This window comes from Arthrobacter sp. Leaf337 (genome assembly GCF_001423745.1).
Taxonomy (GTDB): Bacteria; Actinomycetota; Actinomycetes; order Actinomycetales; family Micrococcaceae; genus Arthrobacter.
This window is the reverse complement of sequence record NZ_LMPC01000012.1, coordinates 622933-677897: the sequence shown is the minus strand read 5'-3', so window position 1 is coordinate 677897 and position 54965 is coordinate 622933. Positions and strand designations below refer to the sequence as shown.

Here is a 54965-nt window from a genome sequence, read left to right as displayed (position 1 = left end):
GTGGGTTTTTGTTGCCTCAAGCATCCAATAATGCTCACATCCGAACGCCTATTCCAGCCACTTCATGAACAGACGTCTGACATTTGTGTCGGATTCTGGGCTCGTTCGGGCTGACCGGCCACGCGCCGGGCGGTCTGTTGCGGCTGCTACTGCGACGGCGGGGTGCTGTAATCGGCGATATGCGCCGTGGCTGCGTGCTCGCGGATCTCAGTGACACCGGAAGCGGCCGCCGCGCTGTCCCGGTAGATTCCCGAGACTGCCAGGATGTTGCCTGCCCCGTTGACGAGCCGGATGCGGACGCCGCCCTGTTCCGCGGCGACGAGTTCGAATTTTCCTGCCATGCTGGACCTCCCCCAAGGTGGTGCGCCTGCACGGTAGCCGCAGGCTGCTCCCCTCCAACTGTAGATGACAATTCTTGTCATATGAATTAGACAACGATTTGTGTCGGCAGGACGGAGGGTGGGCCACGTTGGGCGGCATGCCCGCCGAAACGCGGCTAGTCCGCGGCGTTCAGCTTCCCCGCGAGCCGTTCGCGCATCTGGGTGCTGGCGGAGTTGAGGCCGATCAGCTCCACTTCCCTGCCGTGCCGGCGGTACTTCTCGGTGACGGCGTCCAGCACGGCGATGGTGGAGGCATCCCACAGGTGGGAGGCATGGAAATCGATGATGACGCGGTCCACCGTGGGGGCGGCATCGCGGGCATATTCGAACTGCGTGTAGAGATCGTTGGAGGAGGCGAAGAAGAGCTCCCCGTCCACCGTGTACGTGGCAACGGTGTCACCGTTGAGCTCGACCTCCGTCCGCTCCACGGTGGCGAAGTGGGCCACGCGCCTGGCGAACATGGCCATGGCCGCCAGTACACCGACTCCCACCCCGATGGCCAGGTTGTGAGTGGCCACGACGGTGCCCACGGTGATGAGCATGACTGCTGTTTCGGACTTGGGCATCCGCTTGAGCGTCTTCGGGGCAATGGAGTGCCATTCGAACGTGATGGCGGAGACGAAGATCATCACGGCCACCAGAGCGGCCATGGGGATCAGGCCCACGATGCCGCCCAGCGTCACCACCAGGACCAGCAGGAACACGCCGGCCAGGAACGTAGACACCCGGCTCCGGGCGCCGGAGCCCTTGACGTTGATCATGGTCTGGCCGATCACGGCGCAGCCGCCCATGCCGCCCAGGAAACCGGTGACGATGTTTGCCACGCCCTGGCCCCAGGACTCGCGGGTCTTGTTGGAACGGGTGTCGGTGATGTCGTCAACAAGCTTGGCCGTCATCAGCGATTCCAGCAGGCCCACCAGTGCCATGGACAGCGCGAAGGGCGCAAGGATCTGGAAGGTTTCCAGCGTCAGCGGCACATTGGGAATGAAGAGGGCGGGCAGGCTTTCGGGAAGCTGGCCCTTGTCCCGGACGGCCGGGACGTCGATGTTGGCCAGCACGGCAAACAGCGTGAGGGCCACGATGGCCACGAGCGGGGAGGGCACGGCCGTGGTCAGCCGCGGGAGCGCGACGACAATCACCAGTCCGACGGCCACCAGCGGATAGACCAGCCACGGAACGTTGATCAGCTCGGGCAGCTGTGCCATGAACACAAGGATGGCCAGTGCGTTCACGAACCCCACCATCACGGAACGCGGAATGAAGCGCATGAGCTTGGTGACGCCCAGGAGCGCCAGGAGGATCTGGAAGACGCCCGCCAGGATCACCCCGGCGATCAGGTAGTCCAGGCCGTGGCTCCGCATCAGCGGGGCGATCACCAGCGCAACCGCGCCGGTAGCTGCGGAGATCATGGCGGGCCTGCCGCCCACGAAAGCGATGGTGACGGCCATGGTGAAGGACGCGAACAGCCCGATCCGGGGATCCACACCGGCGATGACGGAGAAGGCAATGGCCTCGGGGATGAGGGCCAGGGCCACCACCAGTCCGGCGAGGGCTTCGGTCTTGAGGCGGCGCGGGGATCGGAGCGTGGCCCGGACGGACTGGAGTTGTTCGGGCTTCATGTGTTCCTAGGGCTTGGTCTGGCGATAGCGCTCGATCTGCTTCAGCCTCCGCAGGAGGCTGTCGCGCCGGGGGTGCGGAACGACGTCGGGCGCCTCCGCGGTGAGGTCAATGTGTTTGGTGCCGTACTGCCACAGCAGCAGGTCATCCAGCAGCCGGTCCGGGCCGGGGGAGTATCTGTGGTCCAAGGCCTTGCGGACCTCGGTGATCCGGTTCGCGCTGAGCAGCTCTGCCAGCTGCATGGTCTGGTTGAGGCCGTGCGCCGCCATGAGTTCGGCTGCCCAGCCCCAGTCATCATCCACTTTACGGTCAACGTGCGGAAGCAGCGTCCGCCAGACGTCGCGGATCCGGTTCGGAGTGAGCTGGGCGGCGCCTTCACCGTCGGTGTCCCAGTAGCTGCGGACTTCTTCGTACCGTTCGTGCAGGTCCGCGAAGGCGCCTTCCACTGTTTCCAGCATGGCCGCGGTGGCGGTGAACTGACGATCGAAATGCGGGGTCCAGGCCCGGGGATCCTCGGCCTTGAAGCGGATGTCATGCTCGATCTCGCTCCAGGCGTGCGCAAAAACAGTGCGGATCTGGCATTCAAAGAAGTAGCTGCCGTTGGGCTGGATGTCCGGGTTGAATACCTGCTGGTACTCCTTGACCGCCTCGTTCTGGATGGTCCGCAGGATCAGGTGGCGGCTGGAGTAGCCGTAGGTGCCGGATTCGATGGAGCCGATGTCCTTTTCGCGGTCGCCGCGGCAGTCAAAGAGCTGGCGCTGGCGCTTGATCAGGTTGGCCACCACCGCATTCTCTGCAGGCAGTTTGGTGATGACGCGGACGCCCACCATGTCATTGAGCGTGCGGAACGGATCAGGGAACTTCAGCAGTGGCGCACCGCCGGGTTCCAGCGGCTCCTCCGTGCGGGAAATCTTCTCCTTGAAGGACTCCACTGTCTTGGTGCGGCCGGTGACGAACAGCGGCGTTACCTCGGTGTCCTTGAGCATGCTCCGGAGCGTCAGCAGGACTTCCCGCGTGACCCGCTTCAGGGCAGGGCGCACCCGTGCATAGAGCTCCACGTTTTCCTGCACGGACTCGCGCAGGCCTGCGTCCAGGCGGTCCCAGTTGGTAGCCATGTTTCCAGCTTACGGGCGGCCTGCGACACCCAGGGGGGTGACACCCCCCGGGCAGTGCGGTCCGTGGGCCCGCGGTACACGCGGTGAACGGCGCCAGGCGCCGTCGTCGAACGCGCTGGCGCAAGCTGTCTGCCTCCCAAGGTAGGCTCGGCACATGGCTGATGTGCGGCGTCGGACCCTGCTTTCCCGCGGGCTTCTTGGCGCCGCCGCAGCAGTGGCACTGGGGGCATTGTCCGCTTCCTGTTCGTCGGGCCCGAAGGAGGACGCAGTGAAGCGGCACAAGTACCAGTACGGCGATGACCCGAGTCAGTGGGGTGAGCTGTTCCTGCCGGACGCGGCTGTAACCCGCGGCGTGGTGGTGGTTATCCACGGCGGGTACTGGCGCTCGCAGTACGGCGCCGAGCTCGGCGAGCCGCTGGCCCGGGACCTTGCCATGCACGGAATGCCCGCCTGGAACCTGGAGTACCGGCGTGCCGGCAACGGCGGCGGCTGGCCGAACACCTTCGAAGATGTTCTGGCGGGAATCGACAAACTCAGGGACGTCGCGGCGATCCACGGGCTTGGCCTCGAAAAAGTCGTGGCCCTGGGCCACTCGGCCGGCGGGCACCTGGCGGTCTGGGCTGCCGGCCGGACCCGGCTTGGGCAGCTGGGCGCGCCGGACGCCGACCGCCAGCTGAAGCGGAGGAACGACGACGACGGCGCCGTGCAGCTCACCGGGGTGGTCAGCCAGGCCGGCCTCCTGAACCTGGCCGATGCCGAAAAGCTGAACCTCAGCAACGGCGCAGTCAGCAACCTGCTGGGCGGTTCGTCAGCGAAGTATCCGAAGCGCCACAAGTACGTGGACCCCATGAGCGCTATTCCGTTGCGGGTCCCCGTTTACGCCGTCCACGGCAGCGACGACGACGACGTTCCCGCCAGCCAGTCCGTGTCCTACGCCGGCGCGGCGAAGGCTGCCGGCGGACCCGTTCAGCTGCTGAACGTCCCCGGAGACCATTTCGCGTTGATTGACCCCAAGGCCCCGGCCTACCGGAAGTGCCGGGACCTGGTGCAGGAACTCCTGGGCTGAACATCTGCCCGGCTTCTGTCCGCCCGGCGGCAGGGTCCGTCCCCTAGACTGGAGGAAGGTGCGCCGGGAAGTCTGGTCGGCATAGTTTTGTCGACTCAACGTTTAGGACGCTTCATGAGCCAAACACCTACGCCCGCACCTGACGCCAAACCGCGCTTCACCATCCTTGGCTACGGCAGCTACGCGGAATCGCTGCGCATCGGCGAGATCCTGCGCAAGGAAACAGTGGGCGGTGCACTCCTTGTGGCCGCTGCGGTCATCGCGCTGATCTGGGCGAATTCGCCGGTCTCGGACAGTTACTTCGCACTGCGGGATTTCCGGATCGGGTACGAGCCCTGGCACCTCGAGCTGAGCCTGGGCGCCTGGGCCGCCGACGGACTGCTGGCCATCTTCTTCTTCCTGGTGGGCCTGGAACTCAAGCGGGAGTTCGTGGCCGGGGACCTGCGCCAGATCAGCAAATCGATCGTGCCCGTGGCTGCCGCGGCCGGCGGCGTGATTGTCCCGGCCCTGATATATGCCGCTGTGAACATATACAGCCCGGAAACCCTGCGCGGCTGGGCCATCCCCACCGCAACGGACATCGCGTTCGCGGTGGCAGTGCTGGCGATCATCGGATCCCACCTGCCCAGTGCCCTGCGCATCTTCCTGCTCACCCTGGCGGTGGTGGACGACCTCATTGCCATCAGCATCATCGCGTTCTTCTATTCGAGAGACATCCAGGCCGCCCCGCTGCTGCTCGCGCTCATCCCGCTGGCGCTGTACGCCTTCCTTGCCCAGAGGTACCGCCGCTTCTTCGGCGTCCACTTCATGGCCGCCTGGGGCATCCTCCTGCCGCTCGGCGTCGCCACCTGGGCCCTGGTGCACGCCTCCGGCATCCACGCCACGGTGGCGGGTGTGCTGCTGGGGTTCGCCGTGCCGGTGCTCCGGTCCAAGGCCAGCGGGGGTCCGGACGCCGGCCCCGGCCTCGCGGAAATCTTCGAACACCGCTTCCGTCCCATCTCGGCCGGAGTGGCCGTTCCGGTCTTCGCCTTCTTCTCTGCCGGCGTGGCCGTCGGTGGCTGGGAAGGCCTGGGTTCGGCGCTGGCCGACCCCGTGGCCATCGGCATCATCATGGCCCTCGTCCTGGGCAAACCCCTCGGCATCATGGGCACCACGTGGATCCTTACCAAGGCCACCCGGGCGCGGCTGGACGGGTCCTTCAAATGGATCGACGTGTTTGGAGTTTCCCTCCTGGCCGGTATCGGCTTCACCGTGTCCCTGCTGGTCGCGGAACTCAGCTTCGGCCACGGCAGCCTGCACGACGATCACGCGAAGGTTGGCATCCTGGCGGCGTCGCTCCTCGCCGCAATACTGGCAGCCGTGGTGCTGCGGACCAGGAACCGCCAGTACCGTGAGGCGGAAGAACGCGAGAAGGTGGACTCGGATCGGGACGGCATCCCGGACGTCTACGAACACGGAAACCAGGCCTGACGGACCTCGTTGGCCTCTTGCTGCTTCATACCCCTAGGGGTATGGTTTGAGTACGGCCGGAAGCCACGCCAGAGGCAAATGTGGCCGTCGAGGAGGACGCCATGGATGTCATTGTGATCGATACGCCGCCGCTGGGAGACCGGAGCTACCTGGTGCACGACGGCACGGTGGGCCTGGTCATTGATCCGCAACGGGACACGGACCGCGTGGAAGCCGCCGCGCGTGAAGCGGGCGTGACCATCACCCACGTCGCTGAAACCCACCTCCACAACGACTACGTCACCGGTGGACTGGAGCTCGCCAGAACCCATGGCGCGACGTACCTGGTCAACGCCGCGGACCCGGTCCAGTTCGAGCGCGAAGCCATCACCGACGGCCAGGCCGTCCGCGTGGGATCCCTGACAGTCAGGGCCGTCGCCACCCCGGGACACACCCATACCCACTTGTCCTTCATCGTGGACGACGGCGACAAGCAGGCGGTGTTCTCCGGCGGCAGCCTGCTGTACGGCTCCGTCGGCCGGACAGACCTGGTCGCGGCGTCCGACACCGTGGGCCTGGCGCACGACCAGTACGCTTCGGTTCGCCGGCTCGTGGCCGAGGCGCGGCCCGATGCCGCACTGTTCCCCACCCACGGCTTCGGATCCTTCTGTTCGTCCGGTCCGGCGAGCAAGGCGGGCTCCTCCACTCTTGGTGAGCAGCTCGCTGCCAACCACGCCCTCATCGATCCGGACGAGGACCACTTCGTCCAGGAACTCATCGCCAACCTCTCCGCGTATCCCTCGTACTACGCGCACATGGGCGCCCTGAACGCCAAGGGACCCGGCCCGGCGGACCTCGCCGTCCCGGAGTCAGTGGACCCCGCAGAGCTCACCCGCCGCCTGGACGGCGGCGAATGGGTGGTTGACCTTCGCCGCCGCGTGGCGTTCGCCAGCAACCATCTCAAAGGCAGCGTCAGCTTTGAATATGGCAGCGGCTCCAACTTCACCACCTACCTGGGCTGGGTCCTGCCTTGGGACGAGAAGCTCACCCTCGTGGGTTCCCGCGAGGACGTGGAAAAGGCCATCCGCGACCTCTCCCGCATCGGCATCGATTCGCCGGATGCCGCCGTCGGAACCGAACCGCAGGCGCTGGCGCCGGATGCCGCCGTCGCCTCCTACCCGCGGCTCGGCTGGGACGGCCTGCTGGCAGGCCGCGCGGATGGGGACACGGTCCTTGACGTGCGGCGGACGGACGAGTTTGCAGCGTCCCATGTGGCCGGTGCTGTCAACGTTCCCGTCCACCAGCTCCTGACCCGCCTGGACGAAGTGCCGGCGGGACGGTTGTGGGTCCACTGCGGAACCGGCTACCGGGCCGGAGTGGCCGCCAGCCTGCTGCAGCGCGCGGGCAGGGACGTGATCTACCTGGATGCCAGGTTCGGCGACGCAGAGGCAGCCGGGGTGGCCCTGGACAACGCCCCGCCGGCGTAATCAGGAGCGCGCGCGTCCCTTCTCTGGCAGAGTATGACCATGCTCACAGTTATTGGCGAAGGCCTGGTCGACGTTGTCCAACGATCCTCGGGAATCGAGGCCCACGTGGGCGGCAGCCCGCTCAACGTGGCAGTGGGATTGGCGCGGCTGGACCACCCCGTGCAGTTCATCGGCAGGTTCGGGCGTGACGCCTACGGCGAGTCCGTGGCCGCCCACCTGAAATCCAGTTCGGTGATGGTCCCGCAGGGCCCGGATGCCCTGCCCACCAGCGTGGCCACCGCGTTGATCGACGACGACGGCGCCGCCACCTACATGTTCGACCTCGCCTGGGAACTTCCCGGCCTCGCGGACCGGCTGCCGTTCATGCTGCAGGGCACCACGTTGGTGCACACCGGCTCCATCGCCACCATGCTGGAGCCGGGGGCTGCCGAGGTGCTCGCGGCCGTCGAGCACGCGCACCCCTCCGCCACCATCAGCTTCGACCCCAACTGCCGCCCCAGCATCATCACCGATGTGGACTATGCCCGCCGGCAGGCGGAAAAGTTCGTCACCCTCGCGGACATCGTGAAGGCATCCGACGAGGACCTCGAATGGCTCTACCCCGGTGTGGACGTCCTGGAGTCGGCCCGGCGGTGGCTGTCCCTGGGCGGTCCCGAGGGGCCCGCCCTGGTGGTGGTGACCCGCGGCGCGGCCGGCCCGTGGGGAATCACCGCCGCCGGCGAAGCGGAGTTCCCCGCACCCAAGGTAGAGGTGGCGGACACGGTGGGCGCAGGCGATTCTTTCATGGCCGCGCTGATTTCCGGGCTGGTGGACCGCGGCCTGGACGGTGCCCAGAACCGCAAGGAGCTGCGTGAGCTACCGGCCGAGTCGCTCCGTGAACTGCTGGCCCATGCGGCGTGGGCAGCCGCCGTCACCGTGTCCCGGCCGGGGGCCAACCCGCCCACGAGGGCCGAACTCAACCACCTCGAGCTCGAAAGTCTGGAACGCGACGCGGAGTCCGCCGTCGAACGGGAAGCCGCGCTCGCCGTCGACGACCGTAGGAATGCCGATTCCGCCAGCAACTGAAAGGCAGCACATGTCCAGCCACCATTCCCCTTCCCTGCACGTCAGCAGCGAGTCCTTCCAGGACGGCCAAACCCTGCCGCCCGCCCAGCGCAGCGGCAAGATGCGCGCCGGGGGCAAGGACGAATCGCCGCAACTGAGCTGGAGCGGTGCGCCGGCGGGGACCAGGGGCTATGCGGTCACGATGTTCGATCCCGATGCCCCGGGCCGCGGCGGCTTCTGGCACTGGGCGGTGCTGGATCTCCCGGCAGGCGTCACGTCGCTTCCCGCCGGGGCCGGGGCCGGTGCCGAGGGCGGCGGGCACCTTCCGGCCGGTGCACTGCAGTTGAAGAACGACGGCGGTTTCCACGGCTACCTGGGCGCCGCGCCACCGCCCGGCCACGGCCCGCATCGGTACATCGTCACGGTCTACGCCCTCGATGTGGAGCACCTCGGTGTGGACTCCGGGGTCAGCCCGGGCAAGCTGGAATCCAGGCTGGCCCCGCACGTGCTGGGCCGCGGGACGCTCACGGGCATCTTCGAACGCTGAGCCAGGTCCACCCCGCCGCGCCGAGATCGCCGGAGGCCTGCGAGATCGCCGTAAGTTTCCGGCGATCTGGCAGCATTCCGGCGAATTCGCGCTCCAGGATCCGGGGCGGACGGCCCTGAGCCCGCCCGGAGGGGGCCGCCGCCGGGCCAACGTAGACTGGCTGTATGCGGCTGGTAGCAAGTGATATTGACGGAACGATCCTCGGGCATGACGGAAAGATCAGTGACCGGACCATCCGCGCCTTCCACGCCTGCCGCGATGCCGGCGTCGAACTGGTGTTCGTGACCGGACGCCCGCCCCGCTGGCTGCACCCCCTGGAAGACCAGCTGGGGCACGCCGGAACCGTGATCTGCTCGAACGGTGCCGTGGTGTGGGACCTCGAGGAAGGCCGCCTGGTCTCCGCGCGCGCGCTCGCCCTGGAAGCGGTCTTCGAGGCGCGCCGCATCATCAAGCAGCTCCGGCCGTCCGCGCTGTTCGCCGCGGAAACGCTCACCGGCTTCCACCTGGAGCCGGGCTTCATCGAAAACGACTCCAGCGAACTCCTGACCGAATTCACCCCCGCTCCGCTGGCCAGCACACTCACCGCTGACGACGCCGTGGTGAAGTTCCTGGCCATCGTCCGCGAAGGCACGGCGGACGACTTCCTTGCCGAAGTGTCGCCCGCAGTCGCCCACCTCGCCTCCGCCACCCACTCGGCACCCACCGTGGCCATGCTGGAACTTGCCCTCCCGGGTGTCAACAAGGCGGTGACCCTCGCGGAATACGCCGCCACCCTGGGGATTGACGCAGCGGACGTGGTGGCGTTCGGGGACATGCCCAACGACATCGAGATGCTGCGCTGGGCCGGGGACGGCTACGCGATGGCCAGCGGCCACCCGGAGGCCATCCGAGCCGCGGGGCAGCAGGCGCCGCATTTCGACGACGACGGCGTGGCCCAGATCCTCGAAGCCAAACTGGCCGAATTTGGCGTGAAGCGCGTCTAGGCAGGCGCCTGGAATGACTGAGCCCCAGCCTTTCTTCACCGCCGGAAGCGCGTCCGCGCGGATCGCGATGGCGCACCGCGGGTTCTCGCCGGACGGGCTGGAAAATTCGATGGCGGCGTTCCGCGCCGCCGTCGAACTCGGCTACCGGTACCTGGAAATGGACGTCCACACCACTGCCGACGGCGTGCTGCTGGTGTTCCATGACCCCGCACTCGACCGTGTCACGGACGGGCAGGGACGCATCTCCAGGCTCCCTGCAGGGACGGTGGCCCAGGCGAGGATCGGGGGCATGGAACCCATCCCGCTGTTCGAGGAAATGGTGCGGGCCTTCCCCGGCGTCCGGCTGAACCTGGACGTCAAGGACTGGAACTCCGTCCCCGGGCTTGCGGCCGCGATTGAGAAGTACGGCGTTCACGACCAGGTGCTGATTACGAGTTTCTCGGACCGCCGTCGCCGGGCGGTTCTAAGGCGGTTAAGCCGGCCGGTCGCGGCGTCGGCCGGCGTCGTGTCCAACGCGATCTTCACAATGCTGGGACCGGTGCTTCCGGCGCCGGTCATCCGACGGGTGGTGCGGGGCATCCACGCGCTGCAGGTTCCGGTCAGCTACGGTGCCGTCCGGGTGGTGACGCCGGCGTTTGTCCGCCGCGCCCACCGGCACGGCCTCCAGGTCCATGTGTGGACCATCAACGATCCCGCGGAGATGCACCGGCTCCTGGACCTTGGTGTTGACGGCATCGTGACGGACCGGGCCGATCTCCTCAAGACAGTGCTCCAGGACCGGGGGCAGTGGGACTAGCTGCCGTGGTGCGAAGCCCGCTGCGCTTCCAGCACCGCTGCGAATTCGTCCGCCGGAACCGGCCGGCCGAAGTAATACCCTTGGGCGCTGACGCACCCGATACTGGCCAGGTGCCGGGCCTGTTCCGCCGTCTCCACCCCTTCCCAGACTGCTTCGAGGCCGCACGCCCGGATCAGCTGGAGAATGGCGGCGATCAGGTCCGGCTGGGCCGGGTCCGTTCCGAGGTCCTTCAGCAGCGAGCGGTCCACTTTGACCTTGTCCACCGGAAGCTTGCGCAGGTAGCTGATGGAGGAATAGCCCGTACCGAAGTCATCGATTTCCAGCCCTACCCCCAGCTTCCGCAGGCTGCTCAGGGAGTACCGGTCCAGCTCATTGCCGCTGACAATTGCGCCCTCGGTCAGCTCCAGGACGAGCAGCTCCGGGCTGATTCCGGCCCCGCTGAGGGCATCCCGGACCTCTTCGATGAACTCGAGGCGCTGAAGGTCGGTCGGTGAGATGTTGATCCGCATGGAGAAGTCGTCCCCGGCGCGGCCCTCGGCCCGCCAGTCCTGCAGTTGCCTGACTGCAGTGCGGAGCACCCAGCCGCCCAGTTCGGAAATGAGTCCGGCATCTTCAGCGAGGGGAATGAATTCGTCCGGCATCACCATGCCGCGGGAAGGATGCTGCCAGCGGACCAAGGCTTCCGCACCCTCGATCCGCCCGGACGCCAGCGCGACCACGGGCTGGTAGAAAAGCACCAGCTCTGACTCGGAAATGGCCGTCCGAAGGTCATCGATAAGCTGGCTCCGCAATTGGCGCGCGTGCAGCATGGCCGGTTCGAATACTTTGAGCCTGTTGCGCCCGCCAGCCTTGGAAGCGTACATAGCCACGTCGGCTTCCATGAGTAGCTGTTCGGCGCTTTGTCCGGCTCCGCCGATGCACAGCCCCATGCTGGCCCCGCACTGGACGGAGTCGTTCTCGAGCTCCACTTGGCTGTCCAGGGCAGCGAGGATGCGGTTGCCCACGCTCGCGGCGCGGGCGAGGGTGGTGGCGGGCATCAGGACGGCGAATTCGTCACCGCCCAGGCGGGCCACCGTGTCAGTGTCCCGGACTGATCCCTTGATCCGCTCCCCGACGGCGGTCAGTACCTGATCCCCGGCAGCGTGGCCGAGGGAGTCGTTGATGCCTTTGAAGGCGTCAAGGTCCAGCAAGAGGACGGCGGGCGGAAGGTCGCCCCGCTCAGCCTCCGTCAGGGTGTCGTTGAGGGCACTGACCAGGGCCGCACGGTTCGCCAGGCCGGTCAGCGAGTCCGTCAGCGCCATCTTCTGCATTTCCAGGTGCGCTTCGTTGAGCAGCCGGGTGCGCAGTTCCACCCGCTGCTCCAGCTCCTGGTACATGATCTGCAGGTCTTCGGCCAGGAGGTTGGTGCCCATGATGACAGCATCCAGCTCATCCCTGGCGGGGGATACTTCGATCCGGGAGTGAAGCTCCCCTGCGGCAAGGCGGACGATTCCGTCCAGCAGCTTGCCCAGGCGCGGGTCGCCCTCAGTGAACATGGGCGTTTTCCTTCAACCACTTGAGGGCCTCGGGCTCGGACGTGAAGTAACTGGCAGGCCCGGACTTGAAGTCGCCGCCAAGGATGAAATGCGCCAGGATCCGGTCCACTGGAGTCCGTCCGAGCAGTGCCCAGGCGGCCACTGTGCTCACATTGCTGAACACCGCCCTCGCCGCCCTGCTCACGGACGCAACGCCTGTCACATCCAGGAGCACGGCCAGCGGAGGGCCGGAGCGCGGGCGTTGAAGGCCGGCAGCCAGCACCCGCGCTGAATGCTCATCCAGGTGTTCGTCTCGGGGAAGCACGATCCTGACAATTTGTTCTTGCATCAATCCAAGCGGCTTAGACATTAATCCCCCGAACATGTGAGAGGAGCCGTTTGGCCTCCCTGGCGCCACTCAGCCTCCCACGAGGCTCTGAGACTAAAAATACACTGTCCTTCGCCGTCCGGGGTGCGTTAGCTTACGCCTGCCGCAAACGCGCGAACCTGGGCGCTCCGTTCGGAGGCGGCCGCATCGTCAAAGAGTTCGGCTGCATCAGCCAAGCGTTGGAGCGCTTCCTCGTGGTCACCGTTGGCAAGGAGCGATTTGCCCAGCAGGAAAGAGGCCTCTCCCGCTGTTTGGGTGGCCAGGATTCCTGCTTCGGTGCACAGCGGCCGGAGCATGTTGATTGCCGTTGCCATATCGCCGGTCAGGAAATGCCAGTGTGCGCGCACAAACGACATTTCAAGGAGGTCGCGGTCACTTCCGCCGACCACTTCGGTGGCGAGCTCCGCCCGCTCGATGCAGCGAAGGGTTGCGGGGTCGGTGAGCTCGGCCTCGAGGCGCATCACCGCCGACGCGCGGTTGAACCTGGCCCAGAGGTCCACGTCCTTCGACGGTGACAGGCTTTCTGCAGCCATGTCGTGGTAGCGGCCGCCGTCCTTCACCCGGCCGGTGAGGAACGCGACGTTTCCTATCACCCAGTAGGCCTTTCCGGCAGTGTCCTCGTCCACGAGGTCCGTCAGCAGGCCCTCCAGCAGGAGGCATTGGTCCCACGCCTCATCGAGCCGGCGACTTTCCGCGAGGGCGGCGATGAGTGCACGCTGGGCCTGGATGTGGAGGTAGACGTACTCGGGGTTGCCGGCAACGAGATCGGCGGCGGAGGTGGCTGCGCCGACGGCGTCGGGTAGCCGCCCCAGCCCCTGTTGCGACAGTGCCAGCAGGATGAAGGCCCGTGCTCCCAGGGCCGGTTCCGCAGCGGAGAGCGGGTGGCTGGCCAGGTATGTGATCAGTTCCATGCACTCGTGGATCTGACCCAGGTCCTTGAGGCATTCAGCCTGGAAGAGCGTCATGTTCCACCAGGCGATCTGGTCCCCCTCTAACAGAGCGAGCTCCGCTGCTCTGCGTGCCTCGTCCCGCGCCCTTGAGTATTCGCGGCTTTTCCAGCTTTCGCGGGCCTGCAGCTCCGCAACCACATGCGGTAACAATTTCCGGGGAATCGGCATTTTCCAATTATCCCCCGGAAAGCTTCTACATCGACCACCCGTGTCATAATTTTGCTGGTGTTACCAGAGTTAAATATTGATCTTGTGACCGTATACTGACGCTCGTAATGAGTTTTTGCGCCCAATTGATTGAAAGGACCCGCGGATGAAGAAAATAGCCGCTACATTCTTGCTCACCGGCGTCCTGGCTGTCGCAGGTTTCGCTGCGCCCGCCACGGCCGCTCCCAAGTCGGATACCACCGTCAGCACGTCAAGCAAGGCGCCCACCACGCAGGCACACATCGGCTGGTGGCCAGACTAAGCTCCATGCGCCAAGAACTGCCCCCGGATCTCAAATCCGGGGGCAGTTCCGTTTAAGGCCCGGAAACGGGCAGTTTCACGGTGATAGTGGTGCCCTCGCCCAGCTGCGAGCTGACCGCCACGTCCCCCCGATGCGCCTTGACGATGTCGTACGCAATGGCGAGTCCCAGGCCGCTGCCGGGGACGGCCGCTGACGTCGCGTTGGATGCACGGAAGAAGCGGGTGAAAAGATGCGGGATTTCTTCCTCCGGGATTCCAACCCCTGTATCGCGCACGTGGATATTAATGCCGGACTCTCCGTCCGTCATTGCTTCCAGGCGGCAGCTAACAACAATCCCGCCTCCGCGAGGCGTGAATTTGATGGCATTTGAAACAAGGTTCGTAAACACCTGCTCCAGCTGAACTTCATCGGCGATTATCTCTGAATCGCCGTCGCAGAGCTCCAGCGAGATGGAAACGTCGCCCAGCTCAGCCAGCGGGCGCAGCGCCACTGTCACGATTTGGAGAGTGTGTCCCAGCTGGACGGGCCCCAGATGGAGGTTGGCGCCGTCGTAATCCTGACGCGAAACAGTGAGCATATCCTCGATCAGGCGCCGCAGCCGCTCTGAGTTCCTGACAATGATGTCCAGCATCCTCTCCACTTCCGCGGGCACCGGCCCTCCCACGCCGTCCTGGATCATGTCCAGGTAAGCGGAGATGGACGTCAGCGGAGTACGGAGTTCGTGGTTGACGGTGGCAAGGAAATCGGTCTTCGCCTGGTCAAGCTGCCGCAGCTGCTTGACCACCCGCTGCTGGGCGCTCATCAAATGGCTTTGGATGAGCCCGTACGCGACGTTTCCGGCCACGTGCTGGATCAGTGAAATTTCGGTTCGCGTCCAGACACGCGGCTCGTCCAGCTGCGCAATCCAGATGACGCCGAGCGATGACTTGCCCTCGCCCACAGGAACAAAGGCGGAGGCCCAGGGGCCCATATGCTCAGACCATGCCGCCAGCTCCTGGTCCTCGGGGGACCATTCGTGCAACCGGTGGTCCTCCACTGTGAGCACTTCCGCCTCTGACCACAGCCGGTCCGCAACGCGGTGCGCGGACGATTCCTGGATTCCCAATCCGTCCGCCACAGCGGCAAGGCCAGGCCGGTGCCACTGGGCAGCTATCCGCGGGACGCGGTCGTCGTCGAAAGTAGTGAACAGGACGCGGTCGGCGCCGAATGTCTCCCCGAATCCTGTCACCAGATAATCCGAAATCAGGAGGGGATCATGGGTGGCGCGAACGGCAGAGGACACCCCGCGGAGCTTTTCGCGCAGCCGTTCAGCGCTTTGCCGCGCATCGGAGCGCTGCGCAGCGCGGCTGACCAGGACGTCCGCCCGGTGGGCAAGTTCGGCCGGGGCGGGAGGTTTCGCGATGTAGTCCGCCATGGGGAGCGACCGCACGCTCTCCGCCGCGGACTCGTCATCCAGATCGATCAGGAGAAGGAGCGGTGCATCCACCGGAGGGCCGGCAAGCGAATGATCCGCGACGACGATGCTGGGATGGTGCCGGTCCAGCAGCCCGGCCAGGCTTTCGTGGCTGGAGGCCGTGGAGACCTCGAACCCTGCGGCCGCTAAAACGGCCGCTGTAGCGGACAAGCGCCCGCTGTCCGGATCGGCCACGATAGCCGTGCGTGGTACAAGTGAGTTCTGCGCCGCCTGGATTATCACGCTGCCCCCTTCGGTCCCCGGTTGACTACATTGTAGGGTGACTTAGGTCGCACGCATTCCTTGCGGGCTTACCCTGGCGGGAGGAAGGGTGGATATGTCCGGAAATCGCGAGATGGGCACGGAAGCGGGACTGACGCTGGGAGCCGACGGAGTGCTCCGGCTGACGTGGCCGCGCGGCGCCGTGATCACAGCCGGGGACGCGGAGCGCGCCATGCTCAGGGTGAACCAGTTGTGTGGCGACGAACGGCATCCCATGCTGGTGGACATGGCCACCACCGCCGACGTGAGCCGGGGCGCACGCGCCGTTTTTGGCCGCCCGTGCCAGGCCTCCCGGATCGCCTTGCTGGGGGCCTCGCCGGTTGACCGCGTCCTGGCCAATTTCTTTTTGGGAATCAATGCGGTGCCGTGTCCCACGAAGTTCTTCACCTCCGAACGGGACGCCATCACTTGGCTGTCTGTGACCTGATTTCCGCGCCGACTAGCCGGGCATCAACGGTGGTGCCCTTATATTTGGACCATGCTCGCCGCCCTAAAAAAATACCTGATGATCCCCAGGCTTGTGCGGTTGTCCGCCGGCGCACCGCGGGACCACCATGTTGCCTGGGACCTGTTCTGGTCCTCCGTGAAAAGCACAGGGGCCACCGGCGACGTGCTGTGGGACTCCGGCAGCGACCACGAGATGCAGGGTTACGTGGACAGGCTGCGCCTGCACCTGGACCCCGGGCTGCCGGTGGTGGACATCGGCTGCGGCAACGGCAGCTTCACCCGGCAACTGGCCGCGCATTTCCCGCACGCCATGGGTGTTGATGTCTCCGCCCATGCGGTACGGCGGGCAGTCAGCGAGTCGTCCGGGCTGGCGAACGTTTCGTACGTCGTCCGTGACATGACAGCTCCCGACGCCGGCGGCGGACTCGGGGAAGAGCTTCGGCTGCTTGGCGGGGGAGGCCGGGCTGGCGCAGGGGCGAATGTCTTTATCCGGGGCGTACTGCACGTCCTGGGAGAACGTGAACGGCACGCCCTTGCCGAAAACGTTCGTGCCATCACGGGAATGAACGGGCGCGTTTTCCTGGCCGAAACCGACTTCCAGGGAAACGCCGTCGAGTACGTGTCGCACCTCGGAGCAACGCTCCGGTCCATCCCGTCGCCTCTCGAAGGGGCCATCCGCGGGCTGCCCATGCCGGGACGCTTCGGTCCGAAGGAGCGGAGCCTGGCCTTCCCCGCGGGCCGCTGGGAGCTGATCGAGGACGGTCCCACGGCGATCGAGACGATGCCCTTGTCCGACCCGACGCGGGCTGACCTCATCCCCGGCTACTTTGCGGTGCTGCGGGCAAGGAATTAGGAGCCTTTCCCTGAATCCGCGCCGCGGGGAGCTATCCTCGACGGATGAAGGGGACCGAAGCAACAGCCGTCGAGGCCGGAGGGCTCCGTGGACGGATGTACGCCTCGCGTGCCACGCCCAGCGGCCTGCCGGACGCCGTCGCGGAGGCCCCCACCATTGTCCTCATTCACGGGATCGGCGTCTCCCACCGGTACCTTGCACGGCTGCACCATGTCCTGGCCAGGACCGCGGACACGATTTCGATCGACCTTCCCGGCTTTGGATCCGCACCCCGCCCGGACCGCCTGCTCACGGTTGCGGACCACGGGGCATTTATCCACGAGGTGCTGGATCAGGCGGGAGTGGGGCCGCGCATCCTCGTGGGCCATTCCATGGGGGCACAGTTCGTTCTGGAAGCGGCCCTTCAGCGCCCCGGCCAGGTGCCGCATGTTGTGCTGATGGGACCCGTGGTGGACGTCCGGCGCCGCACAGTGCTCCGCCAGATGCTTGCGCTGGCCAGGGATGCGATCCGCTATGAAACATTGGGGTCCAATGCCGTGGTCTTCAGCGACTACCTGCGCTGCGGCCCGGGCTGGTACCTCAAGCAACTGCGGGTCATGATGAACTACCGGACCGAGGACCGGATTCGCGGGCTGGGGGCGCCAGTACTGGTCCTCCGTGGGGCCTCGGACCCCATCGCGACAGGGGAGTGGTGCCGGATCCTTGCCCGCCGCGCTCCGGCCGGCAGGCTGGTGGAGGTGCCCGGCTGCGGACATGTGGTCCAGTACACCGGCACGGCCCAGGTCGCTGACGCCATCAGTGGCTTCGCCGGGCTCCCGGATTCCGGCGCCGCGGAACAGACCCAGAACCGCCGCTAGGCCCGTCCCGGCCGCCCATCGGGGTCAGTGCTCCAATAATCCATGTTCATTACACGCAGGCAAGCGCTTTCCGGCGGATGCTGGCAGGATAGACCCATGCGCATTCTCATCGCTCCGGACAAGTTCAAAGGGTCACTGACTGCCGCGGAGGCTGCCAGTGCCATCGCCGAGGGGGCGCTGCGCGTCTATCCGGACGCGGTCGCCACGCAGTTTCCAGTTGCCGACGGCGGAGAAGGCACCCTTGAAGCCGCCGTTGCCGCCGGCTACGAGGAGCGGCTGAACGCCGTCGTCGGTCCCATCCTGGCGCCCATTGGTGCGGCCTGGGCTCTCCGCAAGGATGCTTTCGGCGGTGCCACCGCCGTGATTGAAACGGCCCAGGCCTCGGGGCTGGCGCACATGGAGCCGTCGCCGGCCAACGCGCTGCGCGCGCACAGCTACGGCTGCGGCCAGCTGATCGCTGCCGCGCTGGACGCCGGGGCTACCGAAATCGTGCTGGGCGTGGGAGGGTCTGCCATGACCGACGGCGGCAGCGGCGCCCTGCGCGCACTGGGCCTGAAGCCGCTGGACGCCAGCGGAAACGTGGTTCCGCTGGGCGGCGGTTCCCTTGGGGACGTTGTAGGTGTTGACGTTTCCGGTCTGGACCCGCGGCTGGCTGCCGTGAAGTTCCGGATCGCCGTGGACGTTCAGAACCCGCTGTTCGGAAGCGACGGAGCGGCGCACGTCTTCGGTCCGCAGAAGGGCGCCGACGCGGACGCCGTGGAGCTGCTGGATGCGGGGCTCCGCAACTGGGCGTCGGTTCTGCGGCAGTCCACGGGGCGCGACGTCAACGTTCCCGGAGCGGGCGCGGCTGGCGGGTTCCCGGCGTCGTTCCTGGCTTTCAGCAATGCCGCTCTCGAAGGCGGCTTTGCCTTGGTGGCGGGCCTCACGGGCCTGGCGGTCCAGCTGGCCGAGGCGGACCTGGTGATCACCGGCGAGGGATCCATGGATTCGCAGTCGCTGGAGGGCAAGGCGCCCATTGCGCTGGCCGATGCAGCGCGCGAGCGGGGCATCCCGGTGATTGTGGTGGCCGGCCGAATCCTGGTCACGCCGGAGGACCTGGCGAGGCACGGCGTAGTGGCCGCTGCGCAGCTGCTGGACGTCGCGTCCAGCCCGGAAGACGCCGTCGCCAATGCCGCCAAGTACCTCACGTGGGCCACCAGCCAGGTCCTTGAGGGGGCCTGACTCGGGCCGCTAAGCCCCGGTCTCGTAATGCGGTTCGGCCACAGGTTTGGACTCGGGTGAGCCCCGTTCGCGCAGGTAGACGGACGCGCCAACCAGCACGGCGACCGCCAGGAATTCGCTCTGCCAGTTCTGGAACGACTCGAACCAGAACCGGCTGGTGCCGAGGTAGCCGAGCAGCGTCACGCCCGGCTGCCCGTGGCTTTGTTGTTCCTGGCTGTACTCCTCGCTGCCGCCTATCGCATGGAGGGTGAAAGATGCGAGGAACAGAAGCAGGAACATGATGGAGAGGGAGTGCTCATAGAGCCTGAGGACCCAGCCGCCGCGCCGTACGGGCCACGGCGTGGCGGCCTTCACGGCTGCCTCACGCGGATCCTGGTCCTGCGGCGCTACCTTTCCTATCGGCTTCGATTCCGAGGAGCCTTTTTGGAAAAGGAAAACCGTCAGGATGACATACATGCCCATCTGCAGGAACTCCGATTCCCAGTTCTCGAAGGTGGCTTCAAGGAACGCCCCGGTGGCGAGGTAGCCCGCTATGCCTACGGCCGGTTGGCCGTGGGCGAGTTGGTCTTCGCTGTAGTCGCTGGCGCCGCTGATCACCATTCCGCCGAAAAACACCGCGAATAGCCCGATGTTGGCCAGCATCAGCCCGTGTTCCTTAACCCACTTCTTCATGGCGCCTTCCGATATTGACTGGCGAACTTCGCTGGGAGAGACGTTGCCCTATCCACGTCTGGCCCGTTTGTTGAGCTGGATCGGGACGATGACCAGCAGGATCAGCAGGACTGCCAGCAGCAATCCGCCTGCCGTGAGGCCAGCGTTGCGTCCGGCGGTTACGTCGAAAACCAAGGCTGAGGTTCCCACACTCAGGAGTGCAACCCCGCCGAGGGCAACCTTCGTGATGCTGTCCGCGCTCGAAACGAGGGTGGATTTCAGCCGTTGCCGGAACAACCTGCGGTGGACGCTGACAGGCAGGAGGATCAGCGCGGTGGTCAGGGCAGCCAGCACCACGTTGGTCAGGTAGAGGCCCACCTGGAAGGCGTCGAGGTCCTCGAACCGGGACTGGAAGGGAAGCGTGAGCAGGAAACCGGCAAGGATCTGGACTCCGGTCTGGAGCACGCGCAGTTCCTGGATGAGCTCCATCCAGTTACGGTCCATCTGCTGCTCGACCGTTTCGTTTCTACCGTTGCCCGGCGTCACCTCCGGGTCAGACAATTGCCCACCTCCGGTCGCCGCGAGCGGCCGCGAATGGCCGCAACTATGTCTCAACCTAGGCTTGAAGATGCCCATTATCAAGCACTACTAAGTTTGCTGACTAATTTTGCCAAAACCGTGGACTTGCCTTGTGCGCTGGGATAGTTTCGAAGAGCCGGTCACGCACCGGAGGCAGTACAAACTCAGACGTTAGCGAGGTGGACAATGACCGACGAAAAGCAGGACCACCAGCCGCAGGACCCCAGGGCGGGCTACCATGACGGGCCGTTCCCCGAGCAAGTCCAGAAGCAGCCGGGGCTCACGGCGCCCATGGAGCCGCAGCCGGACCACGGCGAGGAAAGCTACGAGGGAAACAACGCGCTCCCGGGCAAGGCGGCGCTCATCACCGGCGGAGACTCCGGCATAGGAAGGGCAGTGGCCATTGCCTTCGCCCGCGAGGGGGCCGACGTCGCCATCTCGTACCTTCCCGAGGAGGAAGCCGACGCCCAGGACACCGCCGCGTGGATCCGCAAGGCCGGTCAACGGGCCCTGTTGCTGCCGGGCGACGGCCGCAGTGAAGAGTTCAGCACCAGGATCGTGGCGGACACGCTCGCGGAGTTCGGGCGCTTGGACGTGGTGGTGTTGAACGCCGCCTACCAAAAGAACCGCGACAGCTTTGAGGCGCTGCCCACCGAGGAATTCGACCGTGTGTTCAAGACGAACCTGTATTCCCTGCTCTGGACGGCAAGGGCCGCGGTGCCCCATCTCAAGGCAGGCGCCTCCATCATCACCACCGCCTCCATCCAGGCCTTCAATCCTTCACCGGAACTCATCGACTACGCCATGACGAAGGGCGCCCAAGTGGCGTTCACCAAGGCGCTGGCCCAGGAGCTCGGACCCAAGGGCATCCGGGTCAATGCCGTGGCTCCGGGCCCCATCTGGACGCCGCTCATTCCCGCTACGGAATGGCCCGAAAAGCTGCCGACGTTCGGTCAGGACACTCCTCTCGGGCGCGCCGGACAGCCGGCAGAACTCGCGGCCGCCTACGTCCTGCTCGCCTCGGACTCCGGCTCCTACATTTCCGGGGCCGTGCTTCCGGTGACAGGCGGCAAGGGGCTCTGACCCCCGCCCGGACTGTGCATCCGGGTCCGAGTATCCAGCTAACCAACCAGCCCTACCACCCAGGAGGAATGACATGACGCAGGAGAACCAAGGAACACCCATTGAGGAAGAGGGCGGGTACGGTACGCCCACGGTCGAGCAGGAAATGGGTGGCGCTGACACGAAGAAGTTCGCCCAGCCACGTGAGGAAGAGGCGTTCGACGCGGCGGGCCTGAGCCAGGACAGCCCGGACGGCGAAAGCTACCCTGCCGGGGTGCCTGACCTCAGCCAGTTCGGCGAAGAAGACCAGGACAGCGCAGGCGAACCCGGAGCGGGTCGTTTCGGAGGAACGGAGGATCAGTTGCACGCAGAGAGCGAAAGTACGGACCCCGGCTTTGAGCCGGCCGAAAGCGATGCCGCGGTACCGTCCGCGGAGGCGGAAATGGACGAATCCAACACGGAGGATCCGGACGCCGGACGGCCCTTCTCGTCGGAACCGAAGCAGGACGCTGCCGGGATCCCCGATGGCAGCGGCACGGACCTGCCGGACAGCAAGGCCCCCAAGGACCGCGAGGACGATACGTTCGACGCCGGATAACCCGGCGCCGGTTAACAGCCCGTGCGGGCGGCTGCCGAGGCGGCCGCCCGTCAGTGCCGCCTAAGGCCGCTTTTTCGGAGTCCGCTTGGCGGCGGCGTTGATCGCGGCCTTAACTGCAGGGGGCAGGCCGGCCTGTTCGGTCTCCGGTTCAGCGACGCTGCCGCGGGCCTTCGCGATCGCTTTCATGCCGTGGTAGATCACGAGTGCGGCGGCGGAGCCCAGGGCGATGCCGGTGAACGTCAGTTCGCCGATGGTCCAGGTGTAATCGGCGATGCCGATGATCAGTGCCACCGCCGCGGTGGTCAAATTGACCGGGTTGGAGAAGTTGACCTTGTTCTGGACCCAGATCTTGACGCCCAGGATGCCGATCATGCCGTAAAGCATGGTGGCAGCGCCGCCCAGCACGCCCGCGGGAACCGTGGCAATCAGTTCGCCGAACTTGGGGGAGAAGCTGAGGATGATCGCGAAGGTGCCAGCCACCCAGTAGGCTGCCGTCGAGTAGACCTTCGTGGCCGCCATCACGCCGATGTTTTCGGCATACGTGGTGGTTCCGGAACCGCCGCCGAAGCCGGCCAGTACGGTGGCGGCGCCGTCGGCCATCAGGGCGCGGCCGGAGACGCCGTCGAGGTTCTGGCCCGTCATGGCGGACACGGATTTCACGTGGCCGATGTTCTCGGCAACCAGCACCAGCACCACGGGAACGAAGAGACCCACCACGCCCAGGTGGAATTCGGGGGTCTGGAAGTGCGGCAGCCCCACCCACGCGGCGGCGTCCATCTTGCTGTAGTTCACTTCGCCGCGGAGCATGGCCACAAAGTATCCCACCACTACGCCCACCAGGATGCTGAGGCGGCCGAGGATGCCCTTGAATAGCACGCTCACCAGGATGATGGTGGCCAGGGTAATCACCGCGGTGACGGGGGCGGCGTCGAAGTTGTGCTTCGCGGCCGGGGCGAGGTTCAGTCCGATCAGGGCCACGATGGCGCCCGTGACGATCGGCGGCATGAGCCGGTTGATCCAGCCGGCCCCGAATTTCTGGACCACGGCGCCGATGACGGCCAGGCCCGCGCCGGCGAGCACAACCCCGCCCAGGGCCCCGGGAATTCCGAACTGCTGCTGGGAGGCCATGATCGGGGCAATGAAGGCAAAGCTCGAACCGAGGTAGCTGGGCACCCTGCCCTGGGTGATCACCAGGAAGAGCAGGGTTCCGATGCCGGAGAAGAACAGTGTGGTGGCCGGCGGCATGCCCGTGATGATGGGCACCAGGAAAGTCGCACCGAACATGGCCACGACGTGCTGCATTCCCACCCCGATGGTCAGCGGCCAGGTCAGCCGTTCGCCGGGGGCCACCACCTCGCCCGGGCGGACCGACTTACCGTTGCCGTGGAGCTTCCATTTGGTACCAAGCATGCTCATGGCCGGGAGCCTTTCAAAGGAGTATGTGTCGGGAGCGGGGAAGGAATCTTCCGGAGCAACATTACCGCGCAGGCCCCGCAATTCGCCCCGCAATTCGCACGACCGTGCGTCCGGCCGCTGTGGAGCCCTGCCGCTCGGCAGCCCGCCACTGTGGGGAAGGTCACGCGGGGTCACGGGAAGAGGAACGATTCGCTTGAAGTTGCAACTATAGATAGCAGAACCGCCGGCCGCCTCCGGGTGAGCAGGCCCAGCGAAAGGTATGCAGATGACAATTGCCCATGAAGAAGCAGTGATCGACGCAGCCGCAGTGGACGCGATTTTCGCCGAAGCCCGTACGGCCAACGCATTCACCGGAGAGGTCACGGATGAGCAGGCCCGCGCCATCTACGAGCTGACCAAGTTCGGCCCGACGGCGTTCAATTCCCAGCCGCTGCGCGTGACCTACGTCCGCTCCGACGAGGCCCGCGCACAGCTCGTGGACACCCTGGCCAACGGCAACAAGGCCAAGACGGCGTCCGCGCCGCTCGTCGCCATCCTCAGCTACGACACCGACTGGGCCGGACAGTGGGACAACTTCCTCCCCGGCTACAACGCCCCCAAAGCGATGTACGACGCCTCCCCGGATCTCGCCGCCAGCACGGGCAACAACAACGCCCACCTGCAGGCCGGTTACTTCATCCTGGCGGTCCGCTCGCTCGGTTTGGCTGCCGGCCCCATGACCGGTGCCGATTTCTCCGCCATTGATGCGGCGTTCTTCCCGGCCGGGGACCAGAAGAGCTTCCTGGTGGTCAACATCGGCCAGCCCGGGCCCGACGCCTGGGGCGAAGCCAAGCCGAAGTTCGCCTACGAGGATGTAGTCCGCACCGTCTAGGTCCGTACCGTCCCCGGGTGCAGCGCGCCGGACACGAAGACGCGCCGTGGCACGCAGAGAGGCCCCCGGCACGATGGGGGACACGCCGGAGGCACTCTAGACACATTTTTGCAGTTGAATGCACGGCATGTGTCCTGGGCCACTTCCCATTTTAGTCGAAATCGCCACGCTGGCTACTGTGCCCGTCCGCGCTCGGACGGGCACAGCCGGCCCTGCGCAGTGGCACACTGGCCCTATGCGGAACCTGATTCTGGTGGCCTTCACCGAGCCCGTCACTGACGGGCTCGTTTTTCCCCGCGACGACTGGCCCCTGCACATCACCCTGGTCAAGTTCGACGTCGACCCGACGTTGGGCGAGGACCTCACCGAACGGATCGCCGCACTTATCGACCAGCCCGTACGGGCGGCCCTAGGCGCCCGGCTGAGCATCGGTGCGGACGCCGGCTTCGGCCGGCGGGAGTCCATCCCGGTCAGCCTCGTGGAGCCCAGCCAACCGCTCCAGGAACTTCACGAGTCACTGGTTGGGGTCGTGGCGGGGCTGCCCGGCAGGGTGCCCACGCCGGACCACACCCTGGCGAACTATCGTCCGCACGTGTCACACCACGGTGACAAGCGCACCCGCCCGGGAGACGCCGTCGTGCTGGACCGCGTGGCCCTCGTGGACATGGCGCCGGACGGAAACCATTCCGTCCGGCGCATCCTCCACCTGTGGGAACTTACGAAATAACCCCGTCAACCAAGGCCTTGGCTTCGGCCTGGACCTGCTTGAGGTGGTCGGCGCCCTTGAACGACTCGGCGTAGATCTTGTAGACGTCCTCGGTGCCGGACGGGCGGGCGGCGAACCAGGCGTTCTCGGTGACCACCTTCAGGCCGCCGATTGAGGCGCCGTTGCCGGGAGCCTCAGTAAGCTTGGCCGTGATCGTTTCGCCGGCGAGCTCGGTGGCGGTGACGTCCGACGGCGACAGCTTGCCGAGGGCGGCCTTCTGCTCGCGCGTGGCGGCGGCATCGATCCGGGCATAGACGGGATCGCCGAACTGGTCGGTGAGGCCCTTGTACAGCTGCGACGGCGACTTGCCCGTGACGGCGGTGATTTCCGAAGCCAGCAGCGCCAGCAGGATGCCGTCCTTGTCGGTGGTCCACACGCTGCCGTCCATCTTGTTGAACGAAGCGCCGGCGGATTCCTCGCCGCCGAACGCGCCCTCGCCGGACAGCAGCCCGGGAACGAACCATTTGAAGCCCACGGGCACCTCGACGAGCTTCCTGCCCAGGCTTTCGGCCACGCGATCGATGATGGACGAGGAAACCAGGGTCTTGCCGATTACCGACTCCGGGTTCCAGCCGGTGCGGTGCCGGTAGAGGTAGTCGATGGCCACGGCGAGGTAATGGTTCGGGTTCATCAGCCCGCCGTCCGGCGTAACGATGCCGTGGCGGTCGGCGTCGGCGTCGTTGCCGGTGGCGACGTCAAAGTTAGCGCCGCTGGACATGCGGTTGATCAGCGAGGCCATGGCCGACGGGGAGGAGCAGTCCATCCGGATCTTCTCGTCCCAGTCCAGGGTCATGAAGGCCCACTGCGGGTCGACGGTGGGGTTCACCACGGTGAGGTTCAGGTGGTGGCGCTCGCCGATCTCGCCCCAGTAGTCCACCGAGGCGCCGCCCATGGGGTCGGCGCCGATCCGGACGCCGGAGTCGCGGATGGCGTTCAGGTCCAGCACGGACGGCAGGTCGTCCACGTAGCTGCTGAGGAAGTCGAACTTGCCGGTCGTCTCGGCGGCCAGTGCATCGGCCACCGGGATGCGCTTGACGCCGCGGAGTCCGTTTTCAAGGAGTTCGTTGGCGCGGTTGGCGATCCAGCCGGTGGCGTCCGTGTCCGCGGGGCCGCCGTGCGGCGGGTTGTACTTGAACCCGCCGTCACCGGGCGGGTTGTGGCTGGGGGTGACCACGATGCCGTCAGCCTGCGGTGCGCCGGCGGGGGCGTTCCGGTTGTGCGTGAGGATGGCGTGGCTCAGCGCCGGAGTGGGCGTGTAGCCGTGACGGGCGTCGATCAGGACGTTCACGCCGTTGGCCGCCAGCACCTCCAGAGCCGAGTTCTGCGCCGGTTCGCTGAGGCCATGGGTGTCTTTTGCCATATACAGCGGGCCGGTAATGCCCTGCCCGGCGCGGTATTCCACGATCGCCTGAGTGATGGCCACAATATGGCCTTCGTTAAAGGATGCCTTCAGGCTGGATCCCCGGTGCCCGGACGTGCCGAACGCAACGCGCTGGCCCGGGTCGCTTAGATCGGGAGAAACATCGTAGTACGCATCCAGGAGCGCAGTGAGGTCAACAAGGTCTTGGGGTTGGGCAACTGTGCCCGCGCGGCTAGCCATGGCACCAGCATGCCAGACGACGGCGGGACGCAACACGGTTTGTCCGGAATCCGGCCCCTGTGACGCCGAATTTCATCCGGCATTTACCAAATTCATTCCCTTTGCATTTATTGAGGGGCAGTAATTGGCCGCTGAAAAGCGAGTAGTGGCGCCAAAAGTACCTATATACCGGCTGTCCCGCGGCTGCTAATTTCTAAACAAATTACGACGGCGGGCTCTCCGCCGCCGTCAGCGTTGCGGTGAATCCTGGATGGATTGATCCAGGTCGGGATGATCCAGGGTGCGGCGAATCAAAGGGAGGACAGCCAATGGCGGCAGGCGACGAAGCGTCGGACCAGGCCCGGCTGGCTGCCGAGCGGATTGCGCGGCTGAAGCGCCAGCTGGAGCATGCCGAACACGCTGCGGAATCGTGGGGTTCCGGTGCGGACGGAGAGCGCCGCACCGCCACCCGGCTCGGCCAGCTGACCCCGCACGGCTGGTTCCTGCTGCACGACGTGCACTGGCCCGGACGGCCGCTGGCCAACCTCGACCACGTTCTGGTGGGGCCGGGCGGAATAGTTGTGGTGGATGCCAAGAACTGGTCAGGCGCCGTTGAGGTCAGGGCAGGCGTCCTGAGGCAGAACGGCTACTCCCGGAACCCCGCCGTGGACGGCTCCCTGGGGCAGGCTGCCGCCGTGGCTGCCCTGCTCGACGCGCCGCACCGGCACCTGGTCCGCTCGATCATCTGCCTGACCGGCCAGCCCGACCTTGTAGAGGTGACAGGTTCCGGGGTCGAGGTGCTGGGCATCAACCGCGTGGTTGCGCGGGTGGCGGCCCTCCCGGCAGTGCTGGATTCGCAAACGGTGGTTGGAATCTACTCCCAACTGGGACAGCAACTGACGCAGCCTCAGTCGCCCGCAGCATCGGACGTCCGCGGGAGCGCGGGCCGTTATCCCCCGGTTCGCCAGTATCAGGGCGCCTATCCGGCGCCGGTTCCGGCCCGCACCGGATACCGGTCCGTCGCGGGTCCCCCGCACATGGGAAGCCGGTCCGTGGGAAGCCAGCCCCACAGAGGCTGGCTGGTAGCCGGTTTATGGAGCCTGCTGGTCCTGGGGATCGTGGCGTTCGCACTTTCTGCGCCGCTCTGGAACCTGTAGGTCCTGCCCGCTGGCGTATCACGGGTGTATCACGGCCGCGCACCTCCGGTCCGTGCGTTGGTAGGCTGGTTCTAGCCTTTCAAAAGGGGAATTCCCATGTCGAACCAGCCTGCCCCCGGCGACGAGGGGATGCCACAGGGCTACCCCCCGCCGTCGTACATTCCACCGCAAGGGTCACAGCCGGCCGGACCCTACGGCGCCGTCTACGGGCAGCCGTCCTACTACGGCATGCCACCCGAGCCCAAGGGCCTGAGTATCGCCAGCCTGTGCTGCGGCATCGCCGTCTTCCTTGGCCTGGGTCTCATCATCCTGCCGCAGATTGCGGCCGTGGTGCTGGGCCACCTGGCCCTGCTCCGGGAACCCGCCGGGCGGGGACTCGCCATCGCCGGACTGGTCCTTGGCTACCTCGGCCTGGCGTTGACCGCGATTGTGCTCACGTTCGCCGTGGCGGCGATTTTCGCTGCGGCCAGCGCTGGGTACGGCTACTAAACCGGGCCGGGCAACTCAGCGGGTCAGCGTACGCCGCCCATTACCTTTTTGATGGCCGGCGAGGCCGCCGCAAGGCCGACGGCCAGCACCATGGCTGTGCCGCCGATGCCGATGAAGTACGGCAGTTCGTCGGCCGGGTTGTACAGCCCGGACAGGATGCCGGCCAGGGTGGTGCCCAGCGAGACCGACAGGAAGAACAAGGCCACCATCTGGGTGTGGAAGGCCTGGGGCGCCAGCTTGGTGGTCACCGACAGGCCGATGGGGGAGAGGAAGAGCTCCGCCAGGGTGAACAGGAACAGGATGCCCACGAGGGCCAGGAGGGGCGTTTTCCCGTCGCCGGCCAGCGGGATGAAGGCCAGGAAGGCCAGGCCCATCACGAACAAACCGATGGAGAATTTCACGGCCGAGCCGGGCTGCTTCTGGCCGAGGCGAGTCCACAGTGCCGCCATGACGCCGGCGAAAATGATGATGAACACCGGGTTGATGGACTGCACCCAGGCGGCCGGCATTTCCCAGCCGAACAGGTTCCGGTCCAGCTTTTCTTCCGAGTACACGGCAATGAACGTGAACTGCTGCTGGAAGAGAGCCCAGAACGCCGCGGAAGCGATGTACAGCGGGATGAAGGCCACCACCCGCTTGCGTTCGGTGCCGTTGACCTTGCTGCTGCTGAAGATCAGGGCGAAGTAGAGCACGGAGGCCGCGATTGCCGCGTAGGCCATGGACATGGCCAGGTTTTCGGCATTGACGGTGCCGGTGGCCAGGAGGACCGCCACCACGACGGCGATGCCCACGAAGATCAGGCCGTACCTGGTGCGCTGGGCAGCCGGCAGCGGATTGGGCACGTGATGGGCTTCGTCGGGAAGCCTCCGGCGTCCCATGGCGTAGATGCCCAGGCCAAGGGCCATGCCGACGGCGGCGGCGCCGAAGCCCCAGTGGAACCCCTGGCTTTCCTGCAGCCAGCCGGTCACCAGCGGGCCGATCAGCGCGCCGGCGTTGATACCCATGTAGAAGATGGAGAAGCCGGCGTCGCGGCGTTCGTCCTTCTCCTCGTACAGGGTGCCCACCAGCGCGGTGGCGTTGGCTTTCAAACCGCCGGAGCCGACGCCCACCAGCACCAGGCCGGCGATGAGGCCTGGAATTCCGGGCACGAGCGCCAGGGCGATGTGGCCGGCCATGATCAGGACGGCCGAGCCGAACAGGACCCGTTCCGAACCGAAGAGCCGGTCGGCCAGCCAGGCGCCCAGAATGGTGGAGAGATAGACTCCGCCGCCGTAGGCTCCGACCAGGCTGGCAGCCAGGCCCTGCTCAATTTCGAGGCCGCCCTGCGCAGCCGTGAAGTACATGTAGTAGAGGAGGATGCCCTGCATGCCGTAGAAGGAGAACCGCTCCCACATCTCTACGGAGAAGAGGCTGGCCAGCATCTTTGGGTGGCCAAGAAATGACGTATCGCCCGGCGTTGTAGCGGGACGATCAGTTAAATGAGTAGTGCTCATTTACTTAAGGGTGACACCGGAGGGCGGGATTGTCACATTCGCGGCGCGAGGAAGCAAGGCGGACACGCTGGGTGGACGCCCCATCTAGAACCCGATCTGGGCCGCCACCTGCAGCAGCAGTTCCTCGGATCCCGTGGGCCCCACCAGCTGGATACCCATGGGCAGACCGGCACCGGCTGAGCCGCCGGTCCAGTGCACGGGAATGCTGATGGCGGGCAGTCCGCACACATTCACCATGCTGGACCACGGCGCGTATTCGCATTGCTTCCGGTAGTCGCCGTCGGCGTCGCCGGCCCATTCCGAGGCTGGCCAGTAACCGTCGCCGTGGGAAGCCCCAGTGAACCAGCCCACGGGCCGGGGTGTCTGGGCCAGTGCCGGCATCAGCATGAGGTCCCACCGGGAGTACTGGGACACGGTGTCCCGCTCAAACTGCCGCAGGAAGCCCAGCGCCTCATTAAGTTTTGACGCACTCCGCTGCTGTGCGCGCCGGCGGAATGTGCGGGTGAGCGGGGTCAGCAAGGCTTCGCGCTGCGGTGCAATCCGGGCGTTCCCGACGCCGGCCGTCCACGCCGTGGTGAACGCGTCCGGGTAGCGGTTGTCGTACCCGACGGCGGCTTCGGCCGTGGAATGGCCCGCTGCTTCGAGCAGGCGGACGCCCTCGTTGAGGGCATCCATTGCTTCCGAGTCCGGCGTAAACGGAAAAATGGCCTGCCAGGGGCTATCCAGGCTCACGCCGATCCGCAGCCGCCCCGGCGCCCGCGTCAGGGACTCGAGGTACCGGCCGGCGCCGTCTGCCACCATGGCGTCCAGCATCAGGGCGGCATCCCCGGCTGAACGGGCCAGCGGCCCGGCCACCACCAGCCGAGCCGGATCGCCGGTGCTTTCACCGGCCGGGACGAGTCCGCGCCCCGGTTTCAGGCCCACCAGTCCGCAGGCGGCCGCCGGGATCCGGACGGAACCGCCGCCGTCGGACCCCGGAGCGAACGGCACAAGACCGGCGGCGACCGCGGCGGCGCTGCCGCCCGAGGATCCGCCCGAGCTGCGGCTCAGCGCATGCGGATTGCGCGACGGCGGCGCGATCAGGTTTTCGCTGTAGGCCGTCAGGCCGAACTCCGGAACCTGGGTCTTGCCCAGCGAGATGGCGCCGGCGCCCTTCAACGTCGCCGCGAGTGCGCCGTCCGCGGGGGCTGGCTTGTGCTCCAGGGCCGCGCTGCCGTGGGTGGTCACCACGCCCGCCACATCTGTGAGGTCCTTGAAGGCCATCGGCATGCCATGCAGCAGCGGAAGTTGCCCGGGCGACTCTGCGTAGAGGGCGTCGGCACGGGCGGCGTCGGCCAGTGCCTGTTCCCCGGTCACCGTGATGAAGGCGCCGAGGCCGGGATTCCGCGCCGCTATCCGGGCCAGGAAATGCTCCGTCACCTCCCGGGCGGAGAGCACGCCCGAGCGCAGCGCGTCGCGGAGCCCCACCGCGGAGAGCTCGTGGATCTCAGCCAAGGAAACGGGCCTCCAGCCGCTCTTCAGCGGTGGCTGTCCCGCCGTCGGCCTGACGGGTGACGCGGTACGCCGCCTTGCCTTGCACTTCGGTGACCACGTCCACAAGGTCCGTGCCGAAGTAAACCAGCCCCGCGCCGTCGTCCGTGCAGTGGGTTTCGCCGAGTGTGCCGTCGGCCACCAGCCGGTGCACCAGCGGGCGGCGCTGGTCCTCGGAGTCGTAGTGGACACCGTTGGCGTAGGGCAGGAAGCCGAGCGCGTTGGTCACCGGGCGCAGCTGCGGTCCGAACGAATCCGTGGTGCCGCCCTGGTACCAGCAGATGGACCCGGCCGAGACGCCGGCGAGGACCACGCCGCCTTCCCACACGCGCCGCAGGATCCCGTCGAGGCCGTGCGCCCGCCACACGGCCAGCAGGTTCACCACCGACCCGCCGTTGACCCACACCACGTCCTGCTCCATGAGGTGCGCTTCCGGATCGTCGATGCTGGGCATGGTGAACAGGTTGAGGTGGCTGAAATCGAAGCCGGCGATCTTCGCGGCCTGGTCCAGCTCCGCATTGAACCAGCGCTGGTCGCCGGCGGCAGTGCCGATATGCGTCACGCGGGGGGCGCGCCCCGTGACGCCGGAAAGTTCGACGGCGTGGTGCAGCAGGGCGTCAAACTCCAGCCGTGAACGCCGGCCGGCTTTATATCCGCCGGACGTTGCCAGGATGGTTGGCTGTTGGGCTGTCATCGACGATTCCCTCCTTTGCGGTCACCTTGAAGCGTAACGTGCTCCGGATTCGGGGTGCCTGCCTCCGGCGGCGGCTACGCTGGAGGCAGACCTTCATTTTCCGGAGAGGATTTCCATGAGCGACTTCGAAACCGTGACCGTGACCGACGTTCCCGCCGACGCCAAGATCCTTGATGTGCGGGAGGACTACGAGTGGTCGGCCGGGCACGCCGAAGGTGCCCTGCACATACCGCTGGACCAGCTGCCGGGCCGGCTCGGAGAACTGGATCCGGACGAGGACCTGTACGTTATTTGCCGCACAGGCGGCCGCTCGTTGCGGGCTGCCAAATGGCTCGTGGGGCAGGGCTATACCGCCATCAACGTGGCCGGCGGAATGGACCAATGGCTTGAATCGGGCCTGCCGCTCGTTTCGGACAACGGCCTCAAGCCGGTCATCCTCTAGCGCTTCTGCCAGTACCTGCGGCACCGCAGTTGCCGCCAGGCCGCCCGCCGGGCGGCGCTTAGATTATCGAGAAGGACAGTCCATGCCCGCGTCGCCCGTCACCTACACCTTCCTCGGCCCGGAGGGGACGTTCACTGAGGCGGCACTGATGCAGGTGCCGGGCGCCGTCGAGGCCGTCCGCATTCCCTCCTCCAATGTGAACACTGCGCTGGACAAGGTCCGTGACGGATCAGCCGATGCCGCCATGGTGCCCATCGAAAATTCCGTGGAGGGCGGCGTCACGGCTACCCTGGATGCCATCGCGTCCGGCCAAGAGCTGAGGATCGTCCGCGAGGCTTTGGTGCCCATCAGCTTTGTCCTGGTGGCCCGCCCCGGCGTGGAAATCCGGGATATCCGCCGGATATCCACCCACGGACACGCCTGGGCCCAGTGCAGGCTCTGGGTTGAAGCGAACATGCCGAATGTGGAATACATTCCAGCATCCTCAACGGCCGCGGGGGCAATGGGGCTGCTGGACGAGGACGGGGTCCACTACGACGCCGCCATCTGCGCCCCGATCGTGGCCACCGAGCAGCCCGGGCTGCATGTGCTCGCGGAGAACATCGGCGACAACCCCGGCGCCGTGACGCGCTTTGTCCTGGTCAGCCGGCCCGGGGCACTTCCCCACCGCACCGGCGCTGACAAGACGACGGTGGTAGTACCGCTGCCGGAGGACCGGCCGGGTGCCCTGATGGAGATCCTGGACCAATTCGCCACCCGCGGGGTGAACCTTAGCCGCATCGAGTCGCGCCCCACCGGCCAGTACCTCGGTCACTATTTCTTCAGCATCGACGCCGACGGCCATGTGGAGGACGCCCGCGTTGCCGACGCCCTGGCCGGTTTGCACCGGATCAGCCCGGCCACACGATTCCTCGGCTCCTACCCGCGGGCCGATGCGCAGAGCCCGGACGTGGCACCGCACACCTCCGACCAAGCATTCCAGGCCGCACATGAATGGGTGGCAGGGATACTCCGAGGGGCATCGGTCGCTCCCGTCCATGCCCCGCAAGGTTCGCCCACAGCTTAGGCAAATGCCCCTCGGGGTACTTCCCCGCCCGCACAGCAGTGCGTATGCTTGCCTGATCCATTGGGGAAGACCTCTACCGGAAGGAGCGGGTCAATGTCAGGAACCAGCAGCGACAATGACGGCCAGGGAATGATTGTCAATCCCAAGCCGACTGCCGAAAACCAGGACTGGGACGGCGACGATGCAGACAGGGCGGATCGCCTGCGCTTCGAAGAGGAGCAAGCCATGATCCGCGAACAGTCCGAAGCCCGCGCGGCGGCAAAGGCCGCAGCCGAGGCGGAGGAGAAGAAGGCCAGCGCCTGATTCCGGCGTCCCCGCAGGAAGCGTCCTTCCGGAGGCCTACTGCGGGGTGGAAGCTTCCCCTGCGGACGGTTCGCCGCCCTTGCTTTCCGTAACCCGCACCAACAGTGATCCCGGCGCCACCTGGACGGTAACGTCTGTCGCTTCGCCGGAGGGATCGCCGTCGACCTGCGTGGCAACTGGCTCCGCACATTTGATCACGATCTTGCCGGAGCGGTAGTAGCTCATCACCGGCAAGTTCCTCTTGTGCTTGAACATAATCTTTGTGTACATCGCAATCCACCCGATGGCGCTGCGCGGGCTCATCACCACCACATCCAGCATGCCGTCGTCGATCATCGCCTGCGGGATGAAGTCGATGCCACCCGGAATCAGGCCGCAGTTGGCGAACAGCACGCTGCGGATCTTCCGGGACTGTTCCGGCTGGTCGTCCAGGGCAATGGAGACCTTCTTCCGCCGACCGGGCAGGTGCCTGACTCCGGCCTCGGTGTAGGCCAGCCAGCCCACTGCCTTCTTCAGCCCGTCGTTGGTGTCCCCGACGACTTCGGCGTCCATGCCCATGCCGGCAATCACCAGGAACACATGCTCCGACGAGGCGCCCGTCCGCGAATTGCGGATGGCCATGCGCGCCGTGTCGATATGCCGCTGGTGTCCGAAGAGCGCCGTCTGGATGCTGCCGTGGAGGTCGTTGACGTCCAGGTGGATGTTCCTGGCCAGCAGGTTTCCGGTGCCGAGCGGGATGATGCCCATCGGCACGTTCGTGTGGGCCAGCTTCTCGGCCACAGCGCGTACCGTGCCGTCCCCGCCGCCCACAAGGACGACGTCGGCCCCGCTTTTGAGTGCCGCGTCGGCCTGCGAATATCCGGGGTCTTCTGAGGTTGTTTCGAAAAAGACGGGAGCGTCCCAGCCGGCCGACAGGCAGGCGCGCTGGATGAGGGCGCGGGCTTCGGCCGATTTGGCCTTGACCGGGTTCATCACCACGGCCACCTTCTGCTGCACCAGGCCCGGATGGTACGTGTCCTCTTGGACCGCACTCCGTGTGTGCAGCGCCTTGAGCCTCCGGACGCCCCACCAGCTGGAGACCGCGAAAGCCAGGGCCGCAGCAATGATGAGGTAGAGCAGCCAATCGTTCATGGTGCTCCAACACTATCCCGCACGGACCTCCGCACGGCCCACCGTGCCATCCCGGGCGGATTCGATACTCTTGTCTGGTGATCGACGTAAAAGACCTCAGCGAAAATCCGGACAAGTTCCGTGCCAGCCAGCGCGCCCGCGGCGCCGACGAATCCGTGGTGGATGCGATCATCTCAGCAGACGCGGCCAGGCGCGCGGCATTGATCCGCTTCGAAAACCTCCGCGCCGAGCAGAATGTCTTCGGCAAGAAGGTGGCGCAGGCCAAGGGCGAGGAAAAGCAGGCCCTGCTGGCGGAGGTCAAGGTCCTGGCCGCCTCGGTCAAGGCCGCCTCGGCCGAGGCCGACGTTGCCCAGGCCCAGCAGGAGGAACTGCTCCGCGCCATCCCCAACCTGATTGTGGACGGCGTTCCGGAAGGCGGCGAGGACGACTACATTGTGGTCAAGACCGTCGGCGAACCCCGCGAATTCCCGGATTTCGAGCCGAAGGACCACCTGGAAATCGGTGAGCTGATCGGCGCCATCGACATGGAGCGCGGCGCCAAGGTATCCGGTTCGCGCTTCTACTTCCTCCGCGGCGTCGGCGCCCGGCTGGAGATGGCGCTCCTGCAGATGGCCATGGAACAGGCCATCGATGCAGGTTTCGTCCCCATGATCACCCCCACGCTGGTCCGTCCGGAAACGATGCAGGGCACCGGATTCGACGTCAAGCACGACGCCGAGATCTACCGCCTCGCCGAGGACGACCTCTACCTGGTGGGCACCTCGGAGGTGGCCCTCGCCGGCTACCACGCGGACGAGATCCTGGACCTCTCCGCCGGCCCCATCCGTTACGCGGGCCAGAGCTCCTGCTACCGCCGCGAGGCAGGGTCACACGGCAAGGACACCCGCGGAATCATCCGGGTCCACCAGTTCAACAAGGTGGAAATGTTCATCTACACCACGGTGGAAGAGGCAGCTGCCGAGCACGAGCGCCTGCTCGCATGGGAAGAGGAGATGCTGGCCAAGTGCGAGCTGCCGTACCGTGTGATCGATACCGCCGCCGGCGACCTGGGCAACTCTGCGGCCCGCAAGTTCGACTGCGAAGCCTGGGTGCCCACGCAGGGCGCCTACCGCGAACTGACGTCCACCTCCAACTGCACCACGTTCCAGGCCCGCCGCCTGAACATCCGTGAGCGGGTGCTGAACGAGGACGGTGCGCCCAAGGGTACCCGCGCCGTCGCCACCCTCAACGGCACGCTGGCCACCACGCGCTGGATTGTGGCCATCCTTGAGCACCACCAGAACGAGGACGGCTCCGTAAACGTCCCCCGCGCGCTTCAGAAGTACCTCGGTGGCCTGGAAGTGCTGCCGGTCCTGTAGTTTCGGGTTCTCCAACGAAGAGTCCCCGTCACGTGGTCGACTCCCCGGGTAACGCCAGGGGGATTTGGCCACGCGGCGGGGATTTTCGCGCTGTGATCCCTGCGGCCGCGAGCTTGCGACTCAGCAGCCGTGCGTTGGTTGCGGTTTTCCAGTCCCAGCGGACAACTTTGTAGCCGAGCGCCCGAAGCCGGTCCTCCCGTTTCTTCTCGGCCAGAATGGCTTCGCGGGTGCTCCTTTCGCCGAGAAGGGCGTCGTCGAGATACTTTGCGTCGCCGTCGAATTCCCCGATGACGCGTTGTTCGGGCCAGTAGAAATCCGTCCGCCCGATGAGGCCATCGTCGTCGTAGAAACAGTGTTGCAGGACGGGCGCGGGGAGCCCAAGGACGTGGATGAGCGCCCTGCTCCGGGATTCACCGACGGATTCGGATGCCTCGTCGGCCAGCGCGAGTACCTCCAGGAGCCGGCGGCGTTTGGCCGCTGACCGAAGTCGGGCCGATTCGTCCAGCAATTCCTGCCGGGTGAGGCCCTCGCCGGTAGTGCGGCGGCTTCCCAGCACCGCATCCGTAACGGCCACAGCCTCCGGCAGCTCCATTCGGACGATGCAGTCAACAACCGTCTGGACGAGCGAAGTGACTGCTACGCCCCGGTGTTCTACGATGTCAGCGGCCCAGTGATGCCGGTAAATTCCGTAGCTTCGCGTGTGCTCCAGCCCGGTGAGGCCTGTCTTCGGATCCCTGGCAGCCCGGGTGGTTGGCGGGAGCCGACCAGCTTTGTGGGGTGACTGAGTGACGATGTGAATGTGCTCCGGCACCCGGGGGAGGGGCAATCGCCAGAGCCGAAGCGCCGTCAGGTAACAGAAGGCCGCCGACGGGTCACAGCACGCAACTGCAGCAATCGTGGCCGAATATCGTTGCCAAGCTTTGAGCGCGAGCCAGGCCGGCTTGTTGTAGTAGACGCCGAATCTGACCCTTACCAATTCGCCATTGTTGTAGGCGCGGCTTAGGCTCCGGCTGCTTCCTGTGAGGGCACGCCTTCGGCTGGCAAGTATGAGCGTTGGGGGAGTGGAATCCATGCTCCCATGCTGGGCTGGCCTTCCCGACGCAGCCAGATGCACCCGACCGGATGTGGATAAGTCCCCGCAACTCCCCTCGAAGTGGGCCACTCCCCCTGGAACGCCGCGGGGAGTTGACTGCCCCGCGGGGATTTCGCGCCCGCACACGGCGTCGGGTGACACGCAGGCAAACACTCACAGTGTGGACAAACTGTGGGTGTTTACCACAAGTTAACACTGGCTGTGGCGTGCGTCCTAGCGGCTGTCCGGGGGCGTCTGCTGTACTAGGTGAATGACAACATTGACTGAAACCTCAGTCGCTGGCAACGATGACCAGCGAAACAACGGCAAGAACAACCCAACCAGGCTCATGGTGGCCCTGGACGTGGACGGCACCCTGGTCAACCACGACGGCCACATGTCGGCTCCCGTGCGTGAAGCGGCCCAGGCGGTTGTAGCTGCGGGCCACGAAGTCATGATCGCCACCGGCCGGTCCCTGAATGCCACCCTGCCCATCATCGAGCAGATCGGGATCGAGACGGGCTACGCGGTGTGCTGCAACGGCGGTGTGACGCTCCGGCTGGATCCGGCCCACCCGGACGGCTACGAAGTCATCCGCAAGGCCACGTTTGATCCGGGTCCGGCGCTCCGCGCCCTCCGCAAGCGGCTTCCCATGGCCAAGTACGCGCTGGAGGACGAGCACGGCAACTTCCTCTCCACCGAACGCTTCCAGGACGCGAGCTTCGGCGTGGAGGCCATCGGTGTGGATTTCCAGACCATGCTCGACGCCACCGCCGTGCGCGTGGTGGTCTTTAGCTCCGAAAATACGTCCGAGGAGTTCAACGAGGCCATCAAGCACATCGGCCTGTCCGGCGTCACGTATTCCGTCGGCTGGACCGCGTGGCTGGACATTGCCGCGGAAGGCGTCACCAAGGCCAGCGCCCTGGAACACCTCCGGGGGCACCTGAGCATCGAGTCGCACCTCACGGTGGCAATCGGCGACGGCCGCAACGACATCGAGATGCTCACTTGGGCTGGCCGCGGCGTCGCCATGGGCCAGGCTCCCGACGAAGTGGTTGCCGCCGCGGACGAGGTCACCATGTCCGTCCATGACGACGGCGCCGCCCACGTTCTGCGCAGCCTGCTGTCCTAGGAAACTGCTTCCCGGGCGCCGCCAGGTAAAGCGCGCTCTGCAGCGGCTCAGCGGACCTCGAGGATCAGCTGGAGCAGCCGTGCCGCGGCCGGGCGGGCCGCGTGTTCCTCGTTCCACTGGGCCCTTGCCACGGCCTTGCTGACGGCTTGGGTGGTAATGCCAAGCTCCTGGGCCACAGCCTTTTGCTGGCCCCGCACGCCGGGTGTCAGCAAATCCAGGACACGCCACTCTGCCGCGCTGCGGTCATGCACAATGTGGCCGAGGAGCTTCAGGACAGCCTCAGCTTCCGCGGCGAGATCGGCGAACGGACCGTCAACCGCAACGGGGACGCGTTCCTTGCAGTTCCGCAGACGGTCGACCGCGCGGCGGGCGTAGATCAGTCCGTGCCCGGTGGCGTCCTTGATCTGGTTGGGCAGCGGTTCATTAACCGGCCCCACGCCGATTCCCACGAACCAGGTGCCGCAGCGAAGGGCGATCAGGGCAGCCTCCACCGCCTGGTGCGGACACTCAACGATGCCCTGGACCTCGTCCTCAACCGACCGGTCGAAGTCAAGGCGCGCCGGTATGTGCCGCAGGTCCTTGAGCAACTGCGGCACCCGGTCGCCGTCGCGCCGGCTGTCCGTTTGGTTGATGGTCAGCGTGAACATTTCTGGATGACAGACTACCCGTTGGCAGGACAACCCACCCGCGCATAGGTTGTGCCCGTGCCCCGAAGATGTTGCGATGGGGGAGGACGCTGCCGACGGCGGCATTGACGGAAACGGAGGACCGCCATGGCCGACGCCCTGAGTGGGGACACAGTCAGTGACACCAAGACACACGGTACAAGGACTGAAATAAGGGACAGCAGCGAACTCGGGCTCGTGGACCGCTGGTGGCGGGCGGCGAACTACCTGTCCGTGGGCCAGATCTACCTCCGCTCCAACCCGCTGCTGCGCGAACCCCTCCGCGCCGAGGATACCAAGTCCAGGCTCCTGGGCCACTGGGGCACCACCCCAGGGCTCAACTTCGTCTACGCCCACCTCAACCGGGTCATCAGGCGGGACCGGCAGGAGATGCTGTTCATCGCCGGACCCGGCCACGGCGGCCCCGCCGTGGTGGCCAACGCGTGGCTGGAGGGCACCTACTCGGAGATCTACAGCAACGTGGGCAACGATGAACCGGGGCTTGCTGAACTGTTCCGGCAGTTCTCCTACCCGGGCGGCATCCCCAGCCACGCCGCTCCCGAGACTCCGGGATCCATCAGCGAAGGCGGCGAACTCGGGTATTCCCTGGCGCACGCGTACGGGTCCGTCTTCGACAATCCGAAGCTGATTACCGCCGTCGTGATCGGTGACGGCGAGGCGGAAACCGGTCCGCTCGCGGCCAGCTGGCACTCGCACAACTTCCTGGACCCCGTGGCTGACGGCGCGGTGCTGCCCATCCTGCACCTGAACGGCTACAAGATCGCCAACCCCACCATCCTGGCCCGGATGCCCGAGGCACAGCTGGAACAGCTGCTGCGCGGCTACGGCCACAAACCGTACTTCGTCACCGTGACGGATCCCGACGACGTCGAACGGGCCCACCGCGACTTCGCCGCTGTCCTGGAAACCTGCCTGGCCGATATCCGCGCCATCCAGGCGGCGCGCCGCACCGCCGACGCCGTGTCGTCAGAGGGCGCTGGTGACGACGCCGGTGACGACGCCGGGGCCGCCCAGTGGCCCATGATTGTGCTGCGTTCGCCCAAGGGCTGGACCGGCCCCAAGCAGGTGGACGGCAAGCAGGTGGAGGGCACCTGGCGGAGCCATCAGGTGCCGCTGTCCGAGGTCCGCACCAACCCGGAGCACCTTGCCCAACTGGAACAGTGGCTCCAGTCCTACCGGCCGGGCGAGCTGTTCGACGACGCCGGCCGGCTCCGCCCCGACGTCGCGGAAAACGCTCCTGCCGGGGAACTGCGGATGAGTGCGACGCCGTACGCCAACGGCGGCATCCTGCTGCGCGACCTCAAACTGCCGGACTACCGCAAGCATGCGGTCGAAGTGCCCGTGCCGGGGGTGGAGCGGGTCAGCGCCATGATCACCCTCGGCGGCTGGATGCGGGACGTTGTTGCCCAAAACCCGGAGACTTTCCGGCTTTTCGGCCCCGATGAGACCGCGTCCAACCGCCTCCAGGACGTCTACGACGTCACCGACAAAGTCTGGCAGTACCGGATCGACGACGTCGACGAGCACCTTGCGCGGGCCGGCCGCGTCATGGAGGTGCTTAGCGAGCACCTCTGCCAGGGCTGGCTGGAAGGTTACCTCCTGACCGGCCGGCACGGAGTGTTCAGCTGCTACGAGGCCTTCATCCACATCGTCGACTCCATGTTCAACCAGCACGCCAAGTGGCTTAAGGTCCACCGGGAGCTCGCCTGGCGCCAGCCGGTGGCATCGCTGAACTATGTCCTGTCCTCGCACGTGTGGCAGCAGGACCACAACGGTTTCTCACACCAGGACCCGGGTTTCATCGACCACGCCGTTAACAAAAAGGCCGAGGTCATCCGGGTCTACCTGCCGCCGGATGCCAACACGCTGCTCTCCGTGATGGAGCACTGCCTAGGGTCCAGGGACTACGTCAACATCGTGGTCAGCGGAAAGCAGCCCTCACCCACCTGGCTGGGACCGGCCGATGCCGCCCACCACTGCCAGCGGGGACTGGGGATCTGGGAATTCGCCGGATCCGAGGTGCCGGGCGAAGAGCCGGACGTGGTGCTTGCCTGCGCCGGAGACGTTCCCACCGTTGAGACCGTCGCCGCCGCGGAGTTGCTGAAGGAAGGCGCCCCGGGGCTGAAGATCCGGGTGGTCAACGTGGTGGACCTGATGCGGCTTCAGGACGCCAGCGAACACCCCCACGGGCTGAGCTCGCGCGACTTCGACGGCATCTTCACGGCGGACAAGCCGATCATCTTCGCCTACCACGGCTACCCGTCCCTGATCCACCGGCTGGCCTACCGGCGCACCAACCAGGAAGGCCTGCACGTCCGCGGCTACAAGGAAGAAGGAACCACGACTACGGCGTTCGACATGGCCATGCTCAACGGGATTGACCGCTTCCAGCTGGCCATCGATGCCATCGACCGGGTTCCCGGACTGGCAGAGCGGCACTCGCTGCTGCGCCAGTCGCTGCAGGACCAGCGCATCCGGGCCCACAACCACACGCGCAGCCACGGCGAGGACATGGAGGAGATCCGCGACTGGACGCTCGGCGGATAGCCCGGACCGGGTAGCCCGCAGGGCGCCGGCTACCCCGTCCTGCGCAGGTCAGCCAGCGGGCCGGAGGGCACATGGATCCAGCCTTCGCTGAGGGCCGCGGCGGCATGGGTACCCGGCGGCATCAGAGTCTGGCGTAGGCTCACGGCGCGGGCCGTGAGCGAGGCGATGACGGCGTCGAACATGTCGTCAGAGGCCTCGAGGGCATCACGGTATCCGGCCAGGTCAAGCCAGGGCGCAGCGGAGGTCAGGCTGTCCAGGATCAGGCCCAGTCGCTCCGCCTCCGCGGTGCCGCGCCCTTTGTAGCCGCGGGCGTGGATTCCCCAGAGTTTCAGCGACGCTGCCGGGTAGACCTCCGCCAGCCGGCCGGAGCCGTCCCTTGCCTGCGGACCGTAATCCAGCGCGATCTTGGCCTGGATGACCGCGCAGCGCATCGCAGGATGGGCCAGCCGGTCCGCGGAGACGCTGAGCGGAATGAGGCCGGTGGCGCCGGTGACGAACCTGTCGGTGTCCCGGTAGGCCAGCAGCCGGCGGCCCGCAATCCCGTCGTGGTCCAGGACCGGATGCGCGTCGAACTTCAGGTGCCCGGCAAGGAAGGGAACGAGGGCGTCTGGCCAGCCCACCGGGCAGTCGATGCCCGTCATGTCGCTGGCGCCGAACAACTCCACGATCTCCTCGTCGGTGACGTCCAGGGAGAGGTGGACCAGCCGCGCACCACCTTGGGTCCATTCGAGCACCGCGGCCGCGGTCTTCCTGGTGGCCGCAGCGAGGTCCACGCCCAGTGTCTTCACGGGTCAGGCGGCACGGTAGCGGAGTGTGCCGGGGAGTTCTCCCCGGCTGTCGAGGCCTTCCCCGGAGGCAAACCGGGCCCAGACGGCGCGGAGGGCACGTCCCTGAGCGTCGATGTCGTCCCAGGTGGCGCCCGCGACAAGGCCGGCCGTGGCCCACGTCTGTTTGTTGCCGAACAGCAGCGGCAGGTCAACGGTGTGGGCGGCCCCAAAGAAGTTCCCGGGCGCGGCCCAGGTGAGCACGTAGCTGTACGCTTTTCCTCCCGCCCGGGCGTGCCGCCGGGCGAACTTCCGGGCGGCCCGGCCATAGACGGCTTCAGTCACGGCCCGGCTGACTGCGTTGACGGCGGCGGTTCCGACCACCGGGATTTTGGCCAGGCGGCCGGCGACGGGGTTTCCCGGCAGGAACATGCGCGCCTCGTCGGCAGTATGGCCGATCAGGACCTCGATTCCGGGTGCGGCCGAGTTCCATGCGGCTTCAATCTCGTGTTCGGGCGGCAGCGGTGCGTGTCCGTACTGGGTGCCGAAGGGCATGGCTGCCTTGAGCCCGAACTTCCGGGCCACCTGAGAAACACGCCCTTCAATGGCAACAACGTCCATCGCGGGGGTGTCTTCGGTGACATGTTCCGCTGCGACACCCATTGCGGCGCTCATTTTCTCCCGGCCCCGGGTGATGCCCAAGGGCGCGCTCTGGATGATGGCGCGCTGGAACAGCGAGGAGGCCTCCGGGGTCGCCATCAGGTGGGCGACGGCGTCGCCTCCTGCTGACTGGCCAAAGGCGGTAACGCGTTCCGGATCGCCGCCGAAGGCCCGGATATTGCGCTGCACCCAGCGGAACGCCTCAAGCTGGTCCAAGAGGCCGAGGTTTCCGGGCCGGCCCGTACCGGTTGCCAGATATCCGAACACGCCCAGGCGGTATGTCACCGATACAACGATGACCCGGTTCTCGGCGACCAGGGTCTTCGGATCGAAAATGGCCAGGTCGCCGGAGCCCGAGGTGTAGGACCCGCCGTGGAGCCACACCATGACCGGGATGCGCTCGCCGTCGGCAAGGTCGGCCGGGATGGTGATCGAGAGGCGCTGGCAGTCCTCGCTGCCGGGGAGCTCACCGTAGCGTGTTCCGAGGATGTCATCGAGGAACGGCACCGGGCCCTGCGGGCACGCGGGGGAGAGCGAAGTTGCTGCCCGGACCTCGGTCCAGTCAGGTGCACTGGCCGGCGGCTGGAAGCGGCCCGCCGTGGCGTACGGGATGCCCGTGGCGCGCACGACGTCGCCGTCGTGCCAGCCGGTGACCGGCCCGCACGGAGGACTAAAGCGCGGGGGATTAAAGGAAGGCACGGAAGTCACAAGGCAACGATTCCACAGATTTACTGGTGCCGGGCAACAGAAATCCCCGCCTCCCGGACCTTTCCCCCTCGCATGATGCGGGGATTTGTCCGGGGGACGGGGATCCGTGTCGCAGGCCGCACTAACGCGTACCTGCCGGCGGAAATTAGTGGCCGGCTGCCGGAACGTAGCGCTTGATGGAGGCTTCCAGCTCGGCTTCGGCAGCGGCGCGGTCGCCCCAGCCTTCAGCCTTGACCCACTTACCCGGCTCCAGGTCCTTGTACCGGGTGAAGAAGTGCTCGATTTCCTTGATCAGGTATTCGCTGACGTCGCTGACCTCTTTGATGTGGTCGAAGCGGGCGTCGGTGGGCACGCAGAGGACCTTGGCGTCCCCGCCGCCGTCGTCGGTCATGTTGAACACGCCGATGGGGCGGGCTTCAACGATGACGCCCGGGTGCAGATCGAAGTCCTGCAAGAGCACCAGTGCGTCCAGCGGGTCGCCGTCTTCGCCCAGCGTGTTCTCGAAGAAACCGTAGTGGGTGGGGTACTGCATGGACGTAAACAGGACACGGTCCAGGCGGACGCGGCCGGTCTCGTGATCGACTTCGTACTTGACGCGTGATCCCTTGGGGATCTCGATGGTCACGTCATGCTTCATGGAATGCTCCTCGACTTCAGGGTGTTCGCGGCACACAGAATGACCAGCAAAAGGAGTGTCGGTGCCGCCGACTACTATTGAGGATATAGCGATAGGCCCAGGTTTCATGAACTAGTGGGGACATTTCAGGACTATAAGGACCAGCAGCAGCATGAAACGCATGATGAGCCACGTGGCCAGCCATCCCTGGGCGGCCATCATCAGGCGGCAACTGCCGCTGGCGCTGCTAACCATCCTGATTGTGGCGCTCGCCGTCCCGGCGGCCATGCTGGTCGCCCCCGCCTTCACCGGACGGGGCCCGGAACCGGAAAGCACTGAGTCCGCTGTTCCCGCCTGGCAGCAGGTTCCCCGGGACCTTTCCCTCCCGCAGGGAATTGCGCCCCTCAAGGACTCGGCTCCCGTGCCCTGGCCGGACACGCTCGGCGCCCAGCTCAACACCACACTGCAGGCCGACGGCGGCGGGTCCTTTACCGGCGTGGTGCAGGACGCCGCCACCGGGCAGGTGCTGTTCGACCGCGGGGGTGCGGAAGCCCGCGTGCCCGCGTCCAACATGAAGCTCCTGACGGCCGCCGCCGCTGTCCGTGCCATCGGGCCGGACCAGCGCTTCAGCACCAAGGTGGTGTCCGGGGCTGAGCCGGGGTCCGTGGTTCTCACCGGCGGCGGCGACGTCCTGCTCGGTGCAGGGGTGTCGTCCCCGGACACCGTGATGGGCCACGCCGGACTGGCCACGCTGGCCCAGCTCACCGTCAAGGCCCTGCAGGAAAGCGGCATCAAGGGTCCGGTGCAGGTACGGCTGGACGATTCCCTGTTCACCGGTCCGGCGCTGAACCCCACGTGGAGCCCGGATGATGTAGCCGCAGGCGAGACCGCGCCCCTGTTCCCGCTCGCCCTCAACTCGGCCAGATACGACCCCGCCGTAACCACCGGACCGCGGCCTCAGGACGCCGCAATGACAGCGGCCGAGGCGTTCTCCGCCCAGCTCACGACGGCGGCCTCCGCCGCCGGGCTGTCCGTCACGCCCGGCGTCGTGCGTGGCCAGGCGCCGGAGGCCGGCAAGGTGCTGGCCGAGGTCCAGTCCGCCACGCTCCGCCAGCAGGTGGACCTGATGCTTCAGACCTCGGACAACTACCTGGCCGAGGTGCTGGGCCGGCTGGCGGCGGTCGCCGCGGGACAACCCGGCAGCAATGACGGCGCCACGGCCACCGTGTTCAAACAGGTGCAGGACCTCGGAATCCCCACGGACGGCCTTCGCGTGGCCGACGTTTCGGGCCTGTCGCTGGGCAACCAGGTGTCGGCCGGGCAACTGGCCGAAATCGTCCGGGCCATCACCTCCGGCACGGAACCCAGCCTGCGCGCGGCCATCGGCGGCTTCCCCGTGGCCGGCCTGACCGGAACCCTGGGCAGCAGGTACACGGATGCATCGACGGAGCGCGGCGCAGGGCTGGTCCGGGCCAAAACCGGCACCCTGAACTCAGTGATTGCCCTGAGCGGCTACGTTGTGGACGCCGACGGGCGCCTTCTGGTGTTCTCCTTCATAGGCAACGGGCTGCAGCCCGGCGCGGCGGGCAACAGGACGGCGCTTGACCGCACGGCCTCGGCACTGGCCTCCTGCGGGTGCCGCTAGGCGGCAGCATCTCCTACTTCGGGCATCGCCGCGGAACTCACGCCGGCCTTGGGTGCCGCTTCCGCGGGGGTCCCAAACGCGGCGGTGCCCAGCAGGGCGGCCATCACCACGGCGGACAGGACGGACCTCCAGCCGGTGCTCTTCCCCAGGCTCAGCGGCGGGATCGGACGGTACGCAATCATCGGACTCTCCTTGGCGGTGTGGACTTCTGTACCAACTCTGGCCCGGAACATTTGTGTTCCTCTGTTCCGATCCTGTGCCCTGCCTGTGCGTTGAACCCGTTCGCCGGTCAGCGAACTTAAGGCGTAACGGCAGGGTGCTGTGATCTGATGGACGCTATGGAGTCAACTGCAGGCGATTCATCAGCACAGGCCCAGGCACTGATCAACTGGGAGCTCGCAGCGTCAACTGCCGCGCGCCTGGCTCCCGCCGGCCCGGCGCTGGGGTCCGCCGAAATCGGTGCGGCCGTGGAGAACCTGCGCCTTATGGCCGATATCTCCGTGCCGCACGTCCACGACATCACCGGCCTGGAAGCGGCACGGGACCTCCGTGATTCGTCGGTGCTGGTGGTGGACCGTGCCTCCTGGGCCAAGGCCAACACCCAGAGCTTTGCCGTCATGCTGAAACCGGCGATGGAGAAAATGCTCGAAGGCCGCCGCGGAACCATGAGCCCCGGTGCCGCTTCCGTGAGCGGAGCCATCACCGGAAGCCAGCTGGGCGCCGTGCTCGCCTTCCTCTCCAGCAAGGTCCTGGGCCAGTACGATCCCTTCTCGGCGCTCGCCGAGGACTCCACCGCCCCCGCCGCCGGGCGCCTGCTCCTGGTGGCGCCGAACATCGTCCAGGTGGAGCGCGAACTCAACGTTGCCCCCGAGGACTTCCGGCTGTGGGTCTGCCTGCACGAACAGACCCACCGGGTGCAGTTCGCCGCCGCACCGTGGCTCCGCCACCACATGCTCAACGAAATCGACAACCTCAGCGAACACCTGCTGGGCAACGTCGACACCCTCCTCGAGCGCGCATCGGCCGCGGCCCGGTCCCTCAAGGACCGCACGGCCGCCGGAACCGCGCCGGGCCGCGGCGCCATCCTGGACTTGCTGCAGGACCCTGAGGAAAAAGCCTCCCTCTCGCACCTGACTGCCGTGATGAGCCTGCTGGAGGGCCACGCCAACGTGGTGATGGACGCCGTGGATTCCAGCATCGTCCCGTCCGTCAAGACCATCAGGCAACGCTTCAACGCCCGCGGCAAGGACCGCGGCGTCGTGGAGAAATTCATCCGCAGCCTGCTGGGCCTCGATGCCAAGATGCGCCAGTACACGGACGGCGCCAAGTTCGTCCGCGCCGTGGTGGACGTCGCCGGCATGGAGGGCTTCAACCGGGTCTGGGAATCCGCCGGGAACCTGCCCACGGAGCCGGAAATCCATGACGCCAAGCTCTGGCTCGAGCGGATGGGGCTCTAGTTGTCCCAACCCGCAACCGGACGACGGCGTCCCGGCCGGCTGTCGCCCGTCGTCGGCAAGGCGCGCAAAATGTTGCAGAACGCCCTGGCCGACGTCGGCTACCCCGGCCGGGTGCTCGTCGCCTGCAGCGGCGGCCCGGATTCCCTGGCCCTCGCCGCTGTCGCGTCCTACTTCGGGCGGCGCGGCCATGTTGACGGGCACCCTGTATCGGTGGGCGCCGTCGTCGTGGACCACCAGCTGCAGCCCGGTTCCGCCGGCGTCGCCGCCCATACCGCCGACGTCCTCCGGGACCTGGGGCTCTCTCCCGTGGACATCCGGCGGGTTGACGTCGCGTCCACCGGGATCGGCCCCGAAGCCGCAGCCCGGGACGCCCGCCACGCCGCCCTGGAGGAAGCCGCCGCCCTGGCCGGTGCCGGCGCGATCCTCCTTGGCCACACCTTGGACGACCAGGCGGAACAGGTGCTGCTGGGACTGGCGCGGGGCTCCGGGACACGCTCGCTCGCGGGAATGCGGCCGGTCCGCGGACTCCTGCTCCGGCCTTTCCTGGGCCTCCGCCGCGCCGACACCCTGGAGATCTGCGCCGTCGAAGGCCTGGAGCCGTGGCACGATCCGAGCAATGCCGACCCGTCCTTTGCCCGGTCACGGACGCGCGTGGAGGTCCTTCCGATGCTGGAGGAAAAACTCGGTCCCGGCGTCGCGGAGTCCCTCGCCCGGACGGCAGCCATCCTGCAGCTGGACGCCGACTACCTCGACGACGTGGCGAACAGCACGTTTGAGCAACTGGCCGAGCGGTCCGGCGTCGAAATCAGTCTTCCCGAAACGGCGTTGGGCAAGCTGGCCCCCGCCATCCGGTTCCGGGTGATCGCCAAGGCGGCCGCCGCCGTCGGGGGCCAGCAACCGAGCTACCAGCGGCTGCTCGCCGCGGAAGCGCTCCTGCGCCGGCGGGGTTCCGCCGGTCCCGTGGAACTTCCCGGCGGTGTGAGTGCCTACCGACTTTCGCTGGCGGAGATCCTCGCCGGCGAAGGGCGGAATCAGCCGGCCGGGGCGCATGATGCTGCCACCGGCGGTCCCCGCGAAGCCGCCCGCTGTGGGAAGCTAGTATTCCGGCTTCACAAGCCGCCCCAAAAATAGTCGCACCCGCATCTACACAGGAGCCATTGGTGGATTCAAACGACGTCCAGGCAGACCTCAAGCACGTTCTCTACACCAAGGATCAGATCCAGCAGCGGATTACCGAGCTCGCTGCAGAGATCGACAAGGACTACGAGGGCCGGGAGCTCCTCATCGTCGGCGTTTTGAAGGGCGCGGTGATGGTCATGGCGGACCTGGCGCGGGCACTTCACAGCCACGTTTCCATGGACTGGATGGCAGTTTCCTCCTACGGTTCCGGGACCCAGTCATCCGGTGTTGTGCGGATCCTGAAGGACCTCGACACGGACCTGATGGGCAAGGATGTGCTGATCGTTGAAGACATCATTGATTCCGGCCTGACGCTGTCCTGGCTCAAGACCAACCTGGAATCCCGCGGCACCGCCTCTGTGGAAATCTGCACCGCCTTCCGCAAGCCCACGGCCGCGAAGGTCCAGATCGACGTCAAGTACGTCGGCTACGACATCCCCAACGAATTCGTTGTGGGCTACGGCCTGGACTACGCCGAGAAATACCGCAACCTGGACTTCGTGGGCACGCTGGCCCCCCACGTCTACGAGTAGGCGCACTCCCCGGGATCCCTCCCGGCCGGCTGGGCCCGAAAAGGCCGCGGCCATGCACCGCTACGCCTAGAGGGAACTTTTGCCCTACACCGTGCGTGATTCACTCCGAACGGTGTATAGCTAGAAGCTGACGCAGCACCACACGCGCGCAGACCAGTCGCCGTGCAGCACTACCAGGAGGGACGGGGCCAGCCCCCGATCAGATGAAAGCTAAGAGTTTCTTCAAGGGCCCGGGCATCTGGATCGTAGTTGTGGTCGGAATGCTCCTGCTGGCCTTTGCCACGCTCGCCCCCGGCGGGGCTACCCGGATCGACACCAAGCCGGGCCTCGAGCTTCTTGCAGACAGCGGCAAGGTGGAACAGGCCAAGATCTTTGACGCGGAAAACCGCGTGGACCTGGTCCTCAAGGACAACCTGGTCATCGACGGCCAGGACAAGGGCAAGAACGTCCAGTTCTTCTTCGTCAACGCCCGCGCCGCGGACGTGGTCAAGGCAGTCACCGACGCCAACCCCGCAAGCGGTTTCACTGACCAGCCGATCGAAAACAACTGGTTCTCCGGGCTGTTCTCCCTCCTGATTCCGGTACTCCTGCTGGGCGTCCTCTTCTGGTTCCTGCTCTCCCGCATGCAGGGCGGCGGATCCAAGATCATGCAGTTCGGCAAGTCCAAGGCCAAACTGGTCAATAAGGACATGCCCCAGGTGACGTTCAGCGACGTCGCCGGTGCCGACGAAGCCGTCGAAGAGCTCCAGGAAATCAAGGAATTCCTCCAGGAACCGGCCAAGTTCCAGGCCGTGGGTGCCAAGATCCCCAAGGGCGTGCTGCTCTACGGCCCTCCGGGCACCGGCAAGACCCTGCTGGCCCGCGCCGTCGCCGGTGAAGCGGGCGTGCCGTTCTTCTCCATCTCGGGTTCCGACTTCGTCGAAATGTTCGTTGGCGTGGGTGCGTCCCGTGTCCGCGACCTGTTCGAGCAGGCCAAGGCCAGCTCGCCCGCCATCATCTTCGTGGACGAGATCGACGCCGTCGGCCGTCACCGTGGCGCCGGCATCGGCGGCGGCAACGACGAACGCGAGCAGACCCTCAACCAGCTGCTGGTTGAAATGGACGGCTTCGACGTCAAGACCAACGTCATCCTGATCGCCGCCACCAACCGTCCTGACGTGCTGGACCCGGCCCTGCTCCGCCCCGGCCGCTTCGACCGCCAGATCACCGTTGAGGCTCCCGACCTCGTGGGCCGCGACCAGATCCTGCAGGTGCACGCCAAGGGCAAGCCGATGGCTCCCGGTGTTGACCTGAAGGCCGTCGCCAAGAAGACCCCCGGCTACACCGGTGCCGACCTCGCCAACGTCCTCAACGAGGCCGCCCTGCTGACGGCCCGCTCCAACGCCAACCTGATTGACGACCGCGCACTCGACGAAGCCATTGACCGCGTCATGGCCGGACCGCAGAAGCGCAGCCGCGTCATGAAGGAACACGAGCGCAAGATCACCGCGTACCACGAAGGCGGACACGCCCTGGTGGCTGCCGCGCTTCGGAACTCCGCCCCGGTCACCAAGATCACCATCCTGCCCCGCGGCCGCGCCCTGGGCTACACCATGGTGGTCCCGGAGAACGACAAGTACTCCATCACCCGCAATGAACTGCTGGACCAGATGGCCTACGCCATGGGCGGCCGCGTGGCCGAGGAAATCGTCTTCCACGATCCGTCCACTGGCGCCTCCAACGACATTGAGAAGGCCACTGGAACGGCCCGCAAGATGGTCACGGAGTTTGGTATGAGCGAACGCGTCGGTGCCGTGCGCCTCGGTCAGGGCGGCGGTGAGCCGTTCCTTGGCCGCGACGCCGGCCACGAGCGCAACTACTCGGACCAGATCGCCTACATCGTGGACGAGGAAGTGCGCCGCCTGATCGACCAGGCCCACGACGAGGCCTACGCGATCCTCACCGAGAACCGCGACATCCTCGATTCCCTGGCCCTTGAGCTCCTCGAGCGGGAAACCCTCAACCAGGCTGAGATTGCGCATGTCTTCCGGGACATCCGCAAACGCGACTTCCGCGAAGTGTGGCTCTCCAAGGAAAGCCGTCCGGTGCAGACCGCCGGCCCCGTTGAGTCCCGGCTGGAGCGGGCCGAACGTGAGGCCCAGGAGGAAGCCAAGGAAGCCCGTCTGGAAGAGCCGCTGGACGCCCAGCCGCCCCACCCCCAGGGCGTAGCAAGCCAGGAGAACTTCGGCAGCGGTGTTACGGACGTCGGCGCCGACGGACCGCATCACGGCTAAGCTTCTGCTGTGAATCATTTCGACGACGACGACGTTTCCGGCACCGCCAACCGCTCCACTGCAGGCCATTCGCGGCATGGGGGAGGCACGAAGGTGGACCGCCCCAGGATCGAGGCGGCCGTCCGGGAAATCCTGCTGGCCATCGGGGAGGACCCGGACCGCAGCGGGCTGCTGGACACCCCCAAAAGGGTGGCCAAGGCCTACTCGGAGGTCTTTGCCGGCCTGCACCACGACCCCGCGGAAATCCTGGCCACCACCTTCGACCTGGACCACGAGGAGCTGGTCCTGGTCAAGGACATTCCGTTCTACTCCACCTGTGAGCACCACTTGGTGCCGTTCCATGGCGTGGCGCACGTGGGTTACATTCCCTCGCACGACGGCAAAGTTACCGGGCTGAGCAAGCTCGCCAGGCTGGTGGACATGTTCGCCAAGCGCCCGCAGGTGCAGGAACGGCTGACAACCCAGATCGTCGAAGCACTGGTGACGCACTTGAAGCCGCGCGGCGCGATCGTGGTCGTTGAGTGCGAACACCTCTGCATGTCCATGCGCGGCATCCGCAAGCCCGGTGCCAAGACCGTCACCAGTGCCGTGCGCGGTCAACTGCATGACCCGGCCACCCGCGCCGAAGCCATGAGCCTCATACTCGGAAGGTAATAAAACAGACTATGGACTCCCTAGCTGCTGCCCCTGGAACCGGACCCGCAACAAACCCCTTGCCAATCCTGCGTAAACCGCGGCCGGCAGCCAAGTTTGAAGAACTCCCCACGGACCGCACGCTGGTGATGGGCATCCTGAACGTCACCCCGGATTCCTTCAGCGACGGCGGCACGCATCCGACGCCGGACGCCGCCATCGCGGCCGGCCTCCGGATGTTCTACGCCGGTGCCGACATCATCGACGTCGGCGGCGAATCCACCCGCCCCGGTGCTGAGGAAGTCAGCCCCGAAGAGGAACAGCGCCGTGTGCTGCCCGTGGTCGAGGCCATGGTCAAGGCCGGCGCCCTGGTCAGCATCGACACCACCCACGCGTCAACGGCAGCCGCTGCCCTCAAGGCCGGCGCCGCCATCATCAACGACGTTTCCGGGCTGACGATGGAGCCGGAGATGGCGGAACTGGCTGCCCGCACCGGCGCCCCGTACGTGCTGACCCACCGCCGCGGCGACGCCAAGACCATGACTTCCCTCACCGACTACGGCAACGTGGCAGAGGAAGTCGCCGCCGAACTGATGGGCGTGCGCGACAAGCTGTACGCGGCCGGCGTAGCGCCGGAGCAGATCATCGTGGACCCGGGGCTGGGCTTTTCCAAGAACGATGTCCAGAACTGGGAGCTCCTGCGGAACATGGGACCGCTGGAGGCCCTCGGCCACAGGATCCTCGTGGGAGCTTCGCGCAAGCGCTTCCTTGGCACGCTGCTGACCGTGGCGGGCAAGGCTGCCGCCCCCCAGGAACGGGACCACGCGACCGCCGCCATCACGGCGATCAGCGCCGCCCGCGGCGCATGGGCTGTGCGCGTGCACGACGTCGGACCCAGCCTTGACGCCGTCAAGGTTGCCGCACGGATGTCCGCCGGTTCCCTCGGCGACTCCAGACCCGCCAAGTAGGCAGCCACAATGGACACAATCACGCTGAGCGGTGTTACCGCCGTCGGCCATCACGGGGTGTTCGATTTCGAACGCCGCGACGGCCAGCCGTTCATCGTTGATGCGGTGCTGCACCTGGATTTCACCAAGGCGGCCGCCTCGGACGACGTCCTGGATACCGCCCACTACGGTGAGGTGGCCGAACGCATCAAGCACTGGATCACCGGCGAGCCGCTGAACCTGATCGAGGCCCTGGCCGTGCGCATCGCCGAAGACCTGCTGCAGGAATTCCCGCTGGCCGCCGTCGACATCACCGTGCACAAGCCCAAGGCTCCCATCGAGGTTGAGTTCGGCGACGTCTCCGTCAGCGTGCATCGGCGGCGGTCATGAACCCGCCGTACTCAAACAACCCGTACGTTCGGGCCGTCCTGGCCTTGGGCAGCAACCTGGGGGAGCGGAACGACACCCTCTCCAGCGCCGTCGCAGACCTGGTGGACCGGCCCGAAGTGCGGCTGATCGCAGTGTCCCCAGTGGTGCAGACCAAAGCCGTGGGCGGCCCGGAAGGCCAGCCGGATTTCCTGAACATGGTGATCACGGTGGAGACCTCGCTGCCGCCGTCGGAACTGCTGCGTCATTGCCAGGCCGTGGAAAACAAGCACCACAGGGTGCGCGAAGTCCGGTGGGGTCCGCGGACCCTGGACGTGGACATCATTACCTACGGCGATTTGGTGAGTGCGGACCCCGCGCTGACGCTGCCCCATCCGCGTGCCGCGGAGCGCGCATTTGTCCTGTACCCGTGGTCGCTCATCGACCCCGCGGCGGAGCTCAACGGCGTCCGCGTGGGCGAACTGGCGGTCCGCGCCGCTGACTTTCCCGATCTTGCCCCCTTCGACGGTTTCGGGGACTTTGACGGCCTGCCCACCGCGGGAGCAGTGGAGTAGGCCGTGAAACCCGTCAACCCCTTCCTGCTGATCGTCGTCGGGCTGATCCTGGCCATCGCCGGCTGGTTCGCGACTGTCATGACCACCCGCTACGGCCTGGCCACCCCGGTGCTGCCCCAGACCGGCCTGGTGACCATGGGCGTGATCGTGGCGCTCACGCTGGTGCTCGGAATCCGCGTCCTGCGCTGGCGGAACGGCAACAAGAAGAAGATGCTCAACCCCATCCTGGCCGCTTGGACGCTGGTCCTCGCCCAGGCCTGCGCGTACACCGGGGCCGTGCTCCTGGGCTGGCACGCGGGAATCTTCCTGGACCTGCTGCGGCTCTGGAACCTGCGCAGCGACCAGGGAATCACCTGGCTGGCGCTTTCCATGGCCGGCGGCGGACTTGCCATGATCATCGTGGGGCTGGTGGTGGAACGCTTCTGCCGGATTCCGCCCGAAGACGGCGACGCCGACGGCGCGCCGGGAGCGCCCGGAAGGGGAGCCCGCAAGCCCAAGGGGGAGGGCGAATATGCGTACCGAGGCGATTGATCCGCCAGGGATCTCCTGGCTCCGCGTTTCACCCAAATACGTGACCGTCCGCCTGGTCGAATGGGCGGTCGGCAACCTCATCGCCGTGGCATTGCTGTCACTGCCGCTCGTGTTCACCCTGGCGGGCTGGTGGGAGTGGGTTCCGCTGTGGCTGGCCATCACGGTTCCGGCCGTCATGCTGCTGCTCGCCGTCTGGCGGCTGCTGCTGATACCCCGCCAGGTGCGGGCCATCGGGTATGCCGAGCGCGACGACGACCTGCTGATCCGCAGTGGCATCTTCTTCCAGCGCACCCTGGTGGTCCCCTACGGCCGGATGCAGTACGTCGACATCGGCGTAGGCCCCGTGGAACGCGCCCTCGGCCTCTGCACGCTGAAGCTGCACACCGCCTCCGCCGGCACCAACGCTGAAATCCCGGGCCTGCCTGCCGATGAGGGGGCGCGGCTCCGTGAACAGCTTTCCGCCCGGGGCGCTGCACGGCTGGCCGGGCTGTGACCCCAGGCTACGCCGTGACCCCTGAAGGCCCCGTGGCCACTGACG

General features: G+C 66.5%; 58 protein-coding genes (2 of these 58 only partly in view). 36 read left to right on the top strand and 22 right to left on the bottom strand.

Features of this window, described 5'->3' with window-relative positions; genetic code table 11:
- The 4 genes from ASF98_RS12320 to ASF98_RS12305 all read right to left on the bottom strand — a co-directional run.
- Window positions 1–24 carry the 5' portion of a bile acid:sodium symporter family protein gene (locus ASF98_RS12320; protein WP_055802078.1) on the bottom strand. The gene continues 1035 nt to the left of window position 1, outside the view, so 24 of the gene's 1059 nt are visible here — the first part of the coding sequence; the start codon lies at window positions 22–24; its stop codon lies beyond the left edge, outside the window.
- Window positions 25–146: 122 nt separating this feature from the next.
- Window positions 147–341 (bottom strand): YegP family protein, encoded by a 195-nt coding sequence (locus ASF98_RS12315; protein WP_055802076.1) that lies wholly within the window; start codon window positions 339–341, stop codon window positions 147–149.
- Between the two features lie 155 nt (window positions 342–496).
- A complete protein-coding gene (locus tag ASF98_RS12310) occupies window positions 497–1999 on the bottom strand; it encodes a SulP family inorganic anion transporter (protein ID WP_055802074.1) in 1503 nt (500 codons plus the stop codon).
- Between the two features lie 6 nt (window positions 2000–2005).
- Window positions 2006–3112 (bottom strand): GTP pyrophosphokinase, encoded by a 1107-nt coding sequence (locus ASF98_RS12305; RefSeq protein ID WP_055802071.1) that lies wholly within the window; start codon window positions 3110–3112, stop codon window positions 2006–2008.
- Window positions 3113–3380: 268 nt separating this feature from the next.
- On the opposite strand from ASF98_RS12305, the gene ASF98_RS12300 reads away from it, so the two are divergent.
- From ASF98_RS12300 to ASF98_RS12270, 7 genes are all read left to right on the top strand, one after another.
- Entirely contained in the window at window positions 3381–4178 is a 798-nt protein-coding gene (locus tag ASF98_RS12300; protein WP_055802068.1) for an alpha/beta hydrolase, read from the top strand.
- Window positions 4179–4292: 114 nt separating this feature from the next.
- Window positions 4293–5648 (top strand): Na+/H+ antiporter NhaA, encoded by a 1356-nt coding sequence (gene nhaA, locus ASF98_RS12295; protein ID WP_055802066.1) that lies wholly within the window; start codon window positions 4293–4295, stop codon window positions 5646–5648.
- A gap of 101 nt (window positions 5649–5749) precedes the next feature.
- Window positions 5750–7114: an MBL fold metallo-hydrolase gene (locus ASF98_RS12290; RefSeq protein WP_055802459.1), complete on the top strand. Its 1365-nt coding sequence runs from the start codon at window positions 5750–5752 to the stop codon at window positions 7112–7114.
- A gap of 39 nt (window positions 7115–7153) precedes the next feature.
- Complete coding sequence (locus tag ASF98_RS12285; protein ID WP_235505847.1) at window positions 7154–8179, top strand: carbohydrate kinase family protein; 1026 nt, start codon at window positions 7154–7156, stop codon at window positions 8177–8179.
- 10 nt (window positions 8180–8189) lie between these two features.
- Complete coding sequence (locus ASF98_RS12280; protein WP_055802060.1) at window positions 8190–8705, top strand: YbhB/YbcL family Raf kinase inhibitor-like protein; 516 nt, start codon at window positions 8190–8192, stop codon at window positions 8703–8705.
- Window positions 8706–8869: 164 nt separating this feature from the next.
- Window positions 8870–9688 (top strand): Cof-type HAD-IIB family hydrolase, encoded by an 819-nt coding sequence (locus tag ASF98_RS12275; protein WP_055802057.1) that lies wholly within the window; start codon window positions 8870–8872, stop codon window positions 9686–9688.
- 13 nt (window positions 9689–9701) lie between these two features.
- On the top strand, window positions 9702–10484 hold the full coding sequence (locus ASF98_RS12270; protein ID WP_055802055.1) for a glycerophosphodiester phosphodiesterase: 783 nt from the start codon (window positions 9702–9704) through the stop codon (window positions 10482–10484).
- On the opposite strand, the gene ASF98_RS12265 is transcribed toward ASF98_RS12270, so the two are convergent.
- The 3 genes from ASF98_RS12265 to ASF98_RS12255 form a co-directional block, all read right to left on the bottom strand.
- Window positions 10481–12019 carry a putative bifunctional diguanylate cyclase/phosphodiesterase gene (locus ASF98_RS12265; protein WP_055802052.1) on the bottom strand — a complete coding sequence of 513 codons (1539 nt, stop codon included), beginning with the start codon at window positions 12017–12019 and terminating at the stop codon, window positions 10481–10483. The genes ASF98_RS12270 and ASF98_RS12265 overlap by 4 nt on opposite strands.
- Window positions 12009–12347 (bottom strand): DUF7793 family protein, encoded by a 339-nt coding sequence (locus tag ASF98_RS12260; RefSeq protein WP_055802049.1) that lies wholly within the window; start codon window positions 12345–12347, stop codon window positions 12009–12011. The genes ASF98_RS12265 and ASF98_RS12260 overlap by 11 nt, the downstream gene beginning before the upstream one ends.
- A gap of 128 nt (window positions 12348–12475) precedes the next feature.
- Window positions 12476–13504: a hypothetical protein gene (locus tag ASF98_RS12255; protein ID WP_055802047.1), complete on the bottom strand. Its 1029-nt coding sequence runs from the start codon at window positions 13502–13504 to the stop codon at window positions 12476–12478.
- A 145-nt stretch (window positions 13505–13649) separates the two neighbouring features.
- On the opposite strand from ASF98_RS12255, the gene ASF98_RS24140 reads away from it, so the two are divergent.
- Entirely contained in the window at window positions 13650–13805 is a 156-nt protein-coding gene (locus tag ASF98_RS24140; RefSeq protein ID WP_156037087.1) for a hypothetical protein, read from the top strand.
- Window positions 13806–13857: 52 nt separating this feature from the next.
- On the opposite strand, the gene ASF98_RS12250 is transcribed toward ASF98_RS24140, so the two are convergent.
- Entirely contained in the window at window positions 13858–15429 is a 1572-nt protein-coding gene (locus tag ASF98_RS12250; RefSeq protein WP_235505845.1) for a sensor histidine kinase, read from the bottom strand.
- Window positions 15430–15595: 166 nt separating this feature from the next.
- On the opposite strand from ASF98_RS12250, the gene ASF98_RS12245 reads away from it, so the two are divergent.
- From ASF98_RS12245 to ASF98_RS12230, 4 genes are all read left to right on the top strand, one after another.
- Entirely contained in the window at window positions 15596–15967 is a 372-nt protein-coding gene (locus tag ASF98_RS12245) for a DUF7793 family protein (RefSeq protein WP_055802041.1), read from the top strand.
- A 51-nt stretch (window positions 15968–16018) separates the two neighbouring features.
- Complete coding sequence (locus ASF98_RS12240; protein WP_055802038.1) at window positions 16019–16840, top strand: class I SAM-dependent methyltransferase; 822 nt, start codon at window positions 16019–16021, stop codon at window positions 16838–16840.
- 44 nt (window positions 16841–16884) lie between these two features.
- Window positions 16885–17697 carry an alpha/beta fold hydrolase gene (locus tag ASF98_RS12235; protein ID WP_055802035.1) on the top strand — a complete coding sequence of 271 codons (813 nt, stop codon included), beginning with the start codon at window positions 16885–16887 and terminating at the stop codon, window positions 17695–17697.
- 96 nt (window positions 17698–17793) lie between these two features.
- Complete coding sequence (locus ASF98_RS12230) at window positions 17794–18918, top strand: glycerate kinase (RefSeq protein ID WP_055802032.1); 1125 nt, start codon at window positions 17794–17796, stop codon at window positions 18916–18918.
- 9 nt (window positions 18919–18927) lie between these two features.
- Here the strand turns inward: ASF98_RS12230 and ASF98_RS12225 are convergent, their stop codons facing one another.
- Together ASF98_RS12225 and ASF98_RS12220 are read right to left on the bottom strand one after the other, a co-directional pair.
- Complete coding sequence (locus tag ASF98_RS12225) at window positions 18928–19590, bottom strand: DUF6766 family protein (protein ID WP_055802030.1); 663 nt, start codon at window positions 19588–19590, stop codon at window positions 18928–18930.
- 48 nt (window positions 19591–19638) lie between these two features.
- Entirely contained in the window at window positions 19639–20130 is a 492-nt protein-coding gene (locus ASF98_RS12220) for a DUF6328 family protein (RefSeq protein ID WP_055802027.1), read from the bottom strand.
- A 204-nt stretch (window positions 20131–20334) separates the two neighbouring features.
- On the opposite strand from ASF98_RS12220, the gene ASF98_RS12215 reads away from it, so the two are divergent.
- Window positions 20335–21231, top strand: a complete 897-nt coding sequence (locus ASF98_RS12215) for an SDR family oxidoreductase (RefSeq protein WP_055802024.1) — start codon at window positions 20335–20337, stop codon at window positions 21229–21231.
- A 73-nt stretch (window positions 21232–21304) separates the two neighbouring features.
- The gene (locus tag ASF98_RS12210) at window positions 21305–21808 is read left to right on the top strand and encodes a hypothetical protein (RefSeq protein WP_055802023.1); all 504 of its coding nucleotides are present in this window, start codon (window positions 21305–21307) and stop codon (window positions 21806–21808) included.
- 60 nt (window positions 21809–21868) lie between these two features.
- Here the strand turns inward: ASF98_RS12210 and ASF98_RS12205 are convergent, their stop codons facing one another.
- Window positions 21869–23224 (bottom strand): uracil-xanthine permease family protein, encoded by a 1356-nt coding sequence (locus ASF98_RS12205; protein WP_055802020.1) that lies wholly within the window; start codon window positions 23222–23224, stop codon window positions 21869–21871.
- A 265-nt stretch (window positions 23225–23489) separates the two neighbouring features.
- On the opposite strand from ASF98_RS12205, the gene ASF98_RS12200 reads away from it, so the two are divergent.
- Together ASF98_RS12200 and ASF98_RS12195 are read left to right on the top strand one after the other, a co-directional pair.
- Window positions 23490–24095: a malonic semialdehyde reductase gene (locus tag ASF98_RS12200; RefSeq protein ID WP_055802017.1), complete on the top strand. Its 606-nt coding sequence runs from the start codon at window positions 23490–23492 to the stop codon at window positions 24093–24095.
- A gap of 235 nt (window positions 24096–24330) precedes the next feature.
- Entirely contained in the window at window positions 24331–24822 is a 492-nt protein-coding gene (locus tag ASF98_RS12195) for a 2'-5' RNA ligase family protein (protein ID WP_055802014.1), read from the top strand.
- Here the strand turns inward: ASF98_RS12195 and pgm are convergent.
- A complete protein-coding gene (gene pgm / locus ASF98_RS12190; protein ID WP_055802011.1) occupies window positions 24812–26461 on the bottom strand; it encodes a phosphoglucomutase (alpha-D-glucose-1,6-bisphosphate-dependent) in 1650 nt (549 codons plus the stop codon). The two genes, ASF98_RS12195 and pgm, sit on opposite strands and share 11 nt — an antisense overlap.
- Before the next feature lie 308 nt (window positions 26462–26769).
- Between pgm and ASF98_RS12185 the strand changes: the two genes are divergently transcribed.
- Window positions 26770–27597 carry a nuclease-related domain-containing protein gene (locus tag ASF98_RS12185; protein WP_055802009.1) on the top strand — a complete coding sequence of 276 codons (828 nt, stop codon included), beginning with the start codon at window positions 26770–26772 and terminating at the stop codon, window positions 27595–27597.
- Window positions 27598–27693: 96 nt separating this feature from the next.
- On the top strand, window positions 27694–28086 hold the full coding sequence (locus tag ASF98_RS12180) for a DUF4190 domain-containing protein (protein ID WP_055802007.1): 393 nt from the start codon (window positions 27694–27696) through the stop codon (window positions 28084–28086).
- A gap of 23 nt (window positions 28087–28109) precedes the next feature.
- Here ASF98_RS12180 and ASF98_RS12175 read toward each other — a convergent pair whose 3' ends face one another.
- From ASF98_RS12175 to ASF98_RS12165, 3 genes are all read right to left on the bottom strand, one after another.
- Window positions 28110–29579: a peptide MFS transporter gene (locus tag ASF98_RS12175; protein WP_055802005.1), complete on the bottom strand. Its 1470-nt coding sequence runs from the start codon at window positions 29577–29579 to the stop codon at window positions 28110–28112.
- Window positions 29580–29663: 84 nt separating this feature from the next.
- The gene (locus tag ASF98_RS12170) at window positions 29664–31073 is read right to left on the bottom strand and encodes an amidase (RefSeq protein ID WP_055802003.1); all 1410 of its coding nucleotides are present in this window, start codon (window positions 31071–31073) and stop codon (window positions 29664–29666) included.
- Complete coding sequence (locus ASF98_RS12165) at window positions 31066–31803, bottom strand: peptidase E (protein ID WP_055801999.1); 738 nt, start codon at window positions 31801–31803, stop codon at window positions 31066–31068. The genes ASF98_RS12170 and ASF98_RS12165 overlap by 8 nt, the downstream gene beginning before the upstream one ends.
- 115 nt (window positions 31804–31918) lie before the next feature.
- On the opposite strand from ASF98_RS12165, the gene ASF98_RS12160 reads away from it, so the two are divergent.
- The 3 genes from ASF98_RS12160 (at window position 31919) to ASF98_RS12150 (ending at window position 33614) form a co-directional block, all read left to right on the top strand.
- On the top strand, window positions 31919–32245 hold the full coding sequence (locus tag ASF98_RS12160; RefSeq protein ID WP_055801996.1) for a rhodanese-like domain-containing protein: 327 nt from the start codon (window positions 31919–31921) through the stop codon (window positions 32243–32245).
- 82 nt (window positions 32246–32327) lie between these two features.
- Window positions 32328–33311, top strand: coding sequence for a prephenate dehydratase (gene pheA / locus ASF98_RS12155; protein ID WP_055801992.1), 984 nt, complete (start codon window positions 32328–32330; stop codon window positions 33309–33311).
- 93 nt (window positions 33312–33404) lie between these two features.
- Complete coding sequence (locus ASF98_RS12150; RefSeq protein ID WP_055801989.1) at window positions 33405–33614, top strand: hypothetical protein; 210 nt, start codon at window positions 33405–33407, stop codon at window positions 33612–33614.
- Window positions 33615–33650: 36 nt separating this feature from the next.
- Here the strand turns inward: ASF98_RS12150 and ASF98_RS12145 are convergent, their stop codons facing one another.
- Window positions 33651–34745 (bottom strand): diacylglycerol/lipid kinase family protein, encoded by a 1095-nt coding sequence (locus ASF98_RS12145; protein WP_055801985.1) that lies wholly within the window; start codon window positions 34743–34745, stop codon window positions 33651–33653.
- A gap of 77 nt (window positions 34746–34822) precedes the next feature.
- Here ASF98_RS12145 and serS point away from each other — a divergent pair, with 77 nt between their 5' ends.
- Entirely contained in the window at window positions 34823–36103 is a 1281-nt protein-coding gene (gene serS / locus ASF98_RS12140; RefSeq protein ID WP_055801983.1) for a serine--tRNA ligase, read from the top strand.
- 28 nt (window positions 36104–36131) lie between these two features.
- Here the strand turns inward: serS and ASF98_RS24805 are convergent, their stop codons facing one another.
- Window positions 36132–36695, bottom strand: coding sequence for an endonuclease domain-containing protein (locus ASF98_RS24805; protein WP_235505843.1), 564 nt, complete (start codon window positions 36693–36695; stop codon window positions 36132–36134).
- Window positions 36696–37446: 751 nt separating this feature from the next.
- Here ASF98_RS24805 and ASF98_RS12130 point away from each other — a divergent pair.
- Window positions 37447–38307 carry a Cof-type HAD-IIB family hydrolase gene (locus ASF98_RS12130; protein WP_055801977.1) on the top strand — a complete coding sequence of 287 codons (861 nt, stop codon included), beginning with the start codon at window positions 37447–37449 and terminating at the stop codon, window positions 38305–38307.
- A 47-nt stretch (window positions 38308–38354) separates the two neighbouring features.
- Here the strand turns inward: ASF98_RS12130 and ASF98_RS12125 are convergent, their stop codons facing one another.
- Window positions 38355–38954: a MarR family transcriptional regulator gene (locus ASF98_RS12125; RefSeq protein WP_055801974.1), complete on the bottom strand. Its 600-nt coding sequence runs from the start codon at window positions 38952–38954 to the stop codon at window positions 38355–38357.
- 126 nt (window positions 38955–39080) lie between these two features.
- On the opposite strand from ASF98_RS12125, the gene ASF98_RS12120 reads away from it, so the two are divergent.
- Window positions 39081–41540, top strand: a complete 2460-nt coding sequence (locus tag ASF98_RS12120) for a phosphoketolase family protein (protein WP_055801972.1) — start codon at window positions 39081–39083, stop codon at window positions 41538–41540.
- Between the two features lie 29 nt (window positions 41541–41569).
- Here ASF98_RS12120 and ASF98_RS12115 read toward each other — a convergent pair whose 3' ends face one another.
- The 3 genes from ASF98_RS12115 to ASF98_RS12105 all read right to left on the bottom strand — a co-directional run bounded on the left by ASF98_RS12115 (window position 41570) and on the right by ASF98_RS12105 (window position 44309).
- Window positions 41570–42328 (bottom strand): DUF429 domain-containing protein, encoded by a 759-nt coding sequence (locus tag ASF98_RS12115; protein WP_055801969.1) that lies wholly within the window; start codon window positions 42326–42328, stop codon window positions 41570–41572.
- Between the two features lie 3 nt (window positions 42329–42331).
- Window positions 42332–43672: a carboxylesterase family protein gene (locus ASF98_RS12110; protein WP_055801967.1), complete on the bottom strand. Its 1341-nt coding sequence runs from the start codon at window positions 43670–43672 to the stop codon at window positions 42332–42334.
- 145 nt (window positions 43673–43817) lie between these two features.
- The gene (locus ASF98_RS12105) at window positions 43818–44309 is read right to left on the bottom strand and encodes an inorganic diphosphatase (RefSeq protein ID WP_055801965.1); all 492 of its coding nucleotides are present in this window, start codon (window positions 44307–44309) and stop codon (window positions 43818–43820) included.
- A gap of 151 nt (window positions 44310–44460) precedes the next feature.
- On the opposite strand from ASF98_RS12105, the gene dacB reads away from it, so the two are divergent.
- Window positions 44461–45933 (top strand): D-alanyl-D-alanine carboxypeptidase/D-alanyl-D-alanine endopeptidase, encoded by a 1473-nt coding sequence (gene dacB, locus ASF98_RS12100; protein WP_055801962.1) that lies wholly within the window; start codon window positions 44461–44463, stop codon window positions 45931–45933.
- Here dacB and ASF98_RS12095 read toward each other — a convergent pair.
- Window positions 45930–46115 (bottom strand): hypothetical protein, encoded by a 186-nt coding sequence (locus ASF98_RS12095; protein ID WP_055801960.1) that lies wholly within the window; start codon window positions 46113–46115, stop codon window positions 45930–45932. The genes dacB and ASF98_RS12095 overlap by 4 nt on opposite strands.
- Before the next feature lie 156 nt (window positions 46116–46271).
- Between ASF98_RS12095 and ASF98_RS12090 the strand changes: the two genes are divergently transcribed.
- The 11 genes from ASF98_RS12090 to ASF98_RS12040 all read left to right on the top strand — a co-directional run.
- Window positions 46272–47390, top strand: coding sequence for a zinc-dependent metalloprotease (locus ASF98_RS12090; RefSeq protein ID WP_055801957.1), 1119 nt, complete (start codon window positions 46272–46274; stop codon window positions 47388–47390).
- Window positions 47391–47459: 69 nt separating this feature from the next.
- On the top strand, window positions 47460–48521 hold the full coding sequence (tilS, locus tag ASF98_RS12085; RefSeq protein WP_200939343.1) for a tRNA lysidine(34) synthetase TilS: 1062 nt from the start codon (window positions 47460–47462) through the stop codon (window positions 48519–48521).
- A 29-nt stretch (window positions 48522–48550) separates the two neighbouring features.
- Window positions 48551–49102 (top strand): hypoxanthine phosphoribosyltransferase, encoded by a 552-nt coding sequence (gene hpt, locus ASF98_RS12080; protein WP_028270320.1) that lies wholly within the window; start codon window positions 48551–48553, stop codon window positions 49100–49102.
- A gap of 203 nt (window positions 49103–49305) precedes the next feature.
- On the top strand, window positions 49306–51375 hold the full coding sequence (gene ftsH, locus ASF98_RS12075; protein WP_055801955.1) for an ATP-dependent zinc metalloprotease FtsH: 2070 nt from the start codon (window positions 49306–49308) through the stop codon (window positions 51373–51375).
- A gap of 9 nt (window positions 51376–51384) precedes the next feature.
- Complete coding sequence (gene folE / locus ASF98_RS12070) at window positions 51385–52029, top strand: GTP cyclohydrolase I FolE (RefSeq protein ID WP_055801952.1); 645 nt, start codon at window positions 51385–51387, stop codon at window positions 52027–52029.
- Between the two features lie 11 nt (window positions 52030–52040).
- Complete coding sequence (gene folP / locus ASF98_RS12065; RefSeq protein WP_055801949.1) at window positions 52041–52976, top strand: dihydropteroate synthase; 936 nt, start codon at window positions 52041–52043, stop codon at window positions 52974–52976.
- A gap of 9 nt (window positions 52977–52985) precedes the next feature.
- On the top strand, window positions 52986–53345 hold the full coding sequence (gene folB, locus ASF98_RS12060) for a dihydroneopterin aldolase (protein WP_055801946.1): 360 nt from the start codon (window positions 52986–52988) through the stop codon (window positions 53343–53345).
- Window positions 53342–53896 carry a 2-amino-4-hydroxy-6-hydroxymethyldihydropteridine diphosphokinase gene (gene folK / locus ASF98_RS12055; protein ID WP_055801943.1) on the top strand — a complete coding sequence of 185 codons (555 nt, stop codon included), beginning with the start codon at window positions 53342–53344 and terminating at the stop codon, window positions 53894–53896. The genes folB and folK overlap by 4 nt, the downstream gene beginning before the upstream one ends.
- Before the next feature lie 3 nt (window positions 53897–53899).
- Window positions 53900–54427: a DUF3180 domain-containing protein gene (locus ASF98_RS12050; RefSeq protein ID WP_055801939.1), complete on the top strand. Its 528-nt coding sequence runs from the start codon at window positions 53900–53902 to the stop codon at window positions 54425–54427.
- Window positions 54408–54920 (top strand): PH domain-containing protein, encoded by a 513-nt coding sequence (locus ASF98_RS12045; protein ID WP_055801936.1) that lies wholly within the window; start codon window positions 54408–54410, stop codon window positions 54918–54920. The genes ASF98_RS12050 and ASF98_RS12045 overlap by 20 nt, the downstream gene beginning before the upstream one ends.
- A gap of 14 nt (window positions 54921–54934) precedes the next feature.
- Window positions 54935–54965, top strand: the beginning of a protein-coding gene (locus ASF98_RS12040) for a PH domain-containing protein (RefSeq protein WP_156372374.1). Its footprint extends 1631 nt past the window's final position; only the first 31 of its 1662 coding nucleotides appear in the window; its start codon is at window positions 54935–54937; the stop codon falls past the right edge of the window.

Bases quoted from the DNA above. Each gene is read 5' to 3' on its own strand.
- ASF98_RS12315 (WP_055802076.1), bottom strand. From the start codon at position 341: ATGGCAGGAAAATTCGAACTCGTCGCCGCGGAACAGGGCGGCGTCCGC.
- ASF98_RS12310 (WP_055802074.1), bottom strand. From the start codon at position 1,999: ATGAAGCCCGAACAACTCCAGTCCGTCCGGGCCACGCTCCGATCCCCG.
- ASF98_RS12305 (WP_055802071.1), bottom strand. From the start codon at position 3,112: ATGGCTACCAACTGGGACCGCCTGGACGCAGGCCTGCGCGAGTCCGTG.
- nhaA (WP_055802066.1), top strand. From the start codon at position 4,293: ATGAGCCAAACACCTACGCCCGCACCTGACGCCAAACCGCGCTTCACC.
- ASF98_RS12290 (WP_055802459.1), top strand. From the start codon at position 5,750: ATGGATGTCATTGTGATCGATACGCCGCCGCTGGGAGACCGGAGCTAC.
- ASF98_RS12285 (WP_235505847.1), top strand. From the start codon at position 7,154: ATGCTCACAGTTATTGGCGAAGGCCTGGTCGACGTTGTCCAACGATCC.
- ASF98_RS12280 (WP_055802060.1), top strand. From the start codon at position 8,190: ATGTCCAGCCACCATTCCCCTTCCCTGCACGTCAGCAGCGAGTCCTTC.
- ASF98_RS12275 (WP_055802057.1), top strand. From the start codon at position 8,870: ATGCGGCTGGTAGCAAGTGATATTGACGGAACGATCCTCGGGCATGAC.
- ASF98_RS12270 (WP_055802055.1), top strand. From the start codon at position 9,702: ATGACTGAGCCCCAGCCTTTCTTCACCGCCGGAAGCGCGTCCGCGCGG.
- ASF98_RS12265 (WP_055802052.1), bottom strand. From the start codon at position 12,019: ATGTTCACTGAGGGCGACCCGCGCCTGGGCAAGCTGCTGGACGGAATC.
- ASF98_RS12260 (WP_055802049.1), bottom strand. From the start codon at position 12,347: ATGCAAGAACAAATTGTCAGGATCGTGCTTCCCCGAGACGAACACCTG.
- ASF98_RS12255 (WP_055802047.1), bottom strand. From the start codon at position 13,504: ATGCCGATTCCCCGGAAATTGTTACCGCATGTGGTTGCGGAGCTGCAG.
- ASF98_RS24140 (WP_156037087.1), top strand. From the start codon at position 13,650: ATGAAGAAAATAGCCGCTACATTCTTGCTCACCGGCGTCCTGGCTGTC.
- ASF98_RS12245 (WP_055802041.1), top strand. From the start codon at position 15,596: ATGTCCGGAAATCGCGAGATGGGCACGGAAGCGGGACTGACGCTGGGA.
- ASF98_RS12240 (WP_055802038.1), top strand. From the start codon at position 16,019: ATGCTCGCCGCCCTAAAAAAATACCTGATGATCCCCAGGCTTGTGCGG.
- ASF98_RS12235 (WP_055802035.1), top strand. From the start codon at position 16,885: ATGAAGGGGACCGAAGCAACAGCCGTCGAGGCCGGAGGGCTCCGTGGA.
- ASF98_RS12230 (WP_055802032.1), top strand. From the start codon at position 17,794: ATGCGCATTCTCATCGCTCCGGACAAGTTCAAAGGGTCACTGACTGCC.
- ASF98_RS12225 (WP_055802030.1), bottom strand. From the start codon at position 19,590: ATGAAGAAGTGGGTTAAGGAACACGGGCTGATGCTGGCCAACATCGGG.
- ASF98_RS12215 (WP_055802024.1), top strand. From the start codon at position 20,335: ATGACCGACGAAAAGCAGGACCACCAGCCGCAGGACCCCAGGGCGGGC.
- ASF98_RS12210 (WP_055802023.1), top strand. From the start codon at position 21,305: ATGACGCAGGAGAACCAAGGAACACCCATTGAGGAAGAGGGCGGGTAC.
- ASF98_RS12205 (WP_055802020.1), bottom strand. From the start codon at position 23,224: ATGAGCATGCTTGGTACCAAATGGAAGCTCCACGGCAACGGTAAGTCG.
- ASF98_RS12200 (WP_055802017.1), top strand. From the start codon at position 23,490: ATGACAATTGCCCATGAAGAAGCAGTGATCGACGCAGCCGCAGTGGAC.
- ASF98_RS12195 (WP_055802014.1), top strand. From the start codon at position 24,331: ATGCGGAACCTGATTCTGGTGGCCTTCACCGAGCCCGTCACTGACGGG.
- pgm (WP_055802011.1), bottom strand. From the start codon at position 26,461: ATGGCTAGCCGCGCGGGCACAGTTGCCCAACCCCAAGACCTTGTTGAC.
- ASF98_RS12185 (WP_055802009.1), top strand. From the start codon at position 26,770: ATGGCGGCAGGCGACGAAGCGTCGGACCAGGCCCGGCTGGCTGCCGAG.
- ASF98_RS12180 (WP_055802007.1), top strand. From the start codon at position 27,694: ATGTCGAACCAGCCTGCCCCCGGCGACGAGGGGATGCCACAGGGCTAC.
- ASF98_RS12175 (WP_055802005.1), bottom strand. From the start codon at position 29,579: ATGAGCACTACTCATTTAACTGATCGTCCCGCTACAACGCCGGGCGAT.
- ASF98_RS12165 (WP_055801999.1), bottom strand. From the start codon at position 31,803: ATGACAGCCCAACAGCCAACCATCCTGGCAACGTCCGGCGGATATAAA.
- ASF98_RS12160 (WP_055801996.1), top strand. From the start codon at position 31,919: ATGAGCGACTTCGAAACCGTGACCGTGACCGACGTTCCCGCCGACGCC.
- pheA (WP_055801992.1), top strand. From the start codon at position 32,328: ATGCCCGCGTCGCCCGTCACCTACACCTTCCTCGGCCCGGAGGGGACG.
- ASF98_RS12150 (WP_055801989.1), top strand. From the start codon at position 33,405: ATGTCAGGAACCAGCAGCGACAATGACGGCCAGGGAATGATTGTCAAT.
- ASF98_RS12145 (WP_055801985.1), bottom strand. From the start codon at position 34,745: ATGAACGATTGGCTGCTCTACCTCATCATTGCTGCGGCCCTGGCTTTC.
- ASF98_RS24805 (WP_235505843.1), bottom strand. From the start codon at position 36,695: ATGGAGCTGCCGGAGGCTGTGGCCGTTACGGATGCGGTGCTGGGAAGC.
- ASF98_RS12130 (WP_055801977.1), top strand. From the start codon at position 37,447: ATGACAACATTGACTGAAACCTCAGTCGCTGGCAACGATGACCAGCGA.
- ASF98_RS12125 (WP_055801974.1), bottom strand. From the start codon at position 38,954: ATGTTCACGCTGACCATCAACCAAACGGACAGCCGGCGCGACGGCGAC.
- ASF98_RS12120 (WP_055801972.1), top strand. From the start codon at position 39,081: ATGGCCGACGCCCTGAGTGGGGACACAGTCAGTGACACCAAGACACAC.
- ASF98_RS12105 (WP_055801965.1), bottom strand. From the start codon at position 44,309: ATGAAGCATGACGTGACCATCGAGATCCCCAAGGGATCACGCGTCAAG.
- dacB (WP_055801962.1), top strand. From the start codon at position 44,461: ATGAAACGCATGATGAGCCACGTGGCCAGCCATCCCTGGGCGGCCATC.
- ASF98_RS12095 (WP_055801960.1), bottom strand. From the start codon at position 46,115: ATGATTGCGTACCGTCCGATCCCGCCGCTGAGCCTGGGGAAGAGCACC.
- ASF98_RS12090 (WP_055801957.1), top strand. From the start codon at position 46,272: ATGGAGTCAACTGCAGGCGATTCATCAGCACAGGCCCAGGCACTGATC.
- tilS (WP_200939343.1), top strand. From the start codon at position 47,460: ATGTTGCAGAACGCCCTGGCCGACGTCGGCTACCCCGGCCGGGTGCTC.
- ftsH (WP_055801955.1), top strand. From the start codon at position 49,306: ATGAAAGCTAAGAGTTTCTTCAAGGGCCCGGGCATCTGGATCGTAGTT.
- folP (WP_055801949.1), top strand. From the start codon at position 52,041: ATGGACTCCCTAGCTGCTGCCCCTGGAACCGGACCCGCAACAAACCCC.
- folB (WP_055801946.1), top strand. From the start codon at position 52,986: ATGGACACAATCACGCTGAGCGGTGTTACCGCCGTCGGCCATCACGGG.
- folK (WP_055801943.1), top strand. From the start codon at position 53,342: ATGAACCCGCCGTACTCAAACAACCCGTACGTTCGGGCCGTCCTGGCC.
- ASF98_RS12045 (WP_055801936.1), top strand. From the start codon at position 54,408: ATGCGTACCGAGGCGATTGATCCGCCAGGGATCTCCTGGCTCCGCGTT.